The organism is Aeromonas caviae, from assembly GCF_000819785.1.
In the GTDB taxonomy this organism is placed as follows: domain Bacteria; phylum Pseudomonadota; class Gammaproteobacteria; order Enterobacterales; family Aeromonadaceae; genus Aeromonas; species Aeromonas caviae.
Map to the genome: position 1 here is coordinate 6,064 of NZ_CDBK01000088.1, position 56,800 is coordinate 62,863.

The following is a 56,800-nucleotide window of genomic DNA, read 5'->3' on the forward strand; positions in this document are numbered from 1 at the left end:
GAGAAGGGCTCGTCCAGCAGCAGCAGCGGCCTGCCCCGCACCAGGGCGCGGGCCAGCCCCACCCGCTGCTGCTGGCCGCCGGAGAGCTGCTCCGGCAGGCGCGTCAGCATCTCCCCCAGGCCTACCTTGTCAGCGGCCTCCTGCACCTGCCTTTTCTGGGTCGGATTCAAGCGCAGGCCGGGATGCAGGCCGATGGCGATGTTGTCGAACACCGACAGGTGCAGGAAGAGGTTGTGATCCTGGAACAGGGTGGTGACCGGGCGCTCGGCGGGGCCCAGTGACAGCAGATCCTGGCCGTCGAAGGTGAGGGTGCCCGACTCCACCGGCACGAAGCCCGCGATCATGCCGAGCAGGGTGGACTTGCCGGCGCCGCTCGGACCGATGAGGGCGGTGATCTCCCCCTTGGGCAAGGTCGCACTGAAGGTCACCTGCCAGTCGGGATAACTGGTGACCAGTTCCTCAATTACCAGCATGTTTGGCTCCTGAATGTCGTTTTATAGAACAACAAGTAAGAAAAATTGATGAAAGGCAGGGTGAGTGACTGCTCCAAGGGGCGCCCCAGGGGCGTGCCCGGCCGGATCCTGGGGGCAGGGAGGCGGCAATGCCGCCGGGGATCAGTGATCCACATGCCTGCCTCCCAGTCCCCGCTCCACCAGCCAGAACAGGGAGAAGCAGAGGGTGAGCAGCAGCAGGGCGGTGGCGGCCGCCTCGGTCAGCCGGTAGCTGCCGAGCTGCTGATAGAGCAGCCAGGGCAGGGTAGTGAGGGTCTGGCTGCCGAACATGGCGATGGCCCCGAGATCCCCGAGGGACAATATCATCGAGAGCGCCATGGCCAGGGCCAGCGGACGGCGCAGCAGGGGCCACTCCACCAGGCGCAGGCGATGCAGGCCGCGCACCCCCAGACTGTCCGCCAGCCTATCGTACTGGCGCACCACCAGTTGCATGGGGGCCGAGAGGGTGCGCAGCACATAGGGCAGCGCCATCAGGGCGTTGACCAGCACCACTAGCCAGGGGCCCAGGGCAAAGACGTCGGTGAAGGGCATGAACAGGATGAAGAGGCCGGTGGAGAGCACCACCGCCGGGATCATCAGGATCATGGAGCCGCTGGCCTCCCACAGGGCGGCGGCCCGCCGTTTGCGATCCCGCACCCTCAGATGCCGGCTGGTGAGCAGCAGCCCGGCGCCGAGCAAAGTGGCCAGGGAGCCCGCCGCCAGGGCTATGCCCAGGGACTGCCCCCCTGCCTGCCATAGCCGGGGTGAGCCGAGCGCCGCCAGCAGACCGGGGTTGAACCCGGCGACCACGATGGCCAGCAGGGGCGGCAGGAAGATGGCGAGCCCCATGGTCAGGGCCAGGCCATCCACCAGAGCGCTGCCCTTCTGGTGTCTGTCGGGACGCAGGCAGGGGCGACGGCTGGTGAGGCGACTGGCCGGAGTGGTCTGCAGCTTGTGTTGCAGCAGGAGCAGGGCCAGGGTCAGCAGCAGTTGCACCAGGGCGAGCCCGCCAGCGGTGGCGAGATCGAAGTCAAAGCGCAGCGCCTGGTAGACGGCCACCTCCAGTGTGGTGGACTTGGGGCCGCCCCCGAGCGCCAGCACTGTGGTGAAGCTGGTGAAGCAGAGCATGAAGATGAGGCTGGCGAGCCCCGGCAAGATGCCGCGGATGAGCGGCCACTCCAGCAGCCGGAAGATGTGGGAGGAGCGCATGCCGAGCTGGCTGGCGAGGCGCCAGGAGGACTCGGGGATGCTCTCTATGCTCTGCAGGATGAGGCGGGCGGCCAGCGGCATGTTGAAGAAGACATGGGCCAGCAGGATGCCGAACAGGCCGTAGAGGTAGTTGCCGGGATCCAGGCCCAGGCCGTGCAGCAGTTGCGGCAGCCAGCCCTGGCGACCGTGCACCGCCACCATGCCGAAGATGGCGATGATGACCGGCAATACCAGGGAGAGGCCGAACAGCTTGAGCAGCAGGCGGCGTCCGGTGAAACGGCGTCGCGCCAGGGCCCTGGCCACCGGGATGGCAAGCCCCAGGCTCAGCAGGGTGGAGAGCAGTGCCTGCCAGAGGCTGAAACCCAGCACGTGGCGCAGGTAGGGATCGCCTAGCAGGGCGCGGGGGGAGAGGGCCCCCGCCTGCCACAACAGGGCGACCAGCGGCCCAATGGAGAGCAGCAGGATGACCAGGGTGGCTGCACTGCCGGGCAGCCACCAGAGGGTGCGACGACCTGAACTCACTGGGTGACGGCTTGCAGCCATTCGCGGATCCACCCCTTGCGGTTGGCGGCTACCTCGTCAGAGCTGAAGGTGAGTGGCTTAGCTACGGTGATCATCTGTTCGAACCCCTTGGGCAGCGCCACGTCTGTCACCGGATACATCCAGTTGCCGCCGGGGATCTCGTTCTGGAAGGCGGGGCTCACCATGAATTGCAGGAACTGGTCAGCCAGTTTGCCCTGTGTGGCGCCCTTGAGCTTGGCTGCTACTTCCACCTGGCGGTAGTGACCCTCCTCGAACGCGGCCGCCCGGTACTGGGGTTTGCTCTCGGCAATCAGGTGATAGGCGGGGGAGGTGGTGTAGGAGAGCACCATGTCCGCCTCGCCGTCGAGGAACATGCCGTAGGCCTCTGACCACCCCTTGGTGACGGTGACCGTCTTTTTGGCCAGTTGCGCCCAGGCGGTCGGTGCCTCATCCCCGTAGACCGACTTCATCCAGAGCATCAGGCCCTGACCCGGGGTGGAGGTGCGGGGATCCTGATAGATCACCTTGATATCGGGGCGCGCCACCAGCTCCTTCAGGCTCTTGGGGGGCTGCTTGAGCTTGTTGCTGTCATAGACGAAGGCGAAGTAGCCGTAGTCATAGGGGACAAAGGTGTCGTCCTGCCAGCCACCCGGTACCTTGAGACCATCGAGCCTGGTGGAATGGGGGGCGAACAGGCCGCTCTGCTTGGCCTCGCTGATGAGGGCATCGTCCAGCCCCAGCACCATGTCGGCCTTGCTGTGCTGGCCTTCCAGCCGCAGCCGGTTGAGGATGGCGACGCCATCCTCGAGGGGCACCAGATTGAGGGTGCAGCCGCACTCCTTCTCGAAGGCCTGCTTGATCTTGGGACCCGGCCCCCATTCGGCGGCGAAGGAGCCGTAGGTGTAGACGGTGAGGGTGTCGGCGGCAAACGCCTGGGCAGAGAGCAGGCTGGTGGCGATCAGCAGCAGGGTCTTCATCAATGGCACTCCTGTGGGTATCGGGGTGCTCATCAATGGCACCTCGCGTGTGGTGAGCGCCGGCGGATGAGGGCACAAAAAACGCGCGCCATGCCTCAAATTCCTCCGCCAGCATTATCTGGATCAGGTTCACGGGTATAATCTCAGCGGTAAACCGCACCCCGTTTGAGCAACGCATCGCATTGTATTGGCGTTCCTGGGGGGAGGCCAGCACTATGTTTCACGGGCCGCATCGTGCGAGCCACCACCAAGGAGGAAGTCCCCAGTGATCACCAGCACCAAGGAAAGACGTGCCTTCCAGCGCATGGTCATCAATGCCCCCGTCACCCTGTTCCAGCATCAGCAGGTGCTGGAGGGGGTCTGCCGGGATCTCAGCGCCAACGGCATGGGCGTCGAGGTGAACAAGCACGCGTTCGATCTGGCCCAGCCCATCCGGGTGAGCCTGGCGACCAGCAGCAATCTTCTGCCTCCCTTCGAGGCCCAGGCCCGCATCGTGCGGGTGCTGGAGGAAGAAGACGGTCTCCTGCTGGCGCTGGAGTTTCTCTCCCTCACCTGAGACCCGGGCGCCCGTCCTCCTCGAGACAGGCCAGCCATGGGCTGGCCTGTCTCATTTCCCCTCATCCTGCACCGGCTGCACGCTCAACTGGCCGCTGTCGACCAGCGTCTTGCTGGTGGGCGCGAGCTGGCCCATGGGCAGCTGGGCCGGGCCGGTCGGCTCCATCAGGAGGTAGGTCTCCCCCGCCCGGCTCAAGGTGGCCTCCCCCGGTTTGGCTGGCAGGGCCACCCCCAGCAGGGCGTGTCCCGGCACGAACACCATGGCCTGCTTGAGATCGGGATACCCCTGGGCCAGCAGGGCGGCCATCAGGGTCACCTTGCTGTCGCAATCCCCCCGGTTCTGCTCCAGCACCTGGCGCGGGCTCAGAAACCCCTTGCCAGAGCGGCCCGACTGGCTGTCGAGCAGTTGATAGGGGATGGCCTGGATGAAGTCGAGCATGTGGGCCACCGTCTTCTGGCGCGCCTCGGTCTCGGTGGCCCCTTCCTGCTTGAGCTGCTCCATCAACGGGGCCAGTTCGTCCCGGCTCTCCAGGGCGATGCGCACATGATCCTGCTTGATGGCGGGAGCGCCGTCGGGGGCAGTGAAGGGCTGGAAGTAGTGTTGCGTGAGCCAGGCAGCCTCCAGTTTGGCCTGCTCGGGCTTGACCCATTGGGAGGCTTCCCGCGCCTTGTCGGCGTTGCGGCTCTTGATGCTGAGGCTCATGGCGGGGCGCACGAGGGAGAACTGCACCTCGGGGAACGCCAGGGGGGCCTGTTGCAGCAGGCTTTGCAGTACGTCTTCCTGCATCCTGGCCGGACGGTAAGCGATGAGAGGGGGCAACTTGCCCGCCTCCAGCCGGTAGCTGAGCTGCTGCGCCTTGCCCTCTCTGTCCTGCCAGCCGACGTTGAGCTGACCGCCACTGTTGGTGAAAGAGGTCTGCCCGCCCAGGGCCGGGAGGCTGAGCAGCAGGCAGAGCAATGAAAGGGCGCCCCTTGCGGACATAGGTGTCTCCTGTCGGACATGCAGAGGTGGCGGGCTTTGTACAGCGACCCGACAATAAAACAGGGAGCCTCGGCTCCCTGTTGATTCTACTCGCTTTCTTGTCGCAGGCTCGTCAAATCCAGCTTGGCTGCTTCGCCTCGAAGGCGCTGATGGCGGCCTCATGCTGCAGGGTCAGACCGATGGCATCCAGCCCGTTGAGCAGACAGTAGCGACGGAACTCGTCGATTTCGAAGCTGAACGTGAGGCTGCCTGCACGCACCTGGTTCGCCTCCAGATCCACTTCGATCTCGATGCCCGGCTGGGCGGCGACCAGCTGGAACAGGGCGTCGACCTCCTCCTCCTTCAGACGAACCGGCACCATGCCGTTGTTGATGGCGTTGCCGTAGAAGATGTCGGCAAAGCTCGGGGCGATCATGGTCTTGAAGCCGTAGTCCGCCAGCGCCCAGGGGGCGTGCTCGCGACTCGAGCCGCAGCCGAAGTTCTCGCGGGCCAACAGGATGCTGGCACCGGCGAATTGCGGCTTGTTCAGCACGAACTCCGGGTTGGGCTGCTCCCCTGCATCGTCCAGGAAGCGCCAGTCGTGGAACAGGTGCTTGCCAAAGCCGATGCGGTTCACCTTCTGCAGGAACTGCTTGGGAATGATGGCGTCGGTGTCGACGTTGGCGCTGTCGAGGGGAACGACGATCCCTTTATGCTGTTTGAAACCTGTCATCATGTTCTCCTTGTCGTTACAGCGCACGAATGTCGGCGAAGCGGCCGGTGACGGCGGCGGCGGCGGCCATGGCCGGGCTCACCAGGTGGGTGCGACCGGCACGACCCTGACGCCCCTCGAAGTTGCGGTTGCTGGTGGAGGCGCAGCGCTCCCCTGGTTGCAGCCGGTCGTTGTTCATGGCCAGACACATGGAGCAGCCGGGCAAACGCCACTCAAAGCCTGCCTCGATGAAGATCTTGTCCAGCCCCTCGGCCTCGGCCTGGGCCTTCACCTGCTCGGAGCCCGGCACCACCAGGGCCTGTACCCCTGCGGCGACCTTGCGGCCGCGGGCGATGGCGGCGGCAGCGCGCAGATCCTCGATGCGGCTGTTGGTGCACGAACCGATGAACACCTTGTCGATGGCCACGTCGGAGAGCTTCTGGCCCGGTTGCAGGTCCATGTAGGCGAGGGCCTTGCGGGCGGACTGCTGCTCCACCGGATCGGCGAAGGATTCCGGTGCAGGGATGGGCTCATTGACGGCAATCACCTGGCCCGGGTTGGTGCCCCAGGTCACTTGCGGGGCGATGTCGGCGGCGTCGAGTACCACTTCGGCGTCGAAGTGGGCACCTTCGTCGCTCTTGAGGGTCAGCCAGTAGGCGATGGCCTGTTCCAGCGCCTCCCCCTTGGGAGCGAACTCCTTGCCACGGATGTAGTCGATGGTGGTCTGGTCGGGGGCAATCATGCCCGCTTTGGCGCCGAGCTCGATGGCCATGTTGCACACCGTCATGCGCCCTTCCATGGTGAGCCCCTCGATGGCTTCACCGGCGAACTCCACCACGTAGCCGGTCCCGCCTGCGTGACCTACCTTGCCAATGATGGCGAGCACAACGTCTTTGGCGCTGATGCCTGCGGCCAGCTTGCCGTTGACAGAGATACGCATGGTCCTGGCGCGGCCCTGTTTCAGGGTCTGGGTGGCCATCACGTGTTCCACTTCAGAGGTGCCGATACCGAATGCGAGCGACCCGAAGGCGCCGTGGGTGGCGGTGTGGGAGTCACCGCAGACGATGGTAGTGCCGGGCAATGTGATACCGAGCTCCGGGCCCATCACGTGGACGATGCCCTGGTACTTGTGGTTCAAGTCATAGAGACGAACCCCGAACGCCTTGCAGTTGGCGGCGAGTGTCTCCATCTGGATGCGGGCCATCTCGCCGGAGGCGGCGATGTCCTTGGTGGTGGTGGAGACGTTGTGATCCATGGTGGCCCAGGTCAGATCCGGGCGACGCAGCTGGCGGTTCATGGCGCGCAGGCCGTCGAATGCCTGGGGGCTGGTCACTTCATGCACCAGATGACGGTCGATGTAGATGAGAGGGGTTTCCCCTTCCACTTCCCGCACCACGTGGGCGTCGAACACTTTCTGATAGAGGGTCTTGGACATTGCTCGGTTTCCTTGTTATCGATGCCGTGGGATCAGATGCGCGCGGCGATCTGGCTGCCCATGTCGGCCGTGCTCTGCACCGGGTGCGTGGCGCTGGCCTGATGCAGGTCGGCGGTGAAATAGCCTTCTGCCAGGGTCTGGGCCACGGCCTGCTCGATGGCCTGGGCGGCGGCTTCCTGGCCGAGACTGTAACGCAGCATCAGGGCGGCGGAGAGGATCTGGGCGATGGGATTCGCAATCCCCTTGCCGGCGATATCCGGGGCCGAGCCACCGGCCGGCTCGAACAGACCGAAGCCGGATTCGTTGAGGCTGGCGGAGGGGAGCAGGCCCATCGAGCCAGTGATCATGGCGCACTCGTCGGAGAGGATGTCACCGAACAGGTTGGAGCAGAGCAGCACGTCGAACTGGGACGGATCCTTGATGAGCTGCATGGTGGCGTTGTCGATGTACATGTGGTTCAGGGCCACGTCCGGGTAGGACTTGGCGACCTCGGTCACCACCTCGCGCCACAGGATGGAGGAGGCGAGCACGTTGGCCTTGTCGATGGAGGTGACCCTGGCCTTGCGCACCCGGGCCGATTCAAACGCTATCTTGGCGATGCGCTCGATCTCGAAGCGGTGGTACACCTCGGTGTCGAAGGCCTTCTCGGTGGCGCCTTCCCCTTCACGCCCCTTGGGCTGGCCGAAATAGATGCCGCCGGTCAGCTCGCGCACGCAGGCGATGTCGAAGCCGCGATCGGAGATGTCGGCACGCAGCGGGGAGAACTGCTCCAGACCGGTGTAGATGCGGGCCGGGCGCAGGTTGCAGAACAGTTTGAAGTGGGCACGCAGGGGCAGCAGGGCACCGCGCTCCGGCTGATCGTTGGGCGGCAGGTGCTCCCACTTGGGGCCGCCCACCGATCCGAACAGCACCGCATCGGCCGCTTCGCAGCCTTTGATCGTGCTCTGGGGCAGCGGTGTGCCGTGGTTGTCGATGGCGATGCCGCCGACGTCGTGACGGTCATAGTCGAGGGAGAAGCCGAATTTGGTCTGCACCTTTTCCAGTACCTTGATGGCCTCTGCCATCACTTCCGGGCCAATGCCGTCACCCGGCAATACTGCGATCCGATAACTGCTCATACTCTCTCCGTCTTGATAGTGTGATTCCGTTTCATCCGGGAGGCCGGTCCGGACCACTGCCCAGGCCCCGGTCCTCCCCATGTCATGCTGTCATCTTGTCCGGCGGCGGGCTCAGACGGTTTCCGATTTGATGGTGTGGTTGCGCTCCATCTGCTCGGCGACCTGGTCCGCGCGCCAGATGCTGTTGATCACGTGGACCAGGGCCTGGGCTGAGGATTCGATGATGTCAGTGGCCAGCCCCATGCCGTGGAACTTGCGCCCCTTGTACTCGGCGACGATGTCCACCTGGCCGAGGGCGTTCTTGCCCTCGCCCTTGCCCTTGAGTTCGTATTTGTCGATGCGGATCTCGTAGCCGGTGATGCGGTTGATGCACTGGTAGACCGCATCCACCGGGCCGTTGCCGGTGGCGGCCTCGCACACCAGATCCTGGCCTACCTTGAGCTTGACCGAGGCGGTGGCGAGCACCGAGCTGCCGCTCTGCACGCCAAGGTACTCCAGCTTGAAGTGCTCGGGTTCCTCATGGATCTGGCTGAAGAAGGCGAGGGCCTCCAGGTCGTAGTCGAACACCTGGCCCTTCTTGTCGGCCAGGGTGAGGAACTTGGCGTAGAGATCGTCGAGGTCGTAGCTGCTCTCGGCGTAGCCCATGGACTCCATCCGGTGCTTGATGACGTGGCGGCCGGAGCGGGAGGTCATGTTGAGGTTGTTCTGGGTGAGACCGATGCTCTCTGGGGTGATGATTTCATAGGTGTTCTTCGCCTTGAGCACGCCATCCTGATGGATGCCTGAGCTGTGGGAGAAGGCGTTGGCGCCGACGATGGCCTTGTTGGGCTGCACCGGCATGTTGCAGATTTGACTGACGAGGGTGCTGGTGCGGTGGATCTCGCTGTGGCGGATGTTGGTGTGTACCCCGAGCAGGTCGGCGCGGGTCTTCAGGATCATCGCGACCTCTTCCAGAGAGCAGTTGCCAGCACGCTCGCCGATGCCGTTGATGGTGCACTCGATCTGGCGGGCCCCCATCTGCACGGCACTGATGGAGTTGGCCACCGAGAGGCCCAGATCGTCGTGGCAGTGCACCGAGATGATGGCCTTGTCGATGTTGGGTACCCGGTTGAACAGGGTATGGATGATGCCGGAGAATTCGGTCGGCACCGTGTAGCCCACGGTGTCAGGAATGTTGATGGTGCGGGCGCCGGCCTTGATGGCGGCTTCCACCATGCGGCAGAGGTTGTCTATCGGGGTGCGGCCCGCATCTTCGCAGGAGAACTCCACGTCATCGGTGTAGCGCAAGGCGTGCTTGATGGCGCCGACCCCCATCTCCAGCACGTCTTCGAAGCTCTTTTTCAGCTTGCTCTCCACGTGGATGGAGGAAGTGGAGATGAAGGTATGGATGCGAAACGCCTCTGCCACTTTCAAGGCTTCGCCGGCGGCATCGATGTCTTTTTGCAGGGCGCGAGCCAGGGCGCAGACCCGGCTGTTCTTGATGTGGCGGGCGATGGTCTGAACCGATTGAAAATCGCCGGGAGAGGAGACGGGGAAACCCACTTCCATGATATCGACACCGAGCCGCTCCAGCGCCTGGGCGATCTGCAGCTTCTCCTTGACCGTCAAGCTGGCCGACAGCGCCTGCTCACCATCACGCAAGGTGGTGTCGAATATGATGACCCGATCTGACATGTGACTTCCCTCTTCCTAAGTTCGCTGCGTGCATCCTGCATGGCATAAAAAAACCCGTGCGGGGTGCACGGGTTTCTGTAAATTCCGGCTATGCCTTAGCCCGGCTACAAGGATCCCGCGCGAGGAGTCGCAATTAGGGAGAGCAGTAGTAGCGGAGCGGCAATACGCATGATGTCTCAATCCTTCCAGTCGATAACGCTACTACCAATAACGAGATTTTTATGCTGTGTCAACCGGAATGGACAGGTTCAATCCACTGGTTTATTTAATCGGATTGTAAAGGAGTGCAAATTCTCTTGTCCCATATTCGGTTCATGCCTGATTATCTGGTCATTCCTGCTGTACTCGATCACCCGCACAATCAGATCGACTTATCAGCCCTTGCTGAATTATCTGAGGTATTCCATGGAAAAACGCAGACCTGGCCGTCCAGTCGGACGTTCCGACATTCGTGACAAGCTGCTTGCCGCCGCACGCGAACGTTTTCTCAACACCCCCTACAGCAAGGTGACGACCCGCGAGATTGCCGAGCTGGCAGGCTCCAATCTGGCGATGATCCACTACTACTTCGGTAGCAAGGAAGGCCTCTACAAGGCGGTGCTGGGGGATGTGGCCGAGCCCCTCGAGCAAGCCTGGCACGACGAGAGCAGCAACCGCAGTCTGACCGATCTGCTCAACACCTACTATCAGGTGATGGCGCCCAACAGCGAGCTGACCTCCGCCATCTCCAGCGCATTGTCCACTGAAAAGAGCCCGGGGCGTGATTTTGTGCTGAGCCGCCTGCTGGATCGCCAACTTCCCCAGTTCGATGCCCTGCTCGAATCCATGCGCTCCAACGGCCAGCTGGCGGACAACCTGGACCCCGAGATGCTGAAGATCTCCTTCCTCAGCATGATGTGGCAGCCCTTCGTGATGAAGGATCTCTACGAACAGGTGTTTGGTCTGACGGTGGACGAGCACTTCATGAGCCGCCTCGCGGCCCACAACTGCCGCCTGATGGAAAACGGCCTGCGCGGTGCCCTGAACTGACTTTTTCGGGATGACGGATGAAAAAGGGCCCCTGGGCCCTTTTTTTCATCAATCTGTTATCTGGGCGTCAACGAAGTGTCATGCCGCCCTCCTAGTCTGCACTCAGGATGCAAGGGAGGGCCGTGATGAACAAGATCCAGCAATGGGACCTGCGGGTGTGCCGTGTCTGCCTGCTCCACCCCTACAATCAGCCGCAGGCCAGGATAAGCCGGCTTGTCTCCCGTACCGGTGACGGCCCCCTCTATGCCGTGGCGGCCTGCCTGCTCTGGTGGCAGGGGAGCGCCGGGCAGGAGGCGGTCAGGGTGGCGCTCTGGGCGTTTGCCCTCGAGTTGCCGCTCTACCTGCTGCTCAAGAATGCCCTCAAACGCCAGCGCCCGGCAGGGTTGCCTGTCTTCATCACCCCGTCGGATCGTTACAGCCTGCCCTCGGGCCACACCGCGGCCGCCTTTCTGATGGCGACCGTACTGGCCGCCAGTTTCCCGCTTTGGGCACCGCTGCTGTTTGTCTGGGCCGCGCTGGTGGGGGCGTCTCGCCTGCTGCTCGGGGTGCATTATCTGAGTGATCTGGTGGCCGGGGCGCTGCTTGGCGGTGGTTGCGCCCTCTGGGCACTGGGTTGGAGCCAGGGATGAGGATACTGTTCGGCGTTCAGGGGACCGGCAACGGTCATATCAGTCGCAGCCGGACCCTGGCGCGCGCATTGAAGAGCAGGGGCGTGGCGGTGGACTATCTGTTCAGCGGGCGCGCCGCCGACGGTTACTTCGAGATGGGGGAGTTCGGGGATTATCGCACCTTCCCCGGTATCACTTTCGCCAGCCATCAGGGGCGCATCTCGGGCTGGCGCACCCTCAAGGGACTTTCTCCCCTGCGTTTCTGGCACGATCTGCGTGCCCTCGATTGTCGCGAGTACGATCTGGTCATCAGCGACTTCGAGCCGCTCAGTGCCCATGCGGCTCGCCGCTGGGGCAAACCCAGCCTCACCATCAGCCATCAGGCGAGCTTCGACTGGCCGATCCCGCGTTGGGGAGAGAGCGGCTTCAACCGCCAGCTGATGCGCCATTTTGCGCCGGTACGCCAGTCCCTGGGGCTACACTGGTTCCATTTCGGCCAGCCCCTGCTGCCTCCCATCGTCGATCCCCTCGAGCCGGTGCCGGACAACCAGCAGATCCTGGTCTATCTGCCATTCGAGCAGACAGAGACGATCGCGGCCCTGTTGTCGCGTTTCAGCACGCAGTCGTTCATCTGCTTCCATCCCGAGGTGCGCAAGCGCAGCGAGTGGCGCAACATCCGCTTTGAACCTCAGGCCAGAGAGGGGTTCAAGCTGGCGCTGGCCGGTTGTCGCGGGGTCATCAGCAATGCGGGATTCGAGCTTGCCTCCGAGGCGCTCTCCCTTGGCAAGAAGCTGCTGGTCAAACCCCTGGGTGGCCAGTTCGAGCAGTTGACCAACGGCAGGACCCTGGAGCTGATGGGGCTGGCCCAGTTGATGGACAGCCTGGATGCCAATGCGGTGCGAAGCTGGCTGGAGGCCCCTTCTCCTGGCAGGGTACGCTATCCCGATGTGGCAGGAGAGCTGGCCGACTGGTTGCTGGCCGGGGCAGGGGAGGCGGTGGGGGCGCTCTCCCGCCGCCTCTGGGGCAGGACTCTCTTTCCGGAGGAGGTGTGTGACAGCCTGGGGGAGCTTGCCAGCCGCACCGGCCAGGAGCGTCCCTGGTTATCCCAACTCAGCGCCTTTGACTAAACTGAGTCGATCCCACCACGGAGAGGACGGACACCATGCGCTTTACCAATGAAAACGGCGACACCATGACCCTGGCAGACAATCTCACCCTGCATGAGCTGCTCGACATGGGTGTCAGCATCTCGGTCTGCGAAGAGACGGATCCGGATCAGCAGATCTGGCTGGCAGAACCCGAAGACGAGCAGTGAAACCAGCCAGTTTTTGACGGCCCACCCCCTCGGGGTGGGCCGTTTATTTTGTTCCTGACCGACGCGGGCAGCATGATCCGCTGGTTGTTCCCCCCAGGGCCCCTCTTTGTTGCCCGTCTGGTGGCCAAGTCACTGAATGTTAATAGCTGTTTGAAATTTATGACTGTTATGGCCAGACAAAGCCGTGGACAAGCGTTCACGGGCGGGTTAAGTTGGTTTTTCACCCGCTTTTCGGGTGAATGATGGAAAACCCCTATTTTTCTACTATCGACGGCTCCGAACTCGCCTGATCTGCCTGCAGACAACAACAAGACTCGGATCGGCGCTGCCGGGAAGCAGCGGACTGTCGATAGCTTTCGCTTAACGGAGCAAAGCCTGGAGGGCTTTATCATGGAGATGTTATCAGGCGCCCAGATGGTGGTTAGAGCGCTGGAAGATCAGGGAGTGGAACACGTTTTCGGCTACCCTGGTGGCTCAGTGCTCGACATCTATGACGCTCTCTTCGAAAACGGCAAGATGGAGCATGTCCTGGTGCGGCATGAGCAGGCCGCAGTGCACATGGCGGACGGTTACGCCCGCTCCACCGGCAAGGTGGGCACTGTGCTGGTGACCTCGGGTCCCGGCGCCACCAACTGCATCACGGGGATCGCCACCGCCTACATGGATTCCATTCCCCTGGTGATCCTGTCCGGCCAGGTGCCGACCAGCATGATCGGGGAGGATGCGTTCCAGGAGACCGACATGATCGGCATCTCCCGCCCGGTGGTGAAGCACAGCTTCCTGTGCAAGAAAGCCAGCGACATTCCCGAGGCCATCAAGAAGGCCTATTACATTGCCGCCAGTGGCCGCCCGGGGCCCGTGGTGGTGGATCTGCCCAAAGACGTGCAGAATCCGAAAGAGAAGTTCCCCTATCAGTATCCCGAGTCCGTTTCCCTGCGCTCCTACAATCCGACCAAGGCCGGACACAAGGGCCAGATCAAGCGGGCTGCCAAGCTGCTGACCGAGGCGAGCCGCCCGGTCATGTACGTGGGTGGCGGCGCCATCAACGCCAATGCGGATCACCTGGTGACCAAGCTGGCGGAGCTGCTGAACCTGCCGGTGACTACCACGCTCATGGGGCTGGGCGCCTTCTCCGGCACCCATCCGCAGTTTATCGGTATGTTGGGGATGCACGGTACCTTCGAAGCGAACAAGAGCATGCACAACGCGGATCTCATCTTCGCAGTGGGTGCCCGCTTCGATGATCGCGTGACCAACAACGTAGCCAAGTTCTGCCCCAACGCTACCATAGTCCACATCGACATCGACCCCACCTCCATCTCCAAGACGGTACAGGCCCATGTGCCCATCGTCGGCTCGGTGGAAACCGTGCTGGAACAGATGCTGGAAGTGATCCGCGAGTGCGGCTTTGACAACGACAAGCAGGCGCTGGCGGACTGGTGGGAGCAGATCAACCAGTGGCGCTCCCGCAACTGCCTGGCCTACGAGACCCATCCCACCCTGATCAAGCCGCAGCAGGTCATCGAGACTCTCTACAAGGTGACCAAGGGGGAGGCGTTCGTCGCCTCCGACGTCGGCCAGCACCAGATGTTTGCCGCCCTCTACTACCCGTTTGCCAAACCGCGCCAGTGGATCAACTCCGGCGGTCTCGGCACCATGGGCTTTGGCATTCCCGCCGCCATGGGCGCCCAGTTTGCCAACCCGGAAGCCGTGGTCTGCTGCGTCACCGGCGACGGCTCGGTGCAGATGAACATCCAGGAGCTCTCTACCTGCATGCAGTACGGGGTGCCCATCAAGATCATCTCCATCAACAACCGTGCGCTGGGCATGGTCAAGCAGTGGCAGAAGATGTTCTACGGCGGCCGTCACAGCCACTCCTACATGGAATCCCTGCCTGACTTCGTCAAGCTGGCGGAAGCCTATGGCCACGTCGGCATCGCGGTGAGCGATCCGGCGGAGCTGGAGAGCGCCATGGAGAAGGCCTTTGCCATGAAGGACAGACTGGTGTTCATGGACATCTCGGTCGATCCGGACGAGCACGTCTATCCGATGCAGATCAAATTTGGCGCCATGGACGAGATGTGGCTGAGCAAGACGGAGAGAACCTGATGAGACATATAATTTCCGTTCTGCTGGAGAACGAATCCGGTGCCCTGAGCCGTGTGGTGGGCCTCTTCTCCCAGCGCGGCTACAACATCGAGACCCTGACGGTGGCCCCTACCGAGGATCCTACCCTGTCCCGCATGACCATCGTCACCATGGGGGATGAGCGGGTGCTGGAGCAGATCCAGAAGCAGCTGCACAAGCTGGTGGACGTGCTCAAGGTGTGCGATCTCAGCGAAGGGGAGCACATCGAGCGGGAGATCGCGCTGGTCAAGGCGCGCGCCGCCGGTGGTGCCCGTGACGAACTGAAGCGGCTGGCGGACATCTTCCGTGGCCAGATCGTCGACGTCACCCCCGAGCTCTACACGGTGCAGCTCGTCGGGACCAGCGAAAAGCTGGACGCCTTCATCAAGACGGCTGCCCAGACCAACGAGATCATCGAAGTGGTGCGCTCCGGTGTCTGCGGCATCTCCCGGGCGGACAAATCCCTGCGTCCCTGATGTGGCCGGATGTGAAAAAAGCTGTTCAAGGGCTCTTCGGAGCCCTTTTTCGTGTCTGGCAGCGTTGCGGGCAAGTGGGGGCGCCGGTAGGGATGATGGCCACAGCATCAGGAGGTTATCGAGGGGGTGAAAGAGAAGGGGCAAGGGAGGGTCTTCACCTGTCATTTTCTTTCAAATGATCGGTAAACTATCCACAAAAGCTGTGGAAAACTCTGTAGATTAGCGGTGTGTCTGGCGTTAGTCGCATGATCTTAAAGGGATATTTCAATTTGATCCTGGCTGGATCGCATTTGTGCAATCCCCAGGCGAGGGTGTGAGCGTTTGCTTATCCCTCGAGCCTTGCCAAGGGCGGAACGCGGATCTGTCTGTGGATCCGGACGGGATCCCGACCTGATCTTGCGGATCAACATTTCTGGGCGCGAGCCATAAAAAAACCCGCCTTTCGGCGGGTTTTTCATTGCATCGGACTGCGGGTCGATTACTCGGCCTGGGCTGCCTGGATGCCGGTCAGGGCGATGGTGTAGACGATGTCGTCCACCAGGGCGCCGCGAGAGAGGTCGTTGACCGGCTTGCGCATGCCTTGCAGCATGGGGCCGATGGAGACCAGCTCGGCGGAGCGCTGTACCGCCTTGTAGGTGGTGTTGCCGGTGTTCAGATCCGGGAAGACGAACACGGTGGCCTTGCCGGCAACCGGGGAGTTCGGTGCCTTGGACTTGGCGACGTTCTCCATGATGGCCGCATCGTACTGCAGCGGGCCGTCGATGATGAGGTCGGGACGCTTGGCCTTGGCCAGCTCGGTCGCTTCACGCACTTTCTCCACATCCGCGCCGGCGCCGGAGGTGCCGGTGGAGTAGGAGATCATGGCCACGCGCGGCTCGATGCCGAAGGCGGCAGCGGAGTCGGCGGACTGGATGGCGATCTCGGCCAGCTGCTCGGCAGTGGGATCCGGGTTGATGGCGCAGTCACCGTAGACCAGCACCTGATCCGGCAGCAGCATGAAGAAGATGGAGGAGATCAGGGAAGAGCCCGGGGCGGTCTTGATGATCTGCATCGGCGGACGGATGGTGTTGGCAGTGGTGTGCACGGCGCCGGATACCAGACCGTCAACTTCATTGCGCTCCAGCATCATGGTACCCAGTACCACGTTGTCTTCCAGCTGCTCGCGGGCAACCACTTCGGTCATGCCCTTGTTCTTGCGCAGCTCGACCAGACGGGCCACGTAACGCTCGCGTACGGCAACGGGATCGATGATCTCGACGCGGTCGGTCAGTACTACGCCCTGCTGTTCAGCGACGCGGCGGATCTCGTCCGGGTTGCCCAGCAGCACCGGACGGGCGATACCGCGCTCGGCACAGATGGCGGCCGCCTTGATGGTGCGCGGCTCTTCCCCTTCCGGCAGCACGACGCGCTTGTTGGCCTGACGGGCCAGCTCGGTCAGCTGATAGCGGAAAGCCGGCGGGCTCAGGCGACGGGAGCGGGTGGACTTGGCGGAGAGAGACTCGATCCAGTGCTTGTCGATGTGACCAGCAACGTAGTCCTGCACCAGCTCGATGCGCTCGCGGTCATCTTCCGGGATGTCGACGTTGAAGTTCTGCAGGCTGACGGCGGTCTGCCAGGTGTTGGTGCCGGTGATCATGATCGGCAGACCGGTGGCCATGGCCTGTTGGCACAGTGCCATCACCTGGGGTTCCGGATGGTAGTTGCCAGTCAGCAGCAGGGCACCCAGCTTGACGCCGTTCATGGCGGAGAGGCAGGCGGAGACGATGACGTCGGAGCGGTCGCCGGAGGTCACCAGCAGGCTGCCCGGACGGAAGTGCTCGATCATGTTGTGGATTGAGCGGGCGCAGAAGGTCACGGTCTGCAGGCGGCGGCTTTCCAGCTCACCCTTGTTGATGATCTTGGCGGCCAGGTGCTTGGCGAGATCCTTGGCGCGCGGTGCGATCAGCTGGGTGTTCCAGGGGATGCAGCCGAGGATGCGCAGCGGGCTCTTGCCGAAGACCTGCAGCACTTCCAGGTTGTGGCCGGTGTCGGCGCCGTGGTGGTGCGCTTCGAACATCTCGGTCAGGTCGGGACGGGTCACGCCGTGCTCGTCAACCGGGGCACCCACCTTGTTGATGACGCAGCCCACGATACGCGGGTTGTTGACGCCACCGAAGTTGGAGCAGGCCAGCTCGATGCGCTCTTTGAGCTTCTGGCTGGAGTCGTTGCCCGGATGGGTCACGAACACCATGTCGGCGTCCAGCGCCTTGGCGACGTCGTAGTTCAGCTTGTTGGCAAAGGGTTGCTTGTCGGTCGGAACCAGGCCCTCGATCACCACCACTTCGGCACCGCTGGTCTTCACGTGCTCTTCGAAGCGGGCCACGATCTCTTCCAGCAGGATGTCGGTGTTGCTGGAGGTGATCATGTTCTCGGCGTAGGAGAGGGCGAACGGCTCGGGCGGGTTGATGTTGGCAGCGGCGCGGATCACGGCGGTGGAGCGCTCGGTACCGGTTTCACCCGGACGCGGCTGGGCGACCGGTTTGAAGAAGCTGACATTGACACCGTGACGTTCCATGGCGCGAACGACGCCAAGACTCACGGAGGTTACGCCGACACCAGTGCCGACCGGGATGAGCATAATAGTGCGTGCCACTTATTACCCCTTGTTCATTTTTTGGGATCAGGAAAAGGCCGCCCTGGGGCGGCCTTGCTCTACAGCTAATTTATGCGCCGACCAGTTCCAGCGCGTCGTGGGCGATGACCCACTCTTCGTTGGTCGGGATAACCAGGGCCTTGGTGGAACCAGCCTTGGTGATCTCGCCGCCCTTGCCGAAGCGAGCCTTCAGGTTGGCGTCGTGGTCGACGTCAAAGCCCAGCAGGCCCAGCTTGTTCAGAGTGATCTCACGGATCGGGGCGGAGTTCTCGCCGATGCCGCCGGTGAAGACCACGGCATCCAGACGACCGTCCATGGCGGCGGCGTAGGCACCGATGTACTTGGCCAGACGGTAGCAGTACACGTCCATGGCGCGCTTGGCTTCTTCCTTGCTGTCGTAGTTGTCTTCAACGAAACGGCAGTCGGAGGTGACTTCGGTCAGACCCTGCAGGCCGGATTCCTTGGTCAGCATGGTGTTGATCTCGGCAACGCTCATGCCCAGCTTGTCGTGCAGGAAGAAGATGATGGCCGGATCGATGTCACCGGAACGGGTACCCATCACCAGGCCTTCCAGCGGGGTCAGGCCCATGGAGGTGTCAACGGACTGGCCGTTCTTGATGGCGCAGACGGAGCCGCCGTTGCCCAGGTGGCAGTTGATGATGTTGAGCTCTTCCACCGGCTTGTTCAGCTGCTTGGCCGCTTCCAGGCTGATGTAGTAGTGGCTGGTGCCGTGGGCGCCGTAGCGACGGATGCCGTTCTCTTTGTAGAGCTTGTACGGCAGGGCGTACAGGAAGGCTTCTTCCGGCATGGTCTGGTGGAAGGCGGTGTCGAACACGGCGACGTTCTTCTCGGCCAGTTCCGGGAAGACCTTCAGGGCGGCACGGATACCGATCAGGTGAGCCGGGTTGTGCAGCGGTGCGTAAGGAATGGCGGCTTCGATGCCGGCAATGACGTCATCACAGATGCGAACGGAGGAGGTGAAACGCTCGCCGCCGTGTACCACGCGGTGGCCGATGGCGATCAGGTTCTTGGACAGTTCCGGGTTGAGCGGCAGGATCTTGTGAACGATGAAGTCCAGCGCTTCCTGGTGAGCGGCACCGGCACCCAGATCAGCGTTGCCTTTCTCGCCGTTCAGCTTCCACTTGATGCGGGCGTCGTCGAGGTTGAAGCATTCGGCCAGGCCGGACAGCAGGTCATCACCGGTGGTTGCGTCAATGACAGCAAACTTCAGGGACGAGCTGCCACAGTTAAGAACAAGAACCAGCTTACTCATGAATAAATCCTATCGCAGATTGGGTTGGGTTGGAGGATGCGCCGGACGCGGTGCGTCCAAAAACTATCAACTTATCCTTATGAGGGTTGGCAATCTGTTGCTTGCCCCTTGTATAGTGATACAAGACCCGAAATTCAGACGTCCCTGACTGGTCAGTGGCCGTGCCCCAGCGTAAAAATGGGCGTACAAAGGATAACCTGATTGTTGAAAAATAACAAAGTCATCCTCAACCTTTGTTATTGCCTCTCAAATATTGTCGAGGTTTTGCCGTTAATACGTTCGAAAAGAGCTCGGAGGTAGCATGAGCATGAACATTTTTGGAACTAAATTACAGCAAGGCCGTCATTATATGACTCTTTGGCCGCGCCGTCCCGAGCTTAATTCCATGTTCCCGGAGAATCGGGTGATCAGGGCCACCGAATTCGCCCTCAAGGTGATCCCGGCACTGGCGGTGCTCAGCGTCATGGTGCAGTTCCAGTTTGGCGAGCTTCATTACTGGCCCTCCGTGATGGCGTCCGTGCTCTTCCTGCTCAGCCTGCCGCTGCAAGGGTACTATTGGCTCGGCCAGCGCGCCGATACCCGGCTGCCCCCCTCCCTCGCCACCTGGTATCGGGAGATAAACGGCAAGATGAACGAGCAGGGCGGTCAACGTCAGCTGGTGGCCCGTCCCCGCTACGAAGAGCTGGCCGATACCCTCAACGCCGCCTTCAAGCAGCTGGACAAATCCTTCCTCTACGAATGACTTTCCGAAGTCAGACTGACGACAAAGGCGCCCTCAGGCGCCTTTTTCACATTCAGGCGGCCAGCACCTTGCTGATCTCCTGGATGGAGAGCTTGTACTGACGGGGGCACTGACGCCAGACCGTCAGCATGCGCTGGTATTTGTCCCGCATGGCGATGTCGCTGGAGAGCTCGTCACAGGGGCAGGGCAGTTCGGGGAAGCGCTTGTCCACTTCCAGCAGGAAGCAGACGTAATCCGCCAGTTCCCGCTCCTGGCTGCGGCTGTAGCCGTTGAAGGCAAGGCGGCTCTCGTTGACATCGGCCCGGGCGCTGGCATCCAGGTTGCCCCAGGAGATGGCCAGTGCATGGTGCAGCTCCAGGGTGTCCAGCACCTCCTGGCAGGTGGCGAGATCCAGGTGGCCGAAGCTCTTCTCCAGCTCGAGGATCTGCAGGCAGTAGCCGCGCTCGACGATGGTGCTGGCACGCTGGTAAAACGCCGCCTTTTCCGGATTGAGTTTGGCCAGGATCTCGTACTGGTTGCTCAGGATCAGGCGTTCGGTGTGGCTCATGTTCATGGGCTGTCTCGCTGGAAAATGAATCTGGGGTCACGTTAACCCATATCCAGGATGAATTTTTTGATCTGAGAGGGGAGGTTGGCGAGAAAAGGGGGGAAGAGGCGCCCTGGTGAGCCGCCAGAGAGTGGGGGCTGATGCCGTGGTGAAACGAGGAGGGCCCGCCATGGCGAGCCCTGCAACAATGCCGCTGGTGGCTTACCCCTTGACGAGGTCGAGCACCACCTGATGGTGATCGCTGGTCTTGAACTTGTCGAAGCGATGGGCAACCTTGCCCTCTTCGTCGATGAGGAAACTCAGGCGATGGATGCCGTCATACTCCTTGCCCATGAACTTCTTCGGGCCCCAGACGCCAAAGGCATCGGCCACCGCGTGATCCTCATCGGCCAGCAGGCGGAAGTTGAGGTTGTCGCGCTCCTCGAACTTTTTCAGGCGCTTAGCGCTGTCCGGGCTGATGCCGAGCACCACCACATTGAGGGCAGCCAGCTCGCTATTGACGTCGCGCAGACCGCAGGCCTGGGTGGTGCAACCCGGGGTCATCGCCTTGGGGTAGAAATAGATCAGCACCTTCTTGCCGCGCAGGTCGGCGAGGCGAACCTGATTGCCGTCCTGATCGGAGAGGGAGAAATCGGGGGCCTGGGGACCAGCTTCTAGTGGTGACATGGGGTCTCCTCGGATAAACGCCGTCAGGCGTACTTGTGATTGACGATGAATTCGAACGACTCGGCGCCCAGTCCACGACAGAAATCGGCGAAGGCCGTCTTCGAACCGGGCTCTTCTCCCTGCTTGGAGAGATTCAACTGAAAGTTCGCCTTGAGCAGGTTGAAGGGCTGCTGTTCCAGGGTGATGGTCTGCATGGCCTGGATGTCCCAGCCGTGATCGCTGAAGAACTGGGTGCACTGACTTACGATGCCCGGCTGATCCCGGATCAGCACCTCTGCGCTGGCGCTGATGTCATATTGCAGGGAGTGGTGGCGCTCGGTGCGTTTCATCATGGTGATGAGATCCCACTCCTGGCTGCGCAGTGGGAGGCTGATTTCCAGTTGCATCAGGCTGTTCCAGTCACCGGACAGCAGCATGATGAAGGTGAATTCGTTGCCGAAGATGCCAAGACGGCTGTCGACAATGTTGCAACCGCAGCCACTGACGTGACGGGTCACCTCATTGACGATGCCAGGCCTGTCCGTGCCGATGGCCGTTACGACCAGGTAGTGAGTCATAAATCGTCTCTCGTCCATTATTGAGAATGCGTTGACCGCGGGTGCCGGCACCCTGCCGTGAGGCCTCTTGTGCGCTCGTGCATTCATACGTTTTGTGCCGGATGGTAACACGGCTTGTCCCGTGCCTCCCTTGTTTTTCAAAAGGGGCAGCTTTACCATTACGCCCCTGAAAATCGGGAGAATTATCCATGTTACGCGGTAGTATTGTTGCGCTCGTTACCCCCATGCTGCCCTCGGGCGACATCGATTGGGTCAGTCTGGCAGCGCTGGTGGAATATCATGTGGATGCCGGGACCAGCGCCATCGTCGCCGTGGGAACCACGGGAGAGTCGGTCACCCTGAGCGAGCAGGAACATATCGCCGTGGTTGAGAAGACGGTGGAATACGCCGCCGGACGCATTCCCGTCATCGCGGGCTGCGGCTCCAACAATACTGCTCATGCCATCGCCCTCTCCCGGCGTTTCGCCACCATGGGCGTGGTGGCGGGTCTCTCGGTTACCCCCTATTACAACAAACCCACCCAGGAAGGCCTCTATCGTCACTATTGTGCGATCGCCGAGGCTAGTGGTCTGCCTCAAATTCTCTATAATGTGCCCGGTCGCACCTGCTGTGACCTCAAACCCGAGACGGTGGCCCGTCTGGCCAAGGTGCCCGGCATCATAGGTTTGAAAGAAGCGACTGGCGATCTTGGCCGTACTCCGCTGCTGCGCGAACTGTGCGGGCCGGATTTTGCGCTTTATAGTGGCGATGACGCCAGCGGATGTGATTTTATGCTGCAAGGGGGCGATGGTGTCATTTCGGTCACCACCAATATTGCGGCGCCCCAGATGGCCGACATGTGTCGTGCTGCCCTGGCCGGTGATGCCGGGCAGGCTCATGACATCAACAATCGATTGATGCCGTTGCATCAGACTCTGTTCTGTGAACCGAGTCCCATCCCGGTGAAATGGGCCTGTGCCCGGCTGGGATTGATGGCGACGGCGACCTTGCGTCTGCCCCTGACCGATCTCACCCCCGAGGGGGAAGCGGCGATGGCGCGAGCACTGACGACTGCGGAGTTGATGGCGAGTGTTTAAAGCAAATGGAAAGGGAAATGCAGTGCGCCTGGTACTGAGTGTCGCGACGGTGGCCGTGCTGGCTGCCTGCAGCTCACCCCAGGAACGCAAAATGGCCAACCGTGGCTTCGAGTATGAAGAGAGCCGCCTCGAAGGCCGCGCCTTCCTTGTGCCCGCCGGGTTGAGTACCCCCGCCTTTAACAGCAATTTCGACATTCCGGCCCTGCCCGAGAGCAGCCGTGAGGGCGCCCTCGGGGCCAAGGTGGACGTGCGTCCGCCTGCCCAGTTGCTCACCGTGGTGCCCGGCAGCCAGGTGGTGGCCAATGCCAGCGAGCCGACCGTCGCCTTCTATGCCCTCAGCACCTCCCAGAGCGTGGAGCGCGATACCTGGGCCTTCCTGATGAACTTCCTGGCCGAACACAAGGTCACCACCGAGAAGCTGGATCAACAGGACGGCGTCTTGCAGACCGGCTGGTTTGACAACTCAGCGGTGCTCGATGGCTGGGCGGAAGATGACGATGACTTCAAGATCCGTCAGCGTTACCAGTTCACCCTGCGCAACGATGTGCAGCGTCACGCCATCAAGATGTCGGTACGGGTGCTGGATCACGAAGAGACCATCGACGGCGAGACCAGCACTGTGCTGACGCCAGCGGACGCCCAGCGTTATGCTACCCGCGCCCTGAACCAGTTCTCCCTCTATTACGACAAGCAGCTCAAGGCCCGTGAACAGCACAAGTCCAGCGATGGCATGGGGCTGGAGCTGGGTCTGGACAACAACGAGCTGAGCGCCTGGATTGCCGAAGGGTCGTTTGACCAGGTGTGGCGCCGCCTCAATCAGGTGCTGCCTGCCTATGGTTTCACCATCAAGGACACCCAGCAGTCCCTGGGCTGGATCGACGTGGAGTACGACGAGCCGGACAGCGAGTTCTGGAAGGCCAAGGGAGCGGAGCCCTTCAAGCTCGAGGAAGACAAGTATCGCTTCCAGCTCGGCGAGATGACGGGCGGCAAGACCTCCATCACCCTGTTCGACAAGGACAAGAAACCTGTCGCATCCGGTGTCATCTCCCAGATGTACATCAGCCTGTCCGAGGCCTTTGCCAAGGGCTTGGCCGATCAGGGGGCGAAGTAAGCATGGAAACAGGGGCCTCGCGCCCCTGTTTTGTTATGTCCGGGTTGCCGCAGGGCCAGCGTGCCGAGCCGGTTGCCCCGGGCCTGAGTACCTGATGATGTGAATCCCCCACAGACAGGGGTCTGGTGCCCCTGCCTAACTAGTCCCACAACAGGAAGTGTTATTAGCCATGAGTCTTGCAGATCAAGTATTGGCGGTGAACGACGATTTGCCGATCCGTACCGATAAACCTGTCCATTCCGGCAAAGTGCGCAGCGTCTACTGGTTGACCCCGGCAGACAGTGCCCGGCTCATTCGGGAGAAAGGCTATGATGTGCCGGCCGATACGCCCCTGGCCCTCATGGTGATCAGTGATCGCATCTCGGCTTTCGACTGCATCTGGCAAGGGGTGGACGGTCTGAACGGCGTGCCGGGCAAGGGCGCGGCGCTCAATGCCATCTCCAGCCACTGGTTCAAGCTGTTCAAGGAGCAGGGGCTGGCGGACAGCCACATCCTGGACATCCCGCACCCCTTCGTCTGGATCGTGCAAAAAGCCCGTCCCGTGATGATCGAGGCCATTGCCCGCCAGTACATCACCGGCTCCATGTGGCGTGCCTACAAGGATGGTGAGCGGGAATTCTGCGGCATCACCCTGCCGGAAGGGCTCAAGAAGGATCAGAAGCTGCCCGAGATCCTCATCACCCCGTCCACCAAGGGGATCCTCAAGGGGCTGGATGGCGTGCCGGAAGCGGACGACGTCAACGTCTCCCGCGGCGACATCGAGCGCCACCATCAGGCCTTCGGCTTCCGCTCCCCGGCGGATATCGACCGCTACGAGGCGCTGCTCAAAGAGGGCTTCAACGTCATCAGCGAGGCGCTGGCTGCCCTGGATCAGGTCTTCGTCGACACCAAGTTCGAGTTCGGTTACGTGACCGATGCCGCCGGTCGCGAGAAGCTCATCTACATGGATGAAGTGGGCACCCCCGACAGCTCCCGCATCTGGGACGGCGCAGCCCTTCGCGGCGGCGAGATCATCGAGAAGTCCAAAGAGGGCTTCCGCCAGTGGCTGCTGAACCACTTCCCGGATCCGGACATCCTGCTCAACAAGAACCGCATGCCCGAGCGCTTCGCCCTGGCCCGTGACAACAAGCTGCCCACCGAGGTGATGATGGATATTTCCCGCACCTATGTGGGGATCGCCGAGAAGATCATCGGTCAGCCGCTGGTACGCAGTGCCAATCCGAAGCAGGAGCTCATCGAGGTACTGCGGGAGCAGTACGGCCTGATCGACTGAGGCCGACCGCTTTTTTTGCCGCAGGCGAACAAACGTTTGCCGGTGGCAGGGGAGGCGCTTGCAACGCAGATGACAAAACGGGCCCCATGACGGGGCCCGTTTTCATTGGGTTGTCCGGAGCGCTCAGCCATTGACCCGGAAGATCTGACCGGTCTGTACCCCCAGTACCGATTTCTTGTAGGCCTGGGCCACCCGGGCGGCGGGTACCGGCACGAAGCCCGGGAAGAAGTCGGCATACTTGCTCATGGACTCTTCCAGCACGGTGGGACTGACCACGTTGATGCGAATGCCCCTTGGCAGCTCGCAGGCGGCCCCTTTCACGAAGTGCTCGATGGCACCGTTGATGGTGGTGGCGCTCACCCCCCAGTGGATGGGCTCCTCGCTCAGAATGCCGCTGATGAGGGTGATGGAGCCACGGTCGCTCAGGTGGGCAATGGCGGCCCGGGTCAGGTTTATCTGGCCCATCAGCTTGCTCTGAAGCCCCACCTGCCACTGCTCGTCCGTCATCTCGGTCAGGGCATTGAAGGCGACGCTGCCGCTGGCGACCACCAGGGCATCGAAGGATCCGATCTGCTCGAAGAGCGCCCGGATGGAGGCGGGGTCGCGCATGTCCACTCTGGCATCCCCCTGGCTGTGACCGACCCGGATCACCTGGTGATCCTGGGCAAGCAGTTCGCTGACGGCGGCGCCAATGGTGCCGGAGGCACCCACAATCACAATCTTCATATCTATCGCTCCTGGTTGAGATGAGTTGATGATAGCGGGATAAAAAGGGAGAAAAAGCGCTTATGATGAACCCATTGTTTCCATATTGGTGCTAATGATGGATATCACCCACCTGGCCAGTTTCTATGAAGTGGTGCAACGGGGCAGTTTCTCCGCCGCTGCCGATGCCCTGGGGGTGAGCAAGGGGATGCTGAGTCGCCATGTCAGCGCCCTGGAGTCCGCCCTCAATGCCCAGCTGCTCCAGCGCACGACCCGCAGACTCAGCCTGACCGAGGCGGGGCGGGTGCTTCACCAGCAGGCCGGTGAGATCTTCGCCCTGGCCCGGGAGGCGGAGGAGGGGATCCGCGCCCTGACCGAGGAGGACAGCGGCCGCCTGCGCTTCACCTGCCCGGTCAGCACGGGGGACCGCATGGTGAGCGAGCTGCTCGCCCGTTTTGCCGAGCTCTGCCCCGGCGTCCAGGTCGAGCTCAACTTCACCAATGCCATGATCGACATGAGCCAGGGGGAGAATGACATCGCCCTGCGGGCCATGGAGCTGATCCCCGACAACCTGGTGGCCCTGCCGCTCGGCAGGCTCAAGGATGTGGTGGTGGCAAGCCCCGCCCTGCTGGCGCGGGAGGGGATCCCCGCCACTCCCTATGAACTGGGGGGTCGCTCCTGCCTGCTGCAGGGCCACAACCCGGACTGGGAGCAGTGGCACTTTCGCCAGGGGGAGGAGGAGGCGCACATCCTGGTGCAGGGGCGAGTGCGGGCCAACCACTACAGCACCCTGCTGCAACTGGCCCGGGCGGGCATGGGCTTTGCCAAGTGTCCACTGATGCTGGTGGAGGCCAGCCTGGCCCGAGGGGAGCTGGTGGCCGTGCTGACGGAGTGGCAGACCGGCCTGCACCCGATCCATGTGCTGCACGCCCAGCAGCGCCGGGTGCCGCGCAAGATCCGGCTGTTCAAGCAGGTGCTGGCCCAGTGGTTTGCCGAGCGGCCCCATTATCTGCTGGGGTGAGCCTGCATCCCGTTATTTTTCTGTCATCTGGGGCTGCTACCCTGCGCCCTTCATCGCGAAAGGAGAGTCAGGGAATGAAGCGTCATCAGGGTTGGGCAGGGGTTGCGCTGCTGTGCTGCGGCGGTGTGCAGGCCGAGGTCAGGGTCGAGGTGCCCCGGGATTTCCAGATCCTGGCGGTGAGCGCCGGCAAGGTGCAGGACGAGCAGCATGCCGTGCTGGCCGACGGAGAGCAGCAACTGCTGGTGCGCTACGAGGGGGTGATCCCGAGTCGCAACAGCAGCGACAACGATCGCCAGGTTCGCTCCGAGCCCCAGGTGCTTCGCTATGAGGCACGCGGGCAGTCGGTGCGCCTGCAGGCTCCCGTGCCTGCGGACGAGGCCGGGATGGAACGCTACGCCAGGGCCCCTGTCCTGGGCCTGGTGGCGGGGGGGCAGCCCCTCGAGGTGCGCCAGGATACGATGATGGTGCAGGGGATGCAGATCGGCATGGACTGGCATGCCAGGCTGATGGAGTACAACCGTGGCGAGGGGCCTGCCGTGCTCGCCGGTGCGGCGGATGTGGCTGCGGCCGCCGTAGCGACGCCCCGGGCCTCCTCCGTGCCTGCCAGCGCCCTGGAAGGGCAGTTGCAACAGCTTTTCCTGCAGGCGGACCCCGCGCTTCGCAAGCGCTTCATCGGTTGGGCCGTGCCGCGCCTTTAAGTTTGCTCCCCGTTGCAGTAACGTGGGCACATCTTTGATTCCCGATGTGCCCATGTTGATCAGCGAGGCCCCCATGTTTGAATTGCACCCCCGCCTTCAGGCGGATACCCGGATACTCGGGGATCTGCCCCTGTGCCGCGTCCTGCTGGCCAAAGACAGCCAGTATCCCTGGCTGATTCTGGTGCCCCGGGTCGCCAACCTGCGGGAGATCCATCATCTGGCCCCCGAGCAGCAACAGCAGTTGATGCAGGAGTCCTGCGCCGTCGCCACCCTGATGGAGCGGGCACTCGGCCCGGACAAGATCAACGTGGCGGCCCTCGGCAATCTGGTGCCTCAGCTGCACCTGCACCACGTGGCCCGCTTCAGCTCGGATGCGGCCTGGCCCGGTCCCATCTGGGGTGCCTGTCCCGCCATTCCCTATGAGGAGCAGGCCTTGCAAGGGGCGGCTGCCAGTTGGCAAACCCGTCTGGCTACCCTGGATGGATTTCAGCCATTTCTGACTGATAATCCAGTCAAGTGAGAGGTGGCTCGCGCTTTGGGCACCGGGATCACGCAATCTGTTAGCGTATCGCGTCGGTGCATGGTGACATGGGCGACACGAGTGACAGCCCCATTATTTCGATCAGCAGGAAGGTTCCATGATAGTGACAAGATCCGAGGATGATGCCGTATTGACCACAGAGGACGTACTGCTGAGCCTGTGCAATTCGGTGACGAGCGTATTGAGTGCGGCGACCCAGACCCAGGTGCGCTTCTCCGGCATGGTGCAGCGGATCAGCAAGACCTGCCTCAAGCCTGACATCGGCTGTTTCGTGCTGTTTGACGGCGGCTTCTCCGGGCTGGTGGTGATCAACTTCTCCGCCGCCGCGGCCATGGAGCTCTACCAGAGCTACATGCTGAGCATGGGGCTCTCCAAGGAGGATCTCGCCATCTCCCACACCTCGGACGAGGTGAGCAACGTCATGGGCGAGCTGATGAACCAGATCGTCGGCAGCTTCACCACCAAGGTGGGGCGCGAGCTGCAGACCCACATCACCCAGAACCAGCCCAAGATGCTGGCGCTCAACAAGCAGGTGATGCTGAGCGTCGACACCAACCTCGACAATCCCGAGACCCGCCGGGTGACCTTCTTCACCGCCAGCAACAACATCTTCTATCTGGAGCTGGCCATGGACAAGACGGAGTTTATCCGGATCCATGATGGCGGCGTGCAGGAGGAGGTGGATCCCGACGAGCTGATCGCTCAGGCCAAGCAGTCAGCCAAACCGGCACCGGCGGCCGCGCCGGCGAGCAACGAGCACGACGATCTGCTGGATTCCCTCGGCATCTGATGGTCGAGGGTTGTGCAAATGAAGAGGCCACCCCGGGGGTGGCCTCCTTGCTTGGTACGGGTCAGAAGTTGTAAAGCAGCCCGGTACTGAAGCGAAGCGCCTCGGCATCGTAGAAGTCGATGTCGGAGTCGGCGCTGGAGTAGGCCGCGGTGAAGGTGGCGGCAAGGGGTTTGATGCCGAACAGGTTGTGCCAGAAGAAGGTGCCATTGAGGGCGAACTCGCTGGCATCGGCGCGCTGGCCGAACAGGGGATTCGCCTCGTCATACTTGCGCTTGCCGGCGTAGAGGTTGCTCACGATGGACCACTGGGAGGCACGCTTGGCATAGGTCAGCTGCAGACCGGTGTTCTTGAAGCTCTCCGCACTCCCGTCCAGGCGGGCCTCCTTGTAGAGGAAGGCGGGCTCCAGCAACTGGTCGCCGCCGAAGTGGTACTGGTAGGAGAGTGCCAGGTCGTGGACCTTGCCATTGCGGCTCAGCATGGAGGCGTAGTGGGTGCCGTGGGTCAGGTCATATTGCTGGCCACTGCGCTCCTCGTCGAGCTCCACTTCCCGGCTGGTCAGGGTGGCGTAGACGTTGCTGCCCCAGATCCTGTCCCAGGCAAAGCGCACCCCTTTCGAGGTGAGATCGGTGGCGCTGCGATCCACGCCGGTGGCGAAGGGATCGCTCCACACTTCCACCGGCATGAGGTTGAACACCAGGGAGGTGGCGACGATACCCTTGTCGCCCATCTCCTGGCGCAGACCGAGTTGCTGGGTAAAGTCGAAGCGCACCGCGTCCTGGATGAGGTTGCCGAGGAAGACCTGGGTGCGGGTATCGGCGAAGGTGTAGCGGATATCGGCATTGAGCAGCGGGCTCAGACCGCTTTCGCGGCCGGGGGAGCCCAGATCATCGATACGGCTGTTGCTGTCGTCACCGGCATAGAAGTTGGACTTGTGGCTGCCGGCATTGACCCCGCCCAGCAGAAAACCGGACCAGCCGGTCTGGCGGGGGATCTCCCCCAGATCGGCGTGGGCGGTGGTGGCGACCAGCAGGCCAAGGCTCAACAGAACATGATTTCGCATCGGGTATGCTCCTGACATAACGAATGAGAAGGGTGACAGTGCGCCCCGGTGGAACCGGTGCTGACTGAGGCATGGCAGGCATGCTACCCCAGCCGGAGTGTGACGTTAATCAATAATTGAATACGCGACGGACAAGAGTTCATGGCGCCGTACTGGTATCCTGTTTGCGCAAGAAAAGGGGAGAAAACAACGAGATGAAGCAGATCAAATCCTGGGCGCAATATTACGTCGACCTGATGACCAAGCTGGGACTGGTGCGCTTCAGCATGTTCCTGGCCACCGCCATCATAGTGCTGGCCGTGTCGATCCAGATGGGGGTGACCCTGTTTTTGCGCGGCACCGTGGACATCGTCGACCTGGTGCGCTCTGTCTTCTTCGGCCTGCTGGTGACCCCCTGGGCCGTCTATTTTCTCTCCATCGTGGTGGATCAGCTGGAGGACTCCCGCCAGCGGCTGACCCGGATGGTGCGCAAGTTGCAAGACATGCGCGAGCGGGATCTCGAGCTCAACAGCCAGTTGCAGGAGAACATCAGCCGGCTCAACGCCCAGATCGCCGAGACCAACCGGGCCGAGACCCTGCGCCAGCAAGCCATCGAGGATCTCGAGAACGAAGTGTTCCAGCGGGAGAAGGCCCAGCTGCATCTGGGGGAGCGTACCGCCCTCTTGCGCTCCTTCATCGACTGCTCCCCCGATCTGGTCTATTACCGCAACGAGGACGAGCAGTTCTCCGGTTGCAACCGCGCCATGGAGGAGCTCACCGGCAAGGTGGAGGCGGAACTCATCGGCCTGACCCCGTTCGATGTCTACAAGCACGACATCGCCAGCAAGGTGGTGGAGACCGACAAGCAGGTCTTCGCCCAGAACGAGCCGCTCACCTATGAGCAGTGGCTGGAGTATCCCGATGGCCGCAAGGCCTACTTCGAGCTGCGCAAGGTGCCCTTCTTCGACCGCTTCGGCAAGCGGCTCGGCCTGCTCGGCTTTGGTCGCGACATCACCGAGCGCAAGCAGTATCAGGACAAGCTGGAGAAGGCGAGTCGGGACAAGACCACCTTCATCTCCACCATCAGCCACGAGCTGCGCACCCCGCTCAATGGCATCGTCGGCCTGAGCCGGATGCTGATGGATACGCCCCTCGATGCCAGACAGCAGCAGCAGCTCAAGACCATCCACCTGAGCGCGGTGACGCTCGGCAACATCTTCAACGACATCATCGATCTGGACAAGCTCGACCGTCGCCGGCTGGAGATTGCGCCGGCTCCGCTGGATTTGCCCGCCTTCCTCGACGAGCTGGAGACGCTGTCGCGCATCCAGGCGGAGCAGAAGGGGCTCTACCTGCACTTCGACCGGGACGGCGACATGCCCCAGTTCGTGATGGCGGACGGCACCCGGCTGCGTCAGGTGCTGTGGAACCTGGTGGGCAATGCGGTCAAGTTCACCGATGAAGGGGGCGTCACCATACGCTGTCTCGCCCACGCCGCTGATGAACCGGGCAAGCTGGCGCTGCACTTCGAGGTGGAAGACACCGGGGTGGGCATTCCCCGCGCCCAGCAGGAGAAGATCTTCGCCATGTACTATCAGGTGCAGGGCAAGAAGCACGCCACCGGTACCGGCATCGGTCTTGCGGTCTCCCGCCAGCTGGTGCAGGCCATGGGTGGTCAACTCTATGTGGACAGCGACCCGGGCGAAGGCGCCTGCTTCACCGCCGAGCTGGAGGTGGACTGCGTCGAGCCCAAGGCCGCGGCCCCGGAGCCCGAGATGCCCTCCCTCGACATCCTGCTGGTGGAGGATGTGGAGCTCAACGTGACCGTGGCCTGCGCTCTGCTGAACAAGCTCGGCCATCAGGTCAAGGTGGCGCGGGATGGTGCAGAGGCGCTGGCCATGGCCAACCCGGATGATTTCGACTTGATCCTGCTCGACATCCAGTTGCCGGATATGACGGGGTTCGATGTGGCGGAGCAACTGCTCGCGCGCTACGGCGACAGCCTGCCCCCCATGGTGGCGCTCACCGCCAATGCCACCGGCGATCGCCAGTACTACCGGGATCACGGCATGCAGGATGTGATCAACAAGCCGCTGGGCTCCAAGGCGGTGCGGGAGGTGATAGGCCACCTGTTTGCGGATCTCGCCGGGGACGAGGCGGACGAGCAGGACGATGTCCACCATCAGGATGCCCTGCTGGATCTGCCCTTCCTCACCGATTACGCCAGCACGGTCGGCAAGCCGGTGCTGCTCTCCAGCGTCGAGCTGTTCGAGAAGATGATGCCGGACTACATGGCGGTGCTCGACTCCAACATGATTGCCAGGGATCAGGCCGGTGTGGTGGAGGAGGCCCACAAGATCAAGGGGGCGGCGGGCTCCATCGGCCTGCGCCGGTTGCAGCAGACGGCCCAGCTTATCCAGAGCCCGGATCACCCCGCCTGGTGGGAGAACGTGGAAGACTGGATTGAAACCCTGCGCCGGGAATACCCGGGTGACATCGCCCGCCTGCGGCGCTGGCTGCTCTCGTAGACACGACGCCTCAGGCAAGGAGCCACGACATGTATGACCGTTTGATCCCCCCCGAGCGCATTCACCCCTGGGGAGACGAAGACCTGCTGGAGGCGACGGAGCAGGACCGCACCCGCATCGTGCAGGCGGCGCCGGTGCGTCGGTTGCAGCAGAAGACCCAGGTCTTCCCGCTCGATGTGAAAGCCTCGGTGCGCAGCCGCCTCACCCATTCGCTGGAGGTGCAGGAGACCGGTCGCCAGATCAGTCGCCGCATCCTGGCGGCGCTGCCGGACGGAGTGGTGTGCGAGGGGGCCTTCATCAATCTGGTGGAGATGTCCTGCCTGTTGCACGATGTCGGCAACCCGCCGTTTGGCCATTTCGGCGAGCAGGTGATGAGTCAGTGGCTTGCCCAGGAGCTGGACGGCCTCTTCGCCCGTGCCCACGACCAGTTGCCGAGCCCCCAATGGGCAACCCTTCGCCAGGATCTGCTGGTGTTTGACGGCAATGCCCAGAGCCTGCGACTGGTGCACAGCCTCCATGAGCTGAACCTCACCCTGGGGCAGCTGGCGGCGCTGTGCAAATACCCGCAGCAGCCCCTGCCGGGCCTGCACCATCCCCAGGGCTATGGTCAGCACCACGGCTGGACCAGCAAGCGCGGCATCTTCTTCAGCGAACAACCCCTCTATCGTGCCCTCGGCCAGAGCCTGGGGCTGGCCGAGGGGTGCCGTCATCCGCTGGTCTACATCATGGAGGCGGCGGACGACATCTCTTACTGCATCGCCGATCTTGAGGATGCGGTGGACAGGCGCATCCTCACCCAGAGCGAGCTGCTGACAGCCCTGCGCGAGGCGGACGAGGGCGGTTACATGGCCGACCTGCTCGATGAGGCGCTTGCCTCCGGTCGGGGGTTCTTCCCCCATTTTCGCCAGCATCTGACCCGGGATCTGGTGGCGCTTGCCGCCCATACCTATGTGGCCGAGCACGATCAGATCCTGAGCGGGGCCTATCCCCAGGCGCTGCTGCACGGCCAGGCTCCGGCAGCCCGGGTACTCGATACCCTCAAGCGGGTGGCTCGCGAGCTGGTGTTCATGCGCCCGGAGGTGGAGGCGCTGGAGCTGGAAGGCTATGCCGCCCTGCGCGGAGTGCTCTCCACCTACGCCTGCCTGCTGGCCCTGCCCGCCAGCCAGTTCGAGCGGCTGCTCGCAGGCAACGGCGGGAGCGAGCTCTTCTTTGCCCGACGGCTGTTCCACCGCCTCTCTGCCCGCCACCTCAAGGCGTATCGACTGGCGGTGGCGAGCCGGGATCCCCGTTTCGAAAAGGAGAGCGAGCAGGAGTGGTACTACCGGGTGCGGCTGCTGCTCGACTATGTGAGCGGCATGACGGATACCTATGCGCTGGAGGAGTTCCGGCTGTTGTCAGGGATTTGACTGAACCTCTTTTTGGCCGCATTCCACCCATATGGGTGGGAGAGATATTGCGTAAAATTCGGTGTTTTTTTACACTGCGGCAACTTGTTCAACTTTCACACGGTAAGGAGACGACCATGCAACATTCCATGTTCAACGTTGCGTTCGATCGCTGCTCTGGCAGCGCGAAGACTCGTGCTCTTTATTTGCCGCGTGGAGGGGACAGGTAACACCTGCTTTTTTCATCACCCGCGGTTGTCCCGCAGGGTGATCACCTCTCTCCGGGGGAACCGCACGTTCAACTGGAGAATATTATGTCTATCGAACTCGCCCTGCTGCGCCACGTAGAGACCCTGGTTCAAAAAAGGATCACCCGGCTGGAGCGTCGCGTCAGCTACCTGCACCTTTCGCCAGCCCTGCTCAAAGACATCGGGCTGGAAGGGCAAAATGTGCAGATCGCCCACATCCGTGAGCGGGAGTTTCAAACCGGTTTCCGGCTCGGGAACCGAATAACCTGATGGGAGGGGGCATGGCCCCCGACCTGGTGGATGGCAGGCCTGGGCCTGCCATTTTTCTTTCCTGATGAGCATTGTCTCAATTTAGTTGTCGCACATTGCGCCAAACACTCTATGATCCCCCTCCGTTTCGTATGGGAGTTGATAATGTTCCGCCGCTGCTGTCGTCTCATCCTGCTATGTGGTCTGGCTTTCTGGAGCCTGATGGTTGCGGCTGTGCCGGCGCAACTGGACCAGAGCAACTTCACCCTGGACGAACTGCACTGGCTTGCCACCCATGATGAACTGGTCGTCGGCATGCCTTCGGCGGCCTGGCCACCCTATGTCTATACCGATGGGCGCGGCAACTTCACCGGCCCCCTGGATGAGTTCGCCTCCCAGATTGCAGCCAGGCTGGGGGTGAGCCTTCGCTACCGTGCCTATGCCAACAATGCGGCGGTCCAGCAGGCCTTGCTGGATGGCAAGGTCGACATGTTGATCGGGGTGGCGCCGAGCCCGACCCGCACCCTGCAGATGCAATTTACCTCCGAGCTGATGGCACTGCCCCGGGCCGTGCTGTTGACGGGGGGACGGGAGAGCCTCTCTCTGGAGGAGGCCTATGGGGTGCGCTGGGTCTGCGTCTTCGGTGTCAGCGCCTGCGATGAGCTGCTGCGCCTTGGGATCTCGAATCTGATCACGGCCGACAGCCGTGACGAGGCGATCTTCATGCTCAAGGAGGGCAAGGCGGATGCCTATCTGGCCGAGCTGCCCATGCTGAACAGGCTGCAAGCCATGGCGGGCATGGCGCTGGCCAGGATCGACTGGATGAGGGATACCTCCCTCGCCATGGCCGTGGCGCCCGGGAATGATGTCTTGCAGGGACTGCTGGAGCGGGCCCTCGAGGATATCTCTCCCTTGGAGCGTCGCGCCATTCTGGAGGCGGGGGACATCCTCGACTATGCCCTGGTGAAAAGGAGCAGGGAGATCGTCTTCAATCCGCAGGAGCAGGCGTGGTTGCAAGCACATCCGGTCATCCGCTACGGGGTTGCCCCGGATTGGCCCGGGATGAGCGAGGTGGACGACAGGGGGCGGCTCAAGGGGCTCATTGCCGATCTGCTGACACTGATGAGCCAGCGTGCCGGGCTCCAGTTCACCCTGGTGCCGACCCGGAGCTGGGCCCAGAGCATGGCGCTCTTCCAGGATCGCAAGCTGGATCTCATCCCGGCCATGACTCCCACCGCGGAGCGTCAGCAGTTTGCCCGGTTTACCCCCAACTACGCGTCGATCAACCGGGTGGTCGTGGCGAGGCAGGGGATGGCCGAGCTCACCGCCGCCAGGGCACTGAAAGGGCACAGGGTGGGCATGGTGGGGGGCTCGGTGGAGCAGGTCTTGCTGAGCGAGGTGGGGGCCATCGCCGTGCCGGTGGCCAGCGATGCCGAATTGCTGCCCCTGCTGGACCAGCAGAAGGTCGACTATGTGCTGATGAGCACCACCACCCTGGAGCAGTCGCTGCAAAAGGGATTCAGCGACCGCTACCAGGTGGTCTTCTCCGGCAGCGACCTGCGGGTACCCATCGCCATGGCGACCCAGTTGCAGGACCCCATGCTGCAGCAGATCCTCACCAAGGTGTTGATCGCCATTCCCCCCGACGAGCTCTCCGCCCTGGAGAAAAAGTGGCTCTCCCTGACCATACAGACGGGACTGGATCCGAAGACGGTGCTGCTCTGGTCCTCCCTTGGCGGCGGCATTTTCCTGCTCTGCCTCTTGCTGTTCATGGGCTGGAACCGGACGTTGCGCCGCCAGATCAGCCAGCGGCGGGAGGCCGAGCGGCGGCTCGAGGAGCAGCTGGTGTTTGTCCAGATGATGCTGGATGCCCTGCCCAACCAGGTGGTGCTGACCAACGAGCGCTATGAAGTGGCAATGACGAACCGGGCGTACCGGCAGATGTTTCTCGGCGGGGAGAACCTGACGGGCTCCTATGAGCGGTTGCTCCAGGATCGATTGCCCGAGTCGATCCGCGCCAGGGTGATGGAGGAGGATGCCAGCGTCTGGGAGAGCGGAGAGGAGCTTCATGGTCGGGGCGAGATCCGGTTTGATGACGATCGCCTGCACCAGATGATCTACACCAAGCGGCTCTTTGCGGGGCCCGATGACAAGCGGCTCGGGATCCTGACCGTGCTGACCGACGTGACCGAGCTGGAGCAGGCGCGGTTTGCGGCCCAGGAGGCGCAGACCCGGCTGACCCAGATCACCGACAGCATGCCGGGTCTGGTCTATCAGTATCACTGGCTTGGGCCGGGCAAGGGGCACTTCCTCTACACCTCGCAAGGGGTCAGGGAGATGGTGGGGGTGGAAGAGGACCTGGTCGGCATGGCGGTCACCGGTGCCTCCATCCTGGGGCTGACAGGCAAGGCGCACCAGGACTTCGTGGCCACGGTGGATCGTCATGCCCTGAGCATGCAGCCGCTGGATCTCGAGGTGGAGATCCGGCGCCAGGGGGAGGCGGGCTATTTGCAGATCCGTGGTCACTTCGTTCACCAGGAGGGGCTTGAAGGGGTCATATTGAACGGCGTGGTGCAGGACATCACCAAGCTCAAGCGCCAGGAGCTGGAGCTGCGCCAGGCCAGGCGGGTGGCGGAGGAGGCGACCCAGGCGCGCAGCCGCTTCCTCGCCACCATGAGTCATGAGCTTCGCACTCCCATCTCCGGCATGCACGGCATGCTGGAGCTGCTGCAAATGAGCGCGCTGGACGACGATCAGCGCTACATGTTGCGCAATATCTCGACCTCCACCAACCATCTGCTCTATCTGGTGAACGACATCCTGGACTTCTCCAAGATGGAAGCCGGGCAGTTGCAACTGCACCCCCATCACTGCCGCCTGACCTCGGTGATTTGCGATGTCATCCGGGGACATGCGGCCCTGGCCTATGGCAAAGGGCTCAACGTGACGCTGCGGTGGGGGAAGACGGTGCCGGATCTGGCCTGCATCGACGGGATAAGGGTGGGGCAGGTGATCTCCAATCTGTTGAACAACGCGGTGAAGTTCACCGAGGCGGGGGCGATCGCCATCCAGGTGGATTATGAAGACGACCGGCTGGCCTTCCGGGTCCGGGATACCGGGATCGGCATCGCCCTGGAGCAGCAGCGCACCCTCTTCATCCCGTTCAAGCAGGTGGAGTCCGACACCAACCGCCGATTTGGCGGCACCGGGCTTGGGCTTGCCATCTGTCATCAACTCACCCAGAAAATGGGGGGGAGCCTGACCCTGGAGAGTACCCCCGGAATGGGCACCTGCGTGACTTTCACGTTGCCTCTGGCCGAGTGCCAGTGGGAAGCGCCCCCCCTGACCGGCCAGGTATGGTGGTGGTTTGGGGAGGATGAGGGGCTGGAATCGGTGATGGCCAGGCTGGGCGCCAGACTGGTACGCATGGAGGCACACCATTGGCAGCAGCCCCTCGAGGGGCATCTGTTGGCGCAGGAGAATCACCTGGAGCAGGCCCTTGGCAGTGACTGGCTGGCCTGTTTGCAGCGTTCGAACCTCAAGGGCATAGTACTCTCTCCCCATGAGGCCCTGCGGGGGCGCATGGGTGGCGACGCCTGGTGGCGACTGGGACAATCGCCTCTCTACCCGGATCTGTTGCTGGAAACCTGCCAGTCACTGTTCAACCAGCAGGCGAGCCAGTCGAAGGGGATGGAGGGGGAGAAGCTCAAGGGGCGGGTGCTGGTGGCCGATGATCACCCCGTCAACCGGGCATTGCTGACGAGACAGCTCGCTATCCTGGGGCTCGAGTCCGAGGTGGTGGAAGATGGCGAGGAGGCGCTGCGCGCCTGGCAGGGGCAGGACTTCGCCCTGCTGCTGACCGACTGCCACATGCCGGTGATGGATGGCTATGCCCTCACGCGAGCCTTGCGGGATGCCGGGGACAGTGCTCCCATTATCGGGGTGACGGCCGATACCTCTGAGGAGGCGAGCCAACAGATGCGTGATGCCGGCATGAACGACATGCTGTTCAAGCCCTACAGCCTGGATGCCCTGAGCCAGACCCTGGGACGCTGGTTGCCGACTCAGGAAGAACAGCTCGCCTCGGAGGCGCCCCGGCAAGCCAGGGTTCAGCTGCCAGGCATAAGCTGGTTGACCCTGTTCGGGGATGAGGCGGTGGCTCGCAGCATGGCCAGCGAATACCTGGACGCCAACGAGCAGGATGGCGAGGACATGAGGCTGGCGCTGGCCAGCCAGGATACCCAGGCGCTGGTGGAGACGGCACATCGCATCAAGGGGGCCGCGCGCATGGTAGGACAGCAGGCTTTGGCAGAGGAGGCGGCCCGGCTGGAGGCGGCGGCCAGATTGAAACAACTGGACAAGCTCGATGACCTGGCCAGGGCGGTACAGGCATTGATGGACTCTATCAGAGGTGAAACGGGGTTATGGCTCGATGAATAGCGCACGGCATGAGTTGGCGATCATGGTGGTGGAGGATCACAACTTCCAGCGCAAGGCCCTGATGCACCAGATCCGCGGACTGGGCTACGGCAACCTGCTGGAGGCGCAGGACGGGGAGGAGGCGCTGGCACAGTGCCAGCACCACAGGGTCGACATCCTGTTCTGTGATCTGCGCATGCCGGGCATGGATGGCATGGCGCTGCTGCGCCGCCTCTCCCTTGGCGGGTTCCGCGGCGGCATTGTGCTGTGCAGCGCCCTGGAGGATGACGTGGTCGATGCCGTGCTGCGCATGAGCCGGGCCTATGGCCTGCAGGTGCTGGGGCGCATCGAGAAACCCGCGTCTCCCCAGCAGATCGCGCAGCTCATCGGTGCCTGGCGGCCCCAGCAGGTACGCAGCCAGGAGGAGGATGGTTATCACCTGACCCTGGATGAGCTGCGCCGGGCGCTGGATCAGGACCAGTTGCTGCCCTGGTATCAACCCAAGGTGGGTTTTCACAACGGGGAGTGGCTCGGCATGGAAGCGCTTGCCCGCTGGCAGCACCCCGAATATGGCCTCATCTCGCCGGCCCGTTTCATCCCGCTGGCGGAGCACAACGGGCTCATCGACCCGCTCACCGAGGTGATCATCGGCAAGGCTCTGCGGGACGGCCACCTGTGGGAGAAGACAGGGCTCTCCCTGAACCTGTCGATGAACCTGTCCACCACTTCCCTCATTGAGGGGGATCTGTGCAACACCCTGCTCAGCCACTGCCAGCGCTGGAGCATCAACCCCGAGCTCATCACCCTCGAAGTAACCGAGAGCGCTTTCGTCAAGGATCTCGGCAAGTCGCTGGAGGTGCTGACCCGCTTGCGGATGCACGGTTTTGGTCTCTCCATCGATGATTTCGGGACCGGCTACTCCTCCATGCAGCAGCTCGCCCTGCTCCCCTTTACCGAGTTGAAACTGGACAGATCCTTCGTGGATCGCTGCTATGAAGATCCCTCTCGCCTAGCCATCATCGAGTCCAGCATCGAGCTGGCTCGCAAGTTGGGCTTGAAATCGGTGGCCGAGGGGGTCGAAGATGAGGCGACCTGGCAATTGCTGGCGAAACTGGGGTGCGATCAATGCCAGGGCTTCTTCTCCGCCCGTCCCATGCCCCGCGAGGAGCTGATGGGATGGCATCAGGGTTGGCAGGCTCGTTTGCCCGCGCTCATCAGACGCTAATCCCGGGCAGGATGCCCGACGAATTCCAAGGATGGCCATGAAAATATCAAGCAAGTTGTTGTTGAGCTTCTGTTTTATCAACCTGCTCATCATTCTCTCCTCCGCCCTTGTCTATCATCAGCTCGGCCGGATCGAAGGCTCGCAAGATGCCTTGCTGGCCCAGGCCCTGCCCGCCCTGCAGCGGGACGAGGCGAGCCAGAAAGCCCTGATTGCCACCGTTTCATCCCTGCGGGCCTATCTCATACTCGGCAAGGATCCGGCACAGGGTGATCGCATCAAGCAGGAGTGGGAAGAGGCCTGGCACGCCATCGATCGCCAGCGTTTCACCCCCGACCTGACCCGGGCACTCAAGGATTTCAAGGGGGCACAGTCACAGGTGTGGGCCCTGGCTCACACCGAAGAGAACCTGCCCGCCCACACCCTGATGCTGCTGGAGGCCGGCCCCCTGGCGGAGTCGGCCCTCGATCAGTTGCAGTCTTTTGCCAATGAAGAGGTGGCGACGCCCCAGGCGACGTTGCCCGGTGACAGGCGCCTGCTGCTCAAGCAGGTGGGGGATGCCTACAACAGCCTGGGCAATGCGCTCTCCGCCCTGCGGGATTTCCTCATCTCGGGGGAGAAGGAGTACCTGGACAAGTACCGGGACTACTACCAGTTTCACCAGCAGCGGGTGGCCGAGCTGAAACAGCAAGAGGCCAACTTCACCGAGGCACAAAAGGGGCTCTGGACGCTCTTTGAAGAGATGTCAGCCCCCTTTGCCGAGCTGGTCGGCCAGGTGATCGAGAAGCGCCAGGCCCCGGACTGGGACAGGGCCAACCACCTGATGGCCACCGAGATAGAGCCCGCCCTGACCCGGCTGGCGGATCAGCTGGCGACCCAGGTGACCCATACCCGTGCCGAGGTGGACAAGATGGCGGGGGAGATGGCGGCCGCCAGTCAGACCATTCATCGCACCCTGCTGCTGGCCACCACCAGTGTCATCCTGCTGGGCACCCTGGTGGCCCTGCTGTTCAGCCGGCACCTGACCCGGGACATCGCCAGCCTGGTGAAACGGGCGGGCCTGGTGGCCGATGGCCGCCTCCCCGTCACCCCCTTGCCCGTGCTTCGTCAGGATGAGCTGGGAGGGCTCACGGGCTCCATCAACCGAATGTCGGCACAGTTGCGCGAACTGGTGGGGGAGATCCAGGGGGCGGTCGGTCAGGTGGAAGGGGCTGGCCGCGAGGTGGGCCAGACCACCAATGCCATCGTGGATGATCTGGCAAGCCAGAATCAGCGGCTCGATGCGGTGGCAGCCGCCATCGAGCAGATGTCGGTCAGTACCCGGGATGTGGCGGGCAACATTGCGGACGCGGCGGGAGCGGCTCGCCAGACCGAGCAACAGGCAAGGGAGGGGGAGCAGGCCCTCGCCCGCATGGGGACCACCATGGCGCAGATTGGTGCCATGATTGCCCAGGCAAACCAGGCGATGACGCAGCTCAGCAGCCAGAGCGAGCAGGTGGGGAGGGTCACCGAAGTGATCGCCACCATCGCCGAGCAGACCAATCTGCTGGCACTCAATGCGGCCATCGAGGCGGCGCGGGCCGGTGAGCAGGGACGGGGATTTGCCGTGGTGGCCGATGAAGTGAGGCAGTTGGCCAGCCGCACCAGCGCATCGACCATGGAGATCAACCAGACCATTGCCAGCATCCAGCAGCAGACCCGGGAGACCGCGGATACCGTGGGCAGCGGCACCCTGCTGGTGGAGCAGGGGCGCGGCGCCGTGGCCTCGGTGACCGAGACCCTGGAGTCGATGGCGACGCTGGTGCAGGATCTCAGCGGCCAGCTTGCCGCCATCGCCACCGCCACCGAGCAGCAGTCAAGGGCGGCGCAGGAGGTGGCGGGCACGGTGGAGGAGATTGCCGGGCTCAGCCATCAGTCCAGCGAACATGGCCAGCAGGGGGAGCAGATCGCCGCCCGCCTGACCCGGGAGACCGGGAGACTGACATCGGCCATCAGCCGCTTCGAACTGGATGCCTGACGCAAGGGAGAGAAAAATGGGGCAGACCTCTGGGTCTGCCCCGTTTTTTTCGGCCCGACAACCTGGTGGTGGAAGGATGCACGTCGCAGGTGCGGTCCTGACCGTTCGGAATCAGGGGGATGGTGTCTTGTGTACTGCCCTGTGGCTCTTTCTGCCGACAGGACGGGTCACTCCAGGCGGCGGAAGGCCTGGTTTTCGAAGCTGCTGCAGGTCTCCTGGTTGAGCAGGTTGACCAGCAGGATGGCCCGCTTTTCGCCATCCGGCTCCAGATAGATGGCTTCAAACCCGGCGAGGGGGCCGGATTCGATAAGTACCTTGTCTCCCTGGGTCGGCAGACGGGCATAGCTGGCGCGCGCCTCGTCGCTGTCGTCCCGGCTCATGAGCCGGTAGATCAGCTGGCTGCTGACGGGGGTCCACTCCTTGCCGAAGTGGATGATGCGACTGATGCCCCGGGTCGATTTCAGGGTGACCGGGGTGACCTCTTCCAGATCCACGTAGATGAAGAGATAGTTGGGGAACATGGGCTCGCGCTGGGGCACGCGCTTGCCTCGCCGCAGTTTTTCAATCTCGACCATGGGGTAATAGGATTCAACGCCCTGGGCTGCCAGATGGGCGCGGGCGCGGGCCTCTTCCTTGGGTTTGCAGTAGGCCAGATACCATTTCTTCATTGTTGTTCTGTTTTTCGTGTTGCCGTGCTTCTGGCTATGATAACGGGGGTAAAAAAAAAGGCCACGCTTGACGTGGCCTTTTTTCCAGAGTGAGTGATTACCAACCTTTCACCAGACCGCCCTTGAACAGTTCGGTTCCCTTCTTGAAGACCTCGTCGGTCTGGAAGGACTGGACGAACTCCTTGACCTTCTCGTCGTCCTTGTTGTTCTCGCGAGCAACGATCAGGTTGACGTAGGGGGACTCCTTGTCTTCGACAAACAGGCCGTTCTCGGTCGGGGTCAGACCAATCTGACCGGCGAAGGTGTTGTTGATGATGGCCAGATCCACGTCTTCCAGGGAGCGCGGCAGTTGTGCGGCTTCCAGCTCGACGATCTTGAAGTTGCGCGGGTTGCTGGCGATGTCCAGTACGGTCGCTTCCAGACCGGCACCCTCTTTCAGCTTCAGCAGGCCCTGCTTTTCCAGCAGGATCAGGGAACGACCCAGGTTGGTCGGATCGTTCGGCACCGCGATCTGGGCACCGTCTTTCAGCTCGGACAGGGCCTTGATCTTCTTGGAGTAACCGGCGATCGGGTAGACGAAGGTGTTGCCGACCGGCACCAGCTTGAAGCCGCGATCACGGATCTGGGCATCCAGGTAGGGCTTGTGCTGGAAGGCGTTGACGTCGACGCTGCCGTCGTTCAGGGCCACGTTCGGGGTGACGTAGTCGGAGAAGGTGACCACTTCGACGGTCAGGCCGTATTTTTCCTTGGCAACCTTGGCCGCGGTCTCAACCAGCTCGGTCTCGGGACCGGCGATGGCGCCCACCTTCAGGGTCTTGTTCTCTTCCTTCTGGCCGCAGCCGACCAGTACCAGGGTTGCCAGCAGCGCAGCTGCTGCGGATTTGATGCCCAATTTCATAAAAACCTCCTGTCAGAAATCGACGATTAACGATGATCACATTGTTTGACCAGGCGCTCACCCGCGCTCTGGATGAGTTGAACCAGCACCACCAGAATGACCACGGTGACTAGCATGACGGTGGGATCGAAACGCTGGTAGCCGTAGCGAATACCCACATCACCGAGACCACCGCCTCCGATGGCACCTGCCATGGCGGAGTAGTTCACCAGGGTGACGAGGGTGATGATGACGCTGTTGAGGATCCCCGGCAGGGCCTCGGGCAGCAGCACCTTGGCGATGATTTGCAGGGGCTTGGCCCCCATGGCCTTGGCCGCTTCCAGCAGGCCGTCAGGCACCTCCATCAGGGCCCCTTCCACCAGGCGGGCGATGAAGGGAATGCAGCCCACGGTCAGCGGCACGATGGCGGCGATGGTGCCGATGCTGGTGCCGACGATGAAGCGGGTCAACGGAATGATGGCGACCAGCAGAATGATGAAGGGCACCGAGCGACCGACGTTGACGATGACGCCCAGGACCTTGTTGAGCAGCGGATTGGCAAGGATCTGGCCTGCCTTGGTCACGTGCAGCGCCACGCCGAGCGGCAGGCCGAGCAGGCAGCCGAACAGGGCGGAGGCAAACACCATGATGAGGGTGTCGCCCAGAGCCGAAATCAGCAGATTAATCATTGCTTCGGACATAACCCATTACCTCCAGCTGAATGTGGTTGTCGATGAGGAACTGCTGGGTGGCCTCGCACTGGGCCTCGTCCCCGAACAGTTCCGCCAGCAGGAAGCCGAACTTGACGCCACCGGCGTATTCGATGTCTGCGCTCAGGATGCTGATGTCGATGTTGAAACGGCGGCTCGCCTCGGAAATCAGCGGCGAATCCACCGTGGTCCCGGTAAAGCCGAGCTTCACCAGGGGATAGCTGCCGGGCACCCGGTCGCTACTCATCCGATCCTGATACTCCTGGGGCACTTCCAGGTGGATGGTGGAGTGGATGAAATCCCGGGCCAGCTGGGTCTTGGCATTGCTGAAGAACCAGGCCACTTCCCCCTGCTCGATGAGACGGCCGTCGCTGATGATGGCCACTTCGTCGCAGATCCCCTTCACCACGTCCATTTCGTGGGTGATGAGCAGTATGGTGAGCCCCAGCTTGACGTTGATCTCCTTGAGCAGGGTCAGGATCGAGCGGGTGGTCTGCGGGTCGAGGGCCGAGGTGGCCTCGTCACACAGCAGGACCTTGGGAGCCGGTGCCAGGGCACGGGCGATGGCGACGCGCTGCTTCTGCCCGCCGGAGAGCTCGGACGGATAGGCGTGGGCACGGGCTTCCAGCCCGACCAGGGCCAGCAGTTCGCTGACCCGGCTCTGGATCTTGTCCTTGCTCCAGCCCGCCAGCTCCAGCGGGAAGGCGATGTTGGCGGAGACGGTGCGAGAGGCCAGCAGGTTGAAGTGCTGGAAGATCATGCCGATCTGGCGGCGAGCCTGAGTCAGATCCCGCTCGCTGAGGGCGACCAGGTCCTGGCCATCGACGATGACCTGCCCCTCGGTGGGGCGCTCCAGCAGGTTGACGCAGCGGATGAGGGTACTCTTGCCGGCACCGGAGGCACCGATCACCCCGAAGATCTTGCCTTGGGGCACATGCAGGCTCACGTCACGCAGGGCGTGCACGGCATCACTGCCTTTACCGTAGACTTTGTTGAGACCGATCAACTTAATCATGGATTCTTCCGTGCTAACAGCCTTAAAGCATAGGGCGCTACAGGCGGGTAAATTGGGCAGAGGTTTCACTGGGTAGCTCTGTCATCATGGAGGATGATGCTAAGATGTCCGGATGGCTGTGTCAACGCATGTTTTTACGTCTAGACGTCTAAAAAATGGATAAGGATTCCCGCCATTTGACTATGGTGTGGAGGTATCACCACCAGTATCAATATTAGATTCCGATTTGATGACTCCAGTCCGAATATAAGCTGGTAAATATCTTTTATGTCGTCGATTTGATGCCTCCCTTCGGGCAAGGTGCCCGGTTGTCCGGGCAGCATCGCTGCCGGTTTCCCCTTCCTCCTGCTGTCTCTTTTTCTGCTTTCTTTTCCATCTCATTGATGCAGAACAATAAATGACCAGTTCGTGGCCGTGTCGACATGCCAGCTCCCTATACTGGCTGCAGGTGGATGCCAGGAGGGAGGCGAGATGCGATTCCAACAGATCAAGGACCTGATGCTCTATCTCGAGGAGCTTCATCATCGGCAAGGGCACATTTACGGGCGCCAGATCCCCCGGGTGGATGCTGAGCGCAGCAGGATGTTGCTGGCCTATCTGCAAGGGCGGGAGGATGCCGCGGCGGCTCATCTGCACGATTATCGCGAGCAGATGGGCAGCGCGGTGAAGGAGACCTGGCTGGATCAGGGGTTTGGGGAGGATCTGCTGGCCGAGGGGGATCGTCTGGCGCTGCCCGCCACAACCCAGCCCGCGGAGATAGTGGCCCTGGTGTCACGCCAGGAGGAGAGGCTCATCGGCGAGCTGGAACGTCTGGCCCGGGAGTGCCCCACGCCCGACACGGCGGCGCTGCTGAAAGCCCTGGCCTCCATGGCCCAATCCCGCCTGACCCGTCTGGTACACGGTGCTCATCGCCTCGACGATCTCTGAGCCCGAATGAGAGAGACCCGGCACGGGCCGGGTCTTCTGATGTTGCTGGCGGTCAGCTCCCTTGCCGGGCCGCGCCATAGAGGGCGGCGCCTATGATGCCGGCCTGGTTGAGGTTCGCGGCCGCCACCAGGGGAGCCCGGGTCTCAATCTTGTCGATGAACTTGTCGAGCTTGGCGGCGCTGCCGCCCCCCAGGATGAAGAGGTCGGGGGAGAACAGAAACTCCAGGCGAGCCAGGTATTTGTTGAAACGTTTGCCCCAGCGGCCCCAGGAAAGATCCTCGCGCTTGCGCACCGCATCGGAGCAATAGTGTTCGGCCACCATGCCTTCCAGCATCAGGTGACCCAGCTCGGTATTGGGCAGCAACTGGCCATTGACGAAGACGGCGGTACCGATGCCGGTGCCGACGGTGATGAGAATGATGACCCCCTGGCGATCCTGCCCGGTGCCAAAGCGCATCTCCGCCAGACCGGCCGCATCGGCGTCGTTCAGGACATGGCAGGGCAGGCCGGTCACATCGGCAAACAGGTGGGCGGCATCGGTCTCAATCCAGCTCTTGTCGATGTTGGAGGCATTCTTGGCGATGCCGTTGTGGATGGTGGCGGGAAAACCGCACCCCACGGGACCCTTCCATTGGAAGTGCTCGACCAGCGCCTTGAGGGTGTGTGCCACGGCGGCCGGGGTTGCCGGTTGCGGTGTGGCGATGCGGTGGCGTTCGCCAATCAGCTCCCCGGTTTCGGTGTCGACCAGGCAGCCCTTGATCCCGGACCCCCCAATATCTACTCCCAGCATCTGCATCAGAATCTTCCTTTTATTGTGCCGATGTTCAATGGTCGGCAGAGCATGAAAAAATGGCTGCGATCCGGCAAGTGCCAGATCACTTATGCGTGATCCGGCAGACCTTTTTCGATGCAGCGGATCAGCAATCGCGTCTTTTTATTCTCTTCCTGCTGACGCCTGGCCAGGGTCGCCAGCGCCCACTCGATATGCTCGGCCACCATGGGCGCCGCCTCAGGCAGCGCCTGTTGCAGGGCGGCCAGGACCTCGCTGCTGGCCGGTCCGTTGCCAAGGGCCACCGCCAGGTTGCGGCGCCAGCGCTGATAGCCGATGCGGCGGATGGGGCTGCCTTCCGTGTGCTTGAGAAACTCGGCCTCGCTCCAGCCCCACAAGGTCAAGAGGGGCGGGCGGTGCAGATTGGGGCGCGGGCTGAAGTCGGGCTCCGGGCTGGCATTGGCATAGCGGTTCCAGGGGCAGATGAGCTGGCAGTCGTCACAGCCATAGATGCGATTGCCCATGAGCGGCCTGAACTCCTCGGGAATGGGGCCGTCGTTCTCGATGGTGAGATAGGAGATGCAGCGCCGTCCGTCTACCACATAGGGGGCGATGATGGCACCGGTGGGGCAGATATTGATGCAGGCCACGCACTTGCCACACAGCTCCTTCTCCACCGGGGTATCCACGGGCAGCGGCAGGGCGATGAGCAATTCTCCCAGAAAGAAGAAGGAGCCGGCGGACTCGTTGATCAGGAGCGAGTGCTTTCCCACCCAGCCAAGGCCGGCCTTGGCCGCCAGCGGCCTTTCCAGAATAGGGGCCGAGTCGACGAAGGGGCGCCACTCGCCCAGGGTTTGTCCCGCCGCCTGCAACAGGGTGTCGCACCGCAGCTCGATGCGCTCCCCCAACTGTTTGAGTCGATTGCGCAGCACCTTGTGGTAGTCGCGGCCGAGGGCATAGCGGCTGATGTAGCCGAGGGTGGGATCGCGCAGGGTGGCGGCAAAGCCCGCCTCGAACGGGAGGTAGTTCATCCGCACCGAGATGACCCGCAAGGTGCCCGGCAACAGCTCGTGGGGGCGGGCCCTCATCATGCCGTGGCGCGCCATGTAGTCCATGGTCCCGTGATAACCGGCATCCAGCCAGGCCTGCAACCTTGGCTCTTCCAGAGTGAGGTCGGTGTCGGCGATGCCGACCTGGTCAAATCCTAGCTCCCTTGCCCAGAGCTTGATATCGTGGGCCAGTTGCGCAAGTTCGGCAGCCGTCATGCAGCATCCCCCCTCTGCCTGCAGGAGTGTGGCAGGCACAGGGCGGCAATATGGCGTGCCAGTTGCCGGGTCATGGGATGATGAAACGTGGGGGCCGTCATGGTAGAGGTGTTCGGGGACGCTATCCGCAAAAATGAGTGGGAGAGTCTAGCACAACCCCTGTGGCGGGCCGAGCAGATCCGCAGCATGGAACGGCGCTGGGCCGAGCAGGAGGGGTTGCCCCTCTATGTGCTGATGGAGCGGGCCGGGAATGCGCTGTGCAACTATGCCTGTCACCACTGGCCCGACAGCCGCCAGTGGTGGATCTTCGTCGGCCCTGGCAACAACGGTGGGGATGGCTACGTGCTGGCCCGCCTTGCCCGGCGCATCGGCCTCGAACCTTTGGTGATTGCCGCCCGAGCTCCCGGCCTGCTGAGGGGAGATGCCAGGCGGGCTGCCGAAGAGTGGCTCGCATCGGGGGGGAGCGTGACCATGGCCGAGGATCTGCTGCCCGCCACGCTGCCGCCGCCGGATCTGGTCATAGACGCACTGCTCGGTACCGGCGTCCAGCTTCCCCTCTCCTCGTCAATGACAAAGATCGTCGCAACAATCAATGGCTTGAACGCGCCCGTGCTGGCGGTGGATCTCCCCTCCGGTCTCAATGCCGACACCGGCCGCGCCATGGGCGCACTGGTGCGTGCCACCCGCACCCTCACTTTCATCGGCATCAAGCAGGGCATGCTCACCGCCGACGGGGTAGACGGAGTCGGCCACCTCGACCGGGATCCCCTGGGAGTGACGCCGGGGGAGGAACGGGTTCCCGCTGCCGAGCGGATCGATTATCCCAGCCTCAAGGGGTTGCTGACCCCGCGCAGGCGCTCGGCTCACAAGGGACACAGCGGCAAGGTACTGCTGACGGGGGGGAACCTCGGCATGCAGGGGGCCATCCTGCTGGCGGGTCAGGCCTGTCTGCGGGCGGGGGCGGGATTGGTACGCCTGCGCCAGCACCCGGATTGTCCTGCGGCCAGCCTGGTTCAACCCGAGCTGATGGGATGCCCGGCGGACATGGATGAAGGGTGGGCATCGGTGCAGGTACTGGGCCCCGGGCTCGGTCAGGATGGGTGGGGCCGTGCCCGGTTCGAACAGGGCATCGGAGCCGCCGTGCCACTGGTATTGGACGCCGATGGATTGAATTGGCTGGCGCAGGCCCCCCGTCATCAGGATAATTGGGTGCTCACACCCCACCCCGGGGAGGCGGCTCGCCTGCTGGGTTGCTCCATCGCCGAGGTCGAGGGGGACAGGTTTGCGGCCGTCTCGCGACTGCAACAGCGCTACGGTGGTGTGGTGTTGCTCAAGGGGGCGGGGTCGCTCATCTGCGACGGCAGGCGCATTTCCCTGTGCGACGAGGGCAACCCCGGCATGGCCAGTGGCGGCATGGGTGACCTCTTGTCTGGTATAATCGCCGCCCTTCTGGCTCAGGGCTGGTCTGCGGGCATGGCCACCCGACTCGGGGCCGTGATCCACGCAGAGGCCGCCGATCTGGCCGCTGCCGAGGGTGAGAGGGGCATGCTGGCATCGGATCTGCTGCCCTGGATCCGTCGTCTGGTCAATCCGACACAGTAACAAGTAACAAGAAGAACATGGCAAAAACCTTGATGATGACACTGCCGGACGAGGCAGCAACAGTGGCGCTGGGTGGCCGTCTGGCAAAGGCGTGCCAACAGGCCACCACGGTATTTCTGCACGGTGCCCTCGGGGCCGGCAAAACCACCCTGACCCGAGGCTGGGTGCAGGGACTGGGTCATGAGGGCAAGGTCAAGAGTCCGACCTATACCCTGGTGGAGCCCTATGAGCTTGCCCAGTGGCAGGTCTATCACTTCGATCTCTATCGACTGGCGGACCCGGAAGAGCTGGAGTTCATGGGCATTCGCGACTATTTCGCCGCCGATACCCTCTGCCTGGTGGAGTGGCCAGAGAAGGGCGACGGCTGGCTGCCAGCCCCGGATCTCGAGATCACCCTGAGTTATGCAAACGAGCAGCGCGAGGTGCAGATTGATGCCCGCACTGCTATCGGCGAAGCCATTCTGGAACGGTTGTCATCTCAGTGCGCGTGATCCTTGTTTTTGTTCTCTCCCTGATGGCATTGCCCACCTGGGCCAATCAGCTCAAGAGTGTGCGGGTGTGGCCATCACCGGACAACACCCGGGTGGTGCTCGACATGAGCAGCGCCCCCAATTTCAACTACTTCACCCTGACCGGTCCGAACCGTCTGGTCATCGACCTGAAAGGGGCGAGCAACGCCACCAACCTGGCCCGCATCGAAAACAAGAGCGAGCTGGTGCGCAAGATCCGCGAGAGCACGCCGCTGGAGAAGGGCGGCCTGCGACTGGTGCTGGATCTCGGCTCTGCCATCAAGCCGGTGGTCTTTCCGCTGGCGCCGGCAGGCCCCTATGGCCACCGTCTGGTGATCGATCTTCCCTATGAAGAGAAGGGGAGCGCTGCGGCGCAGCCCGCTCCCGTCGGGGGACACGGCAAGGCCATCGTCATCGCCATCGATCCTGGTCACGGCGGGGAAGACCCGGGCTCCATCGGCCCGCGCCGCACCTACGAGAAACGGGTGACCCTGGCGGTCTCCCAGAAGCTGGCGGCCCTCATCGACCGGGAGCCCGGCATGCGAGCCGTGCTGACCCGCCGTGGCGACTACTTCGTCGATCTCAACAAACGCTCCGAAATCGCCCGCAAGGCCAAGGCAGACCTGCTGGTGTCGGTGCATGCCGACAGCTTCCACAACTCGACTCCTCGCGGCGCCTCCGTCTGGGTGCTGTCGACCAATCGCGCCAACCGCGAGATGGGTAGCTGGCTCGAGAAGCAGGAGAAGCAGGGGGAGCTGCTAGGGGGCGTTGGCAAGGTATTGGCCGAGTCTGATCCCAACCCCTATCTGGCGCAGACCTTCCTGGATCTCTCCATGGACAAGTCGCGGGCTGAAGGCTATGACGTCAGCCGCCAGATCCTGCGCTCGCTCGGCCGGGTGGCCAGATTGCACAAGAAGGCGCCGGAACATGCGAGCCTGGCGGTGCTGAAGGCGCCGGACATCCCCTCGGTACTGGTGGAGACGGGCTTTATCTCGAACCACGCCGAGGAGAAACTGCTGGCCACCGCCAGCTATCAGGATCAGCTGGCCCGGGCCATCTTCGAGGGGATCCACAACTATTACCGCAGTCATCCGACCAAGGGGCCCATGCTCACCGGCAAGGGCCAGGTTGCCGCCCCGCCGCGTCAGGCGCCTGCCAGCAAGCCGGTTGCCCAGCCAACGCAGCAGGTCGTGACCAACCGGATGCCGGCGAGCGAGCCCTATCGCGTCGGTGAGGGCGGCGCCCCGGTCAGCAGCGTCGGCAGCGCCTCCGGTGCCGGCGTGATCAAACCTTACAAGGTCGCAGCCCAGGAGCCGAGTGCGCCGGTAGCCAGCGTGCAGAGCAACGACAAGTCCAACATGATCCGCCACGTGGTCACCCGCGGCCAGAGTCTCTCCCGTCTCGCCGAGAAACATGGGGTGAGTCAGGCGCGACTGGTGGAGATCAACAAGCTCAAGTCACGGGACATCCAGATAGGGCAGGTGCTCTATATTCCGCGAAAATAGCGCGGGCTGAAGAACGCCGCTCTTCTCTGCCGATGGCAGGCAGGGGCGGTGAGCGTTGATGGCGCCAGGTCCACCTCTTCCCCTTTTTCATCTGCAGGAGCAAGCGATGCCAATCCGTATATTGCCGCCGATTCTGGCCAACCAGATTGCTGCCGGTGAGGTCGTGGAGCGGCCCTCCTCCGTGGTGAAGGAACTGGTGGAAAACAGCCTGGATGCGGGGGCTGACCGGGTCGAGATCGACATCGACAAGGGAGGCGCCAAGCTTATCCGCATTCGTGACAACGGCTGCGGTGTCGCCAGGGATGAGCTGGTGCTGGCGCTGTCGCGCCACGCCACCTCCAAGGTGGCGACCCTGGACGATCTGGAAGGGATCAACAGCCTGGGCTTTCGCGGGGAGGCGCTCGCCTCCATCAGCTCCGTCTCCCGCCTCACCTTCACCTCCCGTACGGCGGAGCAGTCCGAAGCCTGGCAGGCGCAGGCCGAGGGGCGCGAGATGAGCGTCACCGTCAAGCCGGCTGCTCACCCGGTGGGCACCACGGTGGAGGTGGTGGATCTCTTCTTCAACACCCCGGCGCGGCGCAAGTTCATGCGCAGCGAAAAGACCGAATTCGCCCACATCGACGAACTGGTGCGCCGCATCGCGCTCTCCCGCTTCGACGCCACCCTGATCCTGCGTCACAACGGTAAGGTGGTGCGCCAGTACAAGGCGGCCAACACGGTGGCGGAGCAGGAGCGTCGCCTTGCCGCCGTCTGCGGCTCCCCCTTCATGCACCATGCCCTGGCGGTATCGAGCGAACACAGCGACGTGCGGTTGTGGGGTTGGCTGGCCACTCCGGCAGGGGCCAGGCCGCAGAACGACCTGCAATACACCTATGTCAATGGCCGCATGATGCGGGACAAGCTCATCAATCACGCCATTCGCCAGGCCTATGACGAGCTGCTGCCCGCCGATCGCTTCGCGGCCTATGTGCTCTATATCGAGCTGGATCCCCGCCAGGTGGATGTCAACGTCCATCCGGCCAAGCACGAAGTGCGTTTCCATCAGGCGCGTCTCATCCACGATTTCATCTTCCAGGCGCTGTTTACCGCCCTGCGCCAGGACGGGGCTGGGAGCGCCACCGATGCCCCCCTGGCCGAGACCCAGGTCGAGTTGCCGGGCAGCCCGGAGGTCACCTATCCGGGTCAGGCGCCGCGCACCGAGTGGTACGGTGCCGAACACGGCTATCGGGCTCCTGCCCCTGCGCGAGATGGCGACGGCGTGCGGGAAGGCGGTGGTGGCAGGGGAGGAAACTACCAGCCTCCCGAACCCCCGAGCCGGGCCGCCATGCGAGGCATGGGCGCCTTGCTCACCACCCTGCCCGAGGTGGCGACGCCGGCATCCCTGCCCGGAGCCGAGAGCGGTGCCGTAGAGACGCCAGCCCGAACGGGGGATTGGCGTGCCCTGAGCCTGGTCGAGCAAGCCTATCTGCTGATGGAGCGTCAGGGGCAGCTGGCGCTGCTCTCCCTGGTGCGTGCCGAGCGTCTGTTGTTGCGCCACTGGCTGCTGGATGCCTGGGGCCAGGGGCTGGCGGCCCAGCCTCTGTTGCTGCCGGTCTCCTTCAAGCTGCCGAAAAACCTGGTCGCCCTGGTGGAGGAGCGGGAACGTCTGCTCAAACGCATGGGGCTGGAGTTGAAAAGCGGGGGACGCGACACCATGATCCTGACTCGGGTGCCCGCCCTGCTGCGCCAGACCGATCTGGCCCGCCTCTTACCCGAATTGTTGCAACTGGTCGAGAGCGGATCTGACAGTGATGCCGACGCGCAGGCTGGGGTACTATGCCAGTGGTTGGTGGAACAAGGCATAAGTGCCGAAAAAATATACGATTTTGCCACTGCCACCCGGTTGTTGATGGAACTTGTTGCCGATTTCAGTGACCAACTGGCAGACGTTCGCATGGTGCGCCCGTTGTCGCTGGCGAACGTGCTGGCCGAGTTTGCCGATGGCAACTGACGGCGTCTCGTCGTCTGTTGCATCCATATGACCAGTTTTATGCCGGCTCGCCCGTGAAGGGGCGGCCGAAGGGAGTGTTTAACGTGGCTGACTTGCCGACTGCAATTTTTCTGATGGGGCCGACGGCCTCCGGCAAGACGGATCTCGCCATTGAACTGTGCCAGGCCCTGCCCTGCGACATCATCAGCGTGGACTCCGCGCTCATCTATCGCGGCATGGACATAGGCACTGCCAAGCCGACGCCAGCCGAGCTGGCGCAGGCCCCGCACCGGCTCATCGACATCCTGGATCCCGCCATGAGCTATTCGGCGGCGGATTTTTGCAAGGATGCCCTGCGGGAGATGAAAGAGATCGCCGACCGTGGCCGCATTCCGCTGCTGGTGGGCGGCACCATGCTCTATTTCAAGGCGCTGCTGGAGGGGCTTTCTCCGCTGCCTTCCGCCGATCCCGCCATTCGGGCCGGCATCGAGGAAGAGGCTGCCCGCCTCGGCTGGCAGGCGCTCCATGACGAACTGGTGCGCATCGACCCGGTGGCCGGTGCCCGCATCCACCCCAACGATCCCCAGCGCCTGTGCCGGGCGCTCGAGGTTTACCGCATCAGCGGCAAGACCCTCACCGAGCTGACCCAGGTACAGGGAGAGGGGCTGCCCTACCGGGCGCTGCAGTTTGCCATCGCGCCGAGGGAGCGGGCCGTGCTGCACCAGCGCATCGAACAGCGGTTTGACAAGATGCTGGGCAGCGGCTTCGAGCAGGAGGTCAGGGCGCTTTACGAGCGGGGGGATCTCACCCCGGATCTTCCCTCCATTCGCTGCGTGGGATACCGCCAAATGTGGGACTACCTGGCGGGGGAAGTGGAGTATGATGAGATGCGTTATCGCGGCATTGTTGCCACCCGCCAGTTGGCCAAGCGTCAGATGACCTGGTTGCGCGGTTGGCCTGATGTGACCTGGTTGGAATCTGGTGAGTCTGGCAATCTGGCCAGGGTCGTCGCCCAAGCTGGTCCGGCTTGACACTCCTGTATAATCAGGTTGTTATATTGAATATCCGGTGTTTAAAAACAACAAACTATAAGGAAAAGAAAGATGGCTAAGGGGCAATCTCTCCAAGACCCGTTTTTGAATGCGCTGCGCCGTGAGCGTATTCCTGTTTCTATCTATTTGGTGAACGGCATCAAACTGCAGGGTCAGATCGAATCGTTTGACCAGTTTGTCATTCTGCTGAAGAACACCGTGAGCCAGATGGTCTACAAGCACGCCATTTCCACCGTGGTGCCGGCCCGTGCCGTCAACCATCACCAGCACGCCCCGGGCGCCGCCGGTGAAGAGCAGGGTGAAGCCGAGGCGTGATATCCTGCGGCGAGTTCACTCGCCAACTCAGATCCATCATGATACCTGTCAAGGAGCAAGCGCTTGTTTGACCGTTACGAAGCTGGTGAACAGGCCGTTCTGGTACATGTCAACTTCAGCGATGAGGGCGAGCGGGAGGATCTGGACGAGCTCAAGATGCTGGTGAGCTCGGCCGGGGTCAATGCACTGGGGGTGATCACCACCAGTCGCAGCGCACCCAGCGCCAAATTTTTTGTCGGCAGCGGCAAGGCGGAAGAGATCGCGTCCCAGGTCCAGATGCTGGACGCCGACGTGGTCATCTTCAACCATGCCCTGACCCCCGCCCAGGAGCGCAACCTGGAGCGTCTGTTCCAGTGCCGGGTCGTGGACAGAACAGGCCTTATCCTCGATATCTTCGCCCAGCGCGCCCGCACTCACGAAGGCAAGTTGCAGGTCGAACTGGCCCAGTTGCGCCATCTTTCCACTCGTCTGGTGCGAGGCTGGACCCACCTTGAGCGACAAAAGGGGGGGATCGGTCTGCGCGGCCCGGGTGAAACCCAGCTTGAAACCGACCGACGCCTGCTGCGTGAGCGCATCAAGGCCATTTTGCGCCGCCTCGACAAGGTGGCCAAGCAGCGGGAGCAGGGGCGCCGTGCCCGCAACCGCAACGAAGTGCCGACCGTTTCTCTGGTGGGGTATACCAACGCCGGAAAATCCACTTTGTTCAACCAACTTACAGATGCCAGCGTGTATGCTGCCGACCAATTGTTCGCAACCCTGGACCCCACCCTGCGCAAATTGGTGATCCAGGATGTGGGTGATGTGATCCTGGCGGATACAGTTGGATTTATTCGGCACTTGCCCCATGATCTGGTCGCGGCCTTCAAGGCGACCCTGCAGGAGACTCGCGAAGCGGACCTGCTGCTGCACGTGGTGGACTGCGCCGATGAACAGATGCAGGAGAATATCGAGTCGGTCCAGCGTGTGCTGGCCGAGATCGAGGCGGATGACCGTCCCCAACTGATGATCTGCAACAAGATCGACAAGCTGGGGGATCGTCCGGCTGGTCTTGAACGGGATGAGGCTGGACGACCGGTGCGAGTCTGGTTGTCGGCCCAGACTGGCGAGGGCAGTGAATACCTGTTCCAGGCACTGACCGAACTGCTGGCCGGCTCCATGGTGCATCACACCCTGCAACTGCCCCCTTCCGCCGCCAGACTGCGCAGTGCGCTCTATCGGCTGAAAGGTATCGAGCAGGAAGGTTTCAGCGAGGAGGGGGACTTTGTGCTGGAAGTTCGCCTGCAACTGGCTGACTGGAACCGCCTCATGAAACAAGAAGGTGAGAGTTTACAACGCTTTATCAGGCATTGATGGGTCGATGAACATAACTGGTTTGCTGATTTCATCGCCCCTCTGTGGCCCGATAGAGATGATATCCATCCGCATGTATTAATGGAGACGCTGATGGCTTGGAATGAGCCTGGTAACAATGGCAAAGACCGTGACCCCTGGGGGAACAACGGCAAGAATCAGGGCCCCCCTGATCTGGACGAGATGCTTCGCAAGGTGAGCCGTCGTTTTGGCGGTCTGCTCGGTGGTGGCAAATCCGGTGGTGGTGACGTCGGCAAGTTCGGCCTCTCCATCGCGCTGGTGGTGGCCGTGGTGGTATGGGTCGTCAGCGGCTTCTACA

51 protein-coding genes and 1 riboswitch (1 of these 52 cut by a window edge) are annotated in these 56,800 nt (G+C 62.6%); of the genes, 30 read left to right on the forward strand and 21 right to left on the reverse strand.

Annotation, left to right across the window (positions count from 1 at the left end; genetic code table 11):
* The 3 genes from BN1120_RS14845 to thiB all read right to left on the reverse strand — a co-directional run.
* On the reverse strand, positions 1-473 hold a 473-nt coding region (locus BN1120_RS14845; protein WP_042016835.1), incomplete at its 3' end, for a thiamine ABC transporter ATP-binding protein.
* Between the two features lie 141 nt (positions 474-614).
* Positions 615-2,243: a thiamine/thiamine pyrophosphate ABC transporter permease gene (thiP, locus tag BN1120_RS14850; protein WP_042016674.1), complete on the reverse strand. Its 1,629-nt coding sequence runs from the start codon at positions 2,241-2,243 to the stop codon at positions 615-617.
* The gene (gene thiB / locus BN1120_RS14855; protein ID WP_042016675.1) at positions 2,219-3,199 is read right to left on the reverse strand and encodes a thiamine ABC transporter substrate binding subunit; all 981 of its coding nucleotides are present in this window, start codon (positions 3,197-3,199) and stop codon (positions 2,219-2,221) included. Before thiB ends, thiP begins: the two co-directional genes overlap by 25 nt.
* Positions 3,200-3,282: 83 nt before the next feature.
* Positions 3,283-3,373, reverse strand: a riboswitch (TPP riboswitch).
* A 91-nt stretch (positions 3,374-3,464) separates the two neighbouring features.
* Here thiB and BN1120_RS14860 point away from each other — a divergent pair.
* Entirely contained in the window at positions 3,465-3,755 is a 291-nt protein-coding gene (locus BN1120_RS14860; RefSeq protein WP_039041182.1) for a PilZ domain-containing protein, read from the forward strand.
* Positions 3,756-3,806: 51 nt separating this feature from the next.
* On the opposite strand, the gene BN1120_RS14865 is transcribed toward BN1120_RS14860, so the two are convergent.
* The 5 genes from BN1120_RS14865 to leuA all read right to left on the reverse strand — a co-directional run bounded on the left by BN1120_RS14865 (position 3,807) and on the right by leuA (position 9,654).
* A complete protein-coding gene (locus tag BN1120_RS14865) occupies positions 3,807-4,736 on the reverse strand; it encodes a hypothetical protein (RefSeq protein ID WP_042016676.1) in 930 nt (309 codons plus the stop codon).
* A gap of 112 nt (positions 4,737-4,848) precedes the next feature.
* Entirely contained in the window at positions 4,849-5,448 is a 600-nt protein-coding gene (gene leuD / locus BN1120_RS14870) for a 3-isopropylmalate dehydratase small subunit (RefSeq protein ID WP_010673151.1), read from the reverse strand.
* Positions 5,449-5,464: 16 nt separating this feature from the next.
* The gene (leuC, locus tag BN1120_RS14875; protein WP_041211113.1) at positions 5,465-6,862 is read right to left on the reverse strand and encodes a 3-isopropylmalate dehydratase large subunit; all 1,398 of its coding nucleotides are present in this window, start codon (positions 6,860-6,862) and stop codon (positions 5,465-5,467) included.
* Positions 6,863-6,894: 32 nt separating this feature from the next.
* Complete coding sequence (gene leuB, locus BN1120_RS14880; protein ID WP_041211114.1) at positions 6,895-7,980, reverse strand: 3-isopropylmalate dehydrogenase; 1,086 nt, start codon at positions 7,978-7,980, stop codon at positions 6,895-6,897.
* A 111-nt stretch (positions 7,981-8,091) separates the two neighbouring features.
* Positions 8,092-9,654, reverse strand: a complete 1,563-nt coding sequence (gene leuA / locus BN1120_RS14885; protein ID WP_010673154.1) for a 2-isopropylmalate synthase — start codon at positions 9,652-9,654, stop codon at positions 8,092-8,094.
* Between the two features lie 405 nt (positions 9,655-10,059).
* Between leuA and BN1120_RS14890 the strand changes: the two genes are divergently transcribed.
* From BN1120_RS14890 to ilvN, 6 genes are all read left to right on the forward strand, one after another.
* Complete coding sequence (locus BN1120_RS14890; protein ID WP_010673155.1) at positions 10,060-10,683, forward strand: TetR/AcrR family transcriptional regulator; 624 nt, start codon at positions 10,060-10,062, stop codon at positions 10,681-10,683.
* 125 nt (positions 10,684-10,808) lie between these two features.
* Positions 10,809-11,312: a phosphatase PAP2 family protein gene (locus BN1120_RS14895; protein ID WP_039041177.1), complete on the forward strand. Its 504-nt coding sequence runs from the start codon at positions 10,809-10,811 to the stop codon at positions 11,310-11,312.
* Entirely contained in the window at positions 11,309-12,418 is a 1,110-nt protein-coding gene (locus BN1120_RS14900) for an MJ1255/VC2487 family glycosyltransferase (protein WP_042016677.1), read from the forward strand. Before BN1120_RS14895 ends, BN1120_RS14900 begins: the two co-directional genes overlap by 4 nt.
* 35 nt (positions 12,419-12,453) lie before the next feature.
* The gene (locus BN1120_RS21620) at positions 12,454-12,606 is read left to right on the forward strand and encodes a hypothetical protein (RefSeq protein ID WP_010673158.1); all 153 of its coding nucleotides are present in this window, start codon (positions 12,454-12,456) and stop codon (positions 12,604-12,606) included.
* A gap of 390 nt (positions 12,607-12,996) precedes the next feature.
* Complete coding sequence (locus BN1120_RS14905) at positions 12,997-14,715, forward strand: acetolactate synthase 3 large subunit (RefSeq protein WP_010673159.1); 1,719 nt, start codon at positions 12,997-12,999, stop codon at positions 14,713-14,715.
* On the forward strand, positions 14,715-15,209 hold the full coding sequence (ilvN, locus tag BN1120_RS14910) for an acetolactate synthase small subunit (RefSeq protein ID WP_010673160.1): 495 nt from the start codon (positions 14,715-14,717) through the stop codon (positions 15,207-15,209). Before BN1120_RS14905 ends, ilvN begins: the two co-directional genes overlap by 1 nt.
* Before the next feature lie 478 nt (positions 15,210-15,687).
* Here the strand turns inward: ilvN and pta are convergent, their stop codons facing one another.
* Together pta and BN1120_RS14920 are read right to left on the reverse strand one after the other, a co-directional pair.
* Positions 15,688-17,841 carry a phosphate acetyltransferase gene (pta, locus tag BN1120_RS14915; RefSeq protein ID WP_041214580.1) on the reverse strand — a complete coding sequence of 718 codons (2,154 nt, stop codon included), beginning with the start codon at positions 17,839-17,841 and terminating at the stop codon, positions 15,688-15,690.
* A gap of 70 nt (positions 17,842-17,911) precedes the next feature.
* The gene (locus tag BN1120_RS14920; protein WP_010673162.1) at positions 17,912-19,114 is read right to left on the reverse strand and encodes an acetate kinase; all 1,203 of its coding nucleotides are present in this window, start codon (positions 19,112-19,114) and stop codon (positions 17,912-17,914) included.
* A gap of 301 nt (positions 19,115-19,415) precedes the next feature.
* On the opposite strand from BN1120_RS14920, the gene yfbV reads away from it, so the two are divergent.
* Positions 19,416-19,856: a terminus macrodomain insulation protein YfbV gene (gene yfbV, locus BN1120_RS14925; RefSeq protein WP_039040944.1), complete on the forward strand. Its 441-nt coding sequence runs from the start codon at positions 19,416-19,418 to the stop codon at positions 19,854-19,856.
* A 52-nt stretch (positions 19,857-19,908) separates the two neighbouring features.
* Here yfbV and BN1120_RS14930 read toward each other — a convergent pair whose 3' ends face one another.
* The 3 genes from BN1120_RS14930 to BN1120_RS14940 all read right to left on the reverse strand — a co-directional run bounded on the left by BN1120_RS14930 (position 19,909) and on the right by BN1120_RS14940 (position 21,626).
* A complete protein-coding gene (locus BN1120_RS14930) occupies positions 19,909-20,409 on the reverse strand; it encodes a YfbU family protein (RefSeq protein WP_042016678.1) in 501 nt (166 codons plus the stop codon).
* A 195-nt stretch (positions 20,410-20,604) separates the two neighbouring features.
* Positions 20,605-21,069 carry a thioredoxin-dependent thiol peroxidase gene (gene bcp / locus BN1120_RS14935; protein ID WP_042016680.1) on the reverse strand — a complete coding sequence of 155 codons (465 nt, stop codon included), beginning with the start codon at positions 21,067-21,069 and terminating at the stop codon, positions 20,605-20,607.
* A gap of 23 nt (positions 21,070-21,092) precedes the next feature.
* Positions 21,093-21,626, reverse strand: coding sequence for a glycine cleavage system transcriptional repressor (locus tag BN1120_RS14940; RefSeq protein WP_010673166.1), 534 nt, complete (start codon positions 21,624-21,626; stop codon positions 21,093-21,095).
* 188 nt (positions 21,627-21,814) lie between these two features.
* On the opposite strand from BN1120_RS14940, the gene dapA reads away from it, so the two are divergent.
* The 3 genes from dapA to BN1120_RS14955 all read left to right on the forward strand — a co-directional run bounded on the left by dapA (position 21,815) and on the right by BN1120_RS14955 (position 25,086).
* The gene (dapA, locus tag BN1120_RS14945; protein WP_029313831.1) at positions 21,815-22,702 is read left to right on the forward strand and encodes a 4-hydroxy-tetrahydrodipicolinate synthase; all 888 of its coding nucleotides are present in this window, start codon (positions 21,815-21,817) and stop codon (positions 22,700-22,702) included.
* Positions 22,695-23,813 carry an outer membrane protein assembly factor BamC gene (bamC, locus tag BN1120_RS14950; protein ID WP_029313833.1) on the forward strand — a complete coding sequence of 373 codons (1,119 nt, stop codon included), beginning with the start codon at positions 22,695-22,697 and terminating at the stop codon, positions 23,811-23,813. The genes dapA and bamC overlap by 8 nt, the downstream gene beginning before the upstream one ends.
* A 169-nt stretch (positions 23,814-23,982) precedes the next feature.
* Entirely contained in the window at positions 23,983-25,086 is a 1,104-nt protein-coding gene (locus BN1120_RS14955) for a phosphoribosylaminoimidazolesuccinocarboxamide synthase (RefSeq protein ID WP_042016681.1), read from the forward strand.
* Positions 25,087-25,209: 123 nt separating this feature from the next.
* On the opposite strand, the gene BN1120_RS14960 is transcribed toward BN1120_RS14955, so the two are convergent.
* Positions 25,210-25,812, reverse strand: a complete 603-nt coding sequence (locus BN1120_RS14960) for a short chain dehydrogenase (RefSeq protein ID WP_042016682.1) — start codon at positions 25,810-25,812, stop codon at positions 25,210-25,212.
* 97 nt (positions 25,813-25,909) lie between these two features.
* Here BN1120_RS14960 and BN1120_RS14965 point away from each other — a divergent pair, with 97 nt between their 5' ends.
* The 4 genes from BN1120_RS14965 to BN1120_RS14980 all read left to right on the forward strand — a co-directional run bounded on the left by BN1120_RS14965 (position 25,910) and on the right by BN1120_RS14980 (position 28,841).
* On the forward strand, positions 25,910-26,812 hold the full coding sequence (locus BN1120_RS14965; protein WP_042016837.1) for a LysR family transcriptional regulator: 903 nt from the start codon (positions 25,910-25,912) through the stop codon (positions 26,810-26,812).
* A 74-nt stretch (positions 26,813-26,886) separates the two neighbouring features.
* Positions 26,887-27,510, forward strand: a complete 624-nt coding sequence (locus BN1120_RS14970) for a DUF2057 domain-containing protein (protein WP_039040950.1) — start codon at positions 26,887-26,889, stop codon at positions 27,508-27,510.
* Between the two features lie 73 nt (positions 27,511-27,583).
* Positions 27,584-28,030, forward strand: coding sequence for an HIT domain-containing protein (locus BN1120_RS14975; RefSeq protein WP_039040966.1), 447 nt, complete (start codon positions 27,584-27,586; stop codon positions 28,028-28,030).
* A 118-nt stretch (positions 28,031-28,148) separates the two neighbouring features.
* Complete coding sequence (locus tag BN1120_RS14980; RefSeq protein WP_029313837.1) at positions 28,149-28,841, forward strand: DUF3334 family protein; 693 nt, start codon at positions 28,149-28,151, stop codon at positions 28,839-28,841.
* A gap of 61 nt (positions 28,842-28,902) precedes the next feature.
* Here the strand turns inward: BN1120_RS14980 and BN1120_RS14985 are convergent, their stop codons facing one another.
* A complete protein-coding gene (locus BN1120_RS14985) occupies positions 28,903-29,901 on the reverse strand; it encodes a DUF2860 family protein (RefSeq protein WP_039040951.1) in 999 nt (332 codons plus the stop codon).
* A gap of 194 nt (positions 29,902-30,095) precedes the next feature.
* Here BN1120_RS14985 and arcB point away from each other — a divergent pair, with 194 nt between their 5' ends.
* The 6 genes from arcB (at position 30,096) to BN1120_RS15015 (ending at position 41,948) form a co-directional block, all read left to right on the forward strand.
* A complete protein-coding gene (gene arcB / locus BN1120_RS14990) occupies positions 30,096-32,408 on the forward strand; it encodes an aerobic respiration two-component sensor histidine kinase ArcB (protein ID WP_039040952.1) in 2,313 nt (770 codons plus the stop codon).
* 29 nt (positions 32,409-32,437) lie between these two features.
* Positions 32,438-33,814, forward strand: a complete 1,377-nt coding sequence (dgt, locus tag BN1120_RS14995; RefSeq protein WP_041214586.1) for a dGTPase — start codon at positions 32,438-32,440, stop codon at positions 33,812-33,814.
* Between the two features lie 293 nt (positions 33,815-34,107).
* Positions 34,108-34,311: a hypothetical protein gene (locus BN1120_RS20920; RefSeq protein WP_080768051.1), complete on the forward strand. Its 204-nt coding sequence runs from the start codon at positions 34,108-34,110 to the stop codon at positions 34,309-34,311.
* Between the two features lie 144 nt (positions 34,312-34,455).
* Positions 34,456-38,730 carry a transporter substrate-binding domain-containing protein gene (locus BN1120_RS15005; RefSeq protein ID WP_042016684.1) on the forward strand — a complete coding sequence of 1,425 codons (4,275 nt, stop codon included), beginning with the start codon at positions 34,456-34,458 and terminating at the stop codon, positions 38,728-38,730.
* Complete coding sequence (locus tag BN1120_RS15010; protein ID WP_041214588.1) at positions 38,723-39,934, forward strand: EAL domain-containing response regulator; 1,212 nt, start codon at positions 38,723-38,725, stop codon at positions 39,932-39,934. The genes BN1120_RS15005 and BN1120_RS15010 overlap by 8 nt, the downstream gene beginning before the upstream one ends.
* Before the next feature lie 37 nt (positions 39,935-39,971).
* Positions 39,972-41,948: a methyl-accepting chemotaxis protein gene (locus BN1120_RS15015; protein ID WP_042016685.1), complete on the forward strand. Its 1,977-nt coding sequence runs from the start codon at positions 39,972-39,974 to the stop codon at positions 41,946-41,948.
* A 167-nt stretch (positions 41,949-42,115) separates the two neighbouring features.
* On the opposite strand, the gene rfaH is transcribed toward BN1120_RS15015, so the two are convergent.
* The 4 genes from rfaH to metN form a co-directional block, all read right to left on the reverse strand.
* Complete coding sequence (rfaH, locus tag BN1120_RS15020) at positions 42,116-42,616, reverse strand: transcription/translation regulatory transformer protein RfaH (RefSeq protein ID WP_010673182.1); 501 nt, start codon at positions 42,614-42,616, stop codon at positions 42,116-42,118.
* Positions 42,617-42,713: 97 nt separating this feature from the next.
* Positions 42,714-43,514, reverse strand: a complete 801-nt coding sequence (gene metQ, locus BN1120_RS15025; RefSeq protein WP_042016686.1) for a methionine ABC transporter substrate-binding lipoprotein MetQ — start codon at positions 43,512-43,514, stop codon at positions 42,714-42,716.
* A 26-nt stretch (positions 43,515-43,540) separates the two neighbouring features.
* Positions 43,541-44,194, reverse strand: coding sequence for a methionine ABC transporter permease (locus BN1120_RS15030; RefSeq protein WP_029313844.1), 654 nt, complete (start codon positions 44,192-44,194; stop codon positions 43,541-43,543).
* Complete coding sequence (metN, locus tag BN1120_RS15035) at positions 44,175-45,218, reverse strand: methionine ABC transporter ATP-binding protein MetN (protein ID WP_039040957.1); 1,044 nt, start codon at positions 45,216-45,218, stop codon at positions 44,175-44,177. Before metN ends, BN1120_RS15030 begins: the two co-directional genes overlap by 20 nt.
* A gap of 471 nt (positions 45,219-45,689) precedes the next feature.
* Here metN and BN1120_RS15045 point away from each other — a divergent pair, with 471 nt between their 5' ends.
* Positions 45,690-46,145 carry a hypothetical protein gene (locus BN1120_RS15045; RefSeq protein WP_010673186.1) on the forward strand — a complete coding sequence of 152 codons (456 nt, stop codon included), beginning with the start codon at positions 45,690-45,692 and terminating at the stop codon, positions 46,143-46,145.
* 52 nt (positions 46,146-46,197) lie between these two features.
* On the opposite strand, the gene ppgK is transcribed toward BN1120_RS15045, so the two are convergent.
* Both ppgK and queG read right to left on the reverse strand, forming a co-directional pair.
* Positions 46,198-46,941, reverse strand: a complete 744-nt coding sequence (ppgK, locus tag BN1120_RS15050) for a polyphosphate--glucose phosphotransferase (protein ID WP_042016688.1) — start codon at positions 46,939-46,941, stop codon at positions 46,198-46,200.
* Positions 46,942-47,024: 83 nt separating this feature from the next.
* Positions 47,025-48,179: a tRNA epoxyqueuosine(34) reductase QueG gene (gene queG / locus BN1120_RS15055; RefSeq protein ID WP_042016689.1), complete on the reverse strand. Its 1,155-nt coding sequence runs from the start codon at positions 48,177-48,179 to the stop codon at positions 47,025-47,027.
* Between the two features lie 99 nt (positions 48,180-48,278).
* Between queG and BN1120_RS15060 the strand changes: the two genes are divergently transcribed.
* From BN1120_RS15060 to hflK, 8 genes are all read left to right on the forward strand, one after another.
* Entirely contained in the window at positions 48,279-49,781 is a 1,503-nt protein-coding gene (locus BN1120_RS15060) for a bifunctional ADP-dependent NAD(P)H-hydrate dehydratase/NAD(P)H-hydrate epimerase (protein ID WP_042016838.1), read from the forward strand.
* 17 nt (positions 49,782-49,798) lie between these two features.
* Positions 49,799-50,272: a tRNA (adenosine(37)-N6)-threonylcarbamoyltransferase complex ATPase subunit type 1 TsaE gene (gene tsaE, locus BN1120_RS15065; protein WP_029313846.1), complete on the forward strand. Its 474-nt coding sequence runs from the start codon at positions 49,799-49,801 to the stop codon at positions 50,270-50,272.
* 23 nt (positions 50,273-50,295) lie between these two features.
* On the forward strand, positions 50,296-51,795 hold the full coding sequence (locus tag BN1120_RS15070) for an N-acetylmuramoyl-L-alanine amidase (RefSeq protein ID WP_231959416.1): 1,500 nt from the start codon (positions 50,296-50,298) through the stop codon (positions 51,793-51,795).
* A 106-nt stretch (positions 51,796-51,901) separates the two neighbouring features.
* Positions 51,902-53,785: a DNA mismatch repair endonuclease MutL gene (gene mutL, locus BN1120_RS15075; RefSeq protein WP_042016692.1), complete on the forward strand. Its 1,884-nt coding sequence runs from the start codon at positions 51,902-51,904 to the stop codon at positions 53,783-53,785.
* A 92-nt stretch (positions 53,786-53,877) separates the two neighbouring features.
* On the forward strand, positions 53,878-54,795 hold the full coding sequence (gene miaA, locus BN1120_RS15080; RefSeq protein ID WP_080768053.1) for a tRNA (adenosine(37)-N6)-dimethylallyltransferase MiaA: 918 nt from the start codon (positions 53,878-53,880) through the stop codon (positions 54,793-54,795).
* A 72-nt stretch (positions 54,796-54,867) separates the two neighbouring features.
* Entirely contained in the window at positions 54,868-55,131 is a 264-nt protein-coding gene (gene hfq, locus BN1120_RS15085; protein WP_011704864.1) for an RNA chaperone Hfq, read from the forward strand.
* Positions 55,132-55,194: 63 nt separating this feature from the next.
* Positions 55,195-56,481, forward strand: coding sequence for a ribosome rescue GTPase HflX (gene hflX, locus BN1120_RS15090; protein ID WP_010673194.1), 1,287 nt, complete (start codon positions 55,195-55,197; stop codon positions 56,479-56,481).
* Between the two features lie 93 nt (positions 56,482-56,574).
* A protein-coding gene (gene hflK, locus BN1120_RS15095; RefSeq protein WP_010673195.1) for an FtsH protease activity modulator HflK crosses the window boundary here: on the forward strand, positions 56,575-56,800 show its beginning. 926 nt of this gene lie beyond the right edge of the window; 226 of the gene's 1,152 nt are visible here — the first part of the coding sequence; its start codon is at positions 56,575-56,577; its stop codon lies off the right edge, out of view.

Excerpts from the sequence above, each read along its gene's own strand:
- thiP (WP_042016674.1), bottom strand. The coding sequence starts at position 2,243 with ATGGCTGCAAGCCGTCACCCAGTGAGTTCAGGTCGTCGCACCCTCTGG.
- thiB (WP_042016675.1), bottom strand. The coding sequence starts at position 3,199 with ATGAAGACCCTGCTGCTGATCGCCACCAGCCTGCTCTCTGCCCAGGCG.
- BN1120_RS14865 (WP_042016676.1), bottom strand. The coding sequence starts at position 4,736 with ATGTCCGCAAGGGGCGCCCTTTCATTGCTCTGCCTGCTGCTCAGCCTC.
- leuD (WP_010673151.1), bottom strand. The coding sequence starts at position 5,448 with ATGACAGGTTTCAAACAGCATAAAGGGATCGTCGTTCCCCTCGACAGC.
- leuC (WP_041211113.1), bottom strand. The coding sequence starts at position 6,862 with ATGTCCAAGACCCTCTATCAGAAAGTGTTCGACGCCCACGTGGTGCGG.
- leuB (WP_041211114.1), bottom strand. The coding sequence starts at position 7,980 with ATGAGCAGTTATCGGATCGCAGTATTGCCGGGTGACGGCATTGGCCCG.
- leuA (WP_010673154.1), bottom strand. The coding sequence starts at position 9,654 with ATGTCAGATCGGGTCATCATATTCGACACCACCTTGCGTGATGGTGAG.
- BN1120_RS14890 (WP_010673155.1), top strand. The coding sequence starts at position 10,060 with ATGGAAAAACGCAGACCTGGCCGTCCAGTCGGACGTTCCGACATTCGT.
- BN1120_RS14895 (WP_039041177.1), top strand. The coding sequence starts at position 10,809 with ATGAACAAGATCCAGCAATGGGACCTGCGGGTGTGCCGTGTCTGCCTG.
- BN1120_RS14900 (WP_042016677.1), top strand. The coding sequence starts at position 11,309 with ATGAGGATACTGTTCGGCGTTCAGGGGACCGGCAACGGTCATATCAGT.
- BN1120_RS21620 (WP_010673158.1), top strand. The coding sequence starts at position 12,454 with ATGCGCTTTACCAATGAAAACGGCGACACCATGACCCTGGCAGACAAT.
- BN1120_RS14905 (WP_010673159.1), top strand. The coding sequence starts at position 12,997 with ATGGAGATGTTATCAGGCGCCCAGATGGTGGTTAGAGCGCTGGAAGAT.
- ilvN (WP_010673160.1), top strand. The coding sequence starts at position 14,715 with ATGAGACATATAATTTCCGTTCTGCTGGAGAACGAATCCGGTGCCCTG.
- BN1120_RS14920 (WP_010673162.1), bottom strand. The coding sequence starts at position 19,114 with ATGAGTAAGCTGGTTCTTGTTCTTAACTGTGGCAGCTCGTCCCTGAAG.
- yfbV (WP_039040944.1), top strand. The coding sequence starts at position 19,416 with ATGAGCATGAACATTTTTGGAACTAAATTACAGCAAGGCCGTCATTAT.
- BN1120_RS14930 (WP_042016678.1), bottom strand. The coding sequence starts at position 20,409 with ATGAACATGAGCCACACCGAACGCCTGATCCTGAGCAACCAGTACGAG.
- bcp (WP_042016680.1), bottom strand. The coding sequence starts at position 21,069 with ATGTCACCACTAGAAGCTGGTCCCCAGGCCCCCGATTTCTCCCTCTCC.
- BN1120_RS14940 (WP_010673166.1), bottom strand. The coding sequence starts at position 21,626 with ATGACTCACTACCTGGTCGTAACGGCCATCGGCACGGACAGGCCTGGC.
- dapA (WP_029313831.1), top strand. The coding sequence starts at position 21,815 with ATGTTACGCGGTAGTATTGTTGCGCTCGTTACCCCCATGCTGCCCTCG.
- BN1120_RS14955 (WP_042016681.1), top strand. The coding sequence starts at position 23,983 with ATGAGTCTTGCAGATCAAGTATTGGCGGTGAACGACGATTTGCCGATC.
- BN1120_RS14960 (WP_042016682.1), bottom strand. The coding sequence starts at position 25,812 with ATGAAGATTGTGATTGTGGGTGCCTCCGGCACCATTGGCGCCGCCGTC.
- BN1120_RS14965 (WP_042016837.1), top strand. The coding sequence starts at position 25,910 with ATGGATATCACCCACCTGGCCAGTTTCTATGAAGTGGTGCAACGGGGC.
- BN1120_RS14970 (WP_039040950.1), top strand. The coding sequence starts at position 26,887 with ATGAAGCGTCATCAGGGTTGGGCAGGGGTTGCGCTGCTGTGCTGCGGC.
- BN1120_RS14975 (WP_039040966.1), top strand. The coding sequence starts at position 27,584 with ATGTTTGAATTGCACCCCCGCCTTCAGGCGGATACCCGGATACTCGGG.
- BN1120_RS14980 (WP_029313837.1), top strand. The coding sequence starts at position 28,149 with ATGATAGTGACAAGATCCGAGGATGATGCCGTATTGACCACAGAGGAC.
- BN1120_RS14985 (WP_039040951.1), bottom strand. The coding sequence starts at position 29,901 with ATGCGAAATCATGTTCTGTTGAGCCTTGGCCTGCTGGTCGCCACCACC.
- arcB (WP_039040952.1), top strand. The coding sequence starts at position 30,096 with ATGAAGCAGATCAAATCCTGGGCGCAATATTACGTCGACCTGATGACC.
- dgt (WP_041214586.1), top strand. The coding sequence starts at position 32,438 with ATGTATGACCGTTTGATCCCCCCCGAGCGCATTCACCCCTGGGGAGAC.
- BN1120_RS20920 (WP_080768051.1), top strand. The coding sequence starts at position 34,108 with ATGTCTATCGAACTCGCCCTGCTGCGCCACGTAGAGACCCTGGTTCAA.
- BN1120_RS15005 (WP_042016684.1), top strand. The coding sequence starts at position 34,456 with ATGTTCCGCCGCTGCTGTCGTCTCATCCTGCTATGTGGTCTGGCTTTC.
- BN1120_RS15010 (WP_041214588.1), top strand. The coding sequence starts at position 38,723 with ATGAATAGCGCACGGCATGAGTTGGCGATCATGGTGGTGGAGGATCAC.
- BN1120_RS15015 (WP_042016685.1), top strand. The coding sequence starts at position 39,972 with ATGAAAATATCAAGCAAGTTGTTGTTGAGCTTCTGTTTTATCAACCTG.
- rfaH (WP_010673182.1), bottom strand. The coding sequence starts at position 42,616 with ATGAAGAAATGGTATCTGGCCTACTGCAAACCCAAGGAAGAGGCCCGC.
- metQ (WP_042016686.1), bottom strand. The coding sequence starts at position 43,514 with ATGAAATTGGGCATCAAATCCGCAGCAGCTGCGCTGCTGGCAACCCTG.
- BN1120_RS15030 (WP_029313844.1), bottom strand. The coding sequence starts at position 44,194 with ATGTCCGAAGCAATGATTAATCTGCTGATTTCGGCTCTGGGCGACACC.
- metN (WP_039040957.1), bottom strand. The coding sequence starts at position 45,218 with ATGATTAAGTTGATCGGTCTCAACAAAGTCTACGGTAAAGGCAGTGAT.
- BN1120_RS15045 (WP_010673186.1), top strand. The coding sequence starts at position 45,690 with ATGCGATTCCAACAGATCAAGGACCTGATGCTCTATCTCGAGGAGCTT.
- ppgK (WP_042016688.1), bottom strand. The coding sequence starts at position 46,941 with ATGCAGATGCTGGGAGTAGATATTGGGGGGTCCGGGATCAAGGGCTGC.
- queG (WP_042016689.1), bottom strand. The coding sequence starts at position 48,179 with ATGACGGCTGCCGAACTTGCGCAACTGGCCCACGATATCAAGCTCTGG.
- BN1120_RS15060 (WP_042016838.1), top strand. The coding sequence starts at position 48,279 with ATGGTAGAGGTGTTCGGGGACGCTATCCGCAAAAATGAGTGGGAGAGT.
- tsaE (WP_029313846.1), top strand. The coding sequence starts at position 49,799 with ATGGCAAAAACCTTGATGATGACACTGCCGGACGAGGCAGCAACAGTG.
- BN1120_RS15070 (WP_231959416.1), top strand. The coding sequence starts at position 50,296 with ATGGCATTGCCCACCTGGGCCAATCAGCTCAAGAGTGTGCGGGTGTGG.
- mutL (WP_042016692.1), top strand. The coding sequence starts at position 51,902 with ATGCCAATCCGTATATTGCCGCCGATTCTGGCCAACCAGATTGCTGCC.
- hfq (WP_011704864.1), top strand. The coding sequence starts at position 54,868 with ATGGCTAAGGGGCAATCTCTCCAAGACCCGTTTTTGAATGCGCTGCGC.